The organism is Streptomyces sp. NPDC015346, from assembly GCF_043078785.1.
Taxonomy (GTDB): domain Bacteria; phylum Actinomycetota; class Actinomycetes; order Streptomycetales; family Streptomycetaceae; genus Streptomyces.
In genome coordinates this window covers 1-57,671 of sequence record NZ_JBIBTW010000006.1, presented here as the reverse complement: position 1 = coordinate 57,671, position 57,671 = coordinate 1, and the positions used below count along the sequence as shown (strand labels likewise).

Genomic DNA, 57,671 nt, shown 5'->3' with positions numbered 1-57,671 from the left:
CACCGACATCGGCCGCCTGACCCCCGGCACCTACGCCGACCTCACCCTCCTGGACGCCCCCTCCCACATCCACCTGGCCTACCGCCCGGGCGTCCCCCTGGTCCAAGAGGTCTGGCGCCGGGGCCGGCGCGTGGTCTGAAACTGCGACGCCGCATCGCCATGGCCGGCCGGGAGGCGAGGGCGGCCCCTAACGTGGCGTTCATGAAGACCATCGGCCTCATCGGGGGCATGAGCTGGGAGTCCAGTGCCGAGTACTACCGGCTTCTCAACGAAGGCGTACGGGAGCGGCTCGGAGGGCTGCATTCGGCGCGGTGTGTGCTGCACTCCGTCGACTTCGCCGAGATCGAGCGGCTTCAGGCCGCCGGGGAGTGGGAGCGGGCGGGGGAGGTGCTCGCGGGTGCCGCGCGCGGGCTTGAGGCGGCCGGGGTCGACATGGTGCTCATCTGTACGAACACCATGCACAAGGTCGCCGACCAGGTGGAACGGGCCGTCGACGTGCCGCTGCTGCATCTCGGAGATGCCACCGCCCGCGCCGTCCGCGCCGAAGGTCTCACCACCGTCGGCCTCCTCGGCACCGCCTTCACCATGGAGCAGGACTTCTACCGCGACCGTCTCGCCTCCCATGGCCTCACCGTGCTCGTGCCCGGCGCCGACGACCGCGCCGACGTGCACCGGGTCATCTACGAGGAGCTGTGCCTCGGCGTCGTACGCGAGGAGTCGCGTGCCACGTACCGGCAGGTGATCGACCGGCTCGTCGACGCCGGCGCCCAGGGGGTGATCCTCGGCTGCACCGAGATCGAGCTGCTGGTGCGCCCCGAGGACAGCCCGGTGGCCGTCTTCCCCACCACCCGTATCCACGCCGAGGCGGCCGTCGAGGCCGCCCTGCGGCACGTCCTCAAGTCCTAGACGCGGCCCCCGTGCAGGGTAAGCTCCGGGGCCTTTGCCTCGACTTAAGGATCTTGAGTGAGACGACTCATATGCCATCTGGCGGCGCTCTGCGCCGCCCTGTTCACCGTCGTGGCCCTGCCGGCCGCCGAGGCCCACGCGGCCGACGCCGCCCCGCTCACCGAGGGGCACAAGTTCGCCCTGCGCTCCGAGGCCAACGGCCTGTTCGTCGCCGCCGAGATCAACGACCCGGGCGCGCAGGCGGGCAAGCTGCGGGCCCGCACGGCCGGCGGGGCCGAAAGCCTGGGGTCCTGGGAGAAGTTCACCCTTCACTCCGACGACAAGGGCGTGACCGTCGCCCTGCGCTCCGAGGCGAACGGGCTCTATGTCACCACCGAGGTGAACTACACCGGGAGTTACGCCGGTCTGCTGCGCGCCCGCGGGACGGCCATCGGCGACTGGCAGAAGTTCCACCTGGTGCGGCAATCCAACGGCAACTACGCCTTGAAGTCCAAGGCGAACGGCCTGTACGTCACCGCCGAGATCAACGACTCCGACTCCGACCAGGCCATGCTCCGGGCCCGCGGCGCCACCACGCCCGGGTCCTGGGAGCGCTTCACGCTGGTCGACCTCGACGCCGGCCTCGGCGGCGCGAGCCGCCCCGCGCCCGCTTCCCCGGCCACGGCCGAGGACTTCAGGGTGATGTCCTGGAACGTCTGCGCCAACGTCAATGAGAAGTGCGGCAACTACCGCGTCGGCGGCGACGTCCTCGCCGACCGGATCGTCGCCCGGCTGGGCGGAGCGGCGGCAGGCTACGACGCCCTCTTCCTCCAGGAGATCTGCGAGAAGCACACCGGCGCCATCGAGGCCAGGCTGGAGGCGGCGACGAACAAGGGGTGGCGCGTCAGCTTCACCCCCATCCAGTACGCCGTCGACGGCTCGGCGCTCAAGGCCGCCCGTTCCTGCGCCAAGACCGGCACCGAGAACGCCTGGACCGTGGACCGTGGCGCGTACGGCATCGGCCTGGCCGTGCCGGAGGCGAGCACCTGGACCAAGGCCTACGAGCTGACCTCTCCGCCCAACGAGACCATCGGCACCACCGTGACGCGGATCGAGCAGCGGGCGGCCCTCTGCGCCGCCGTCCCCGCGCGCGCCCTACAGTTCTGCACGGCGCACTTCAGCTCCGGCCTGGCGGACGACGACGCCACCGGGAAGTACCGCATCGCCCAGGCGGAGCAGCTGCGCGACATCGTGCACGCCGAGACCCCGGTCGGCTACCGCACGGTCTTCGGCGGCGACTTCAACGTCGTACCGCCGGACTCGACCGCCCCCGACGGCCCCAAGGAGGCCCTGGCCGACCTTTACGCGGCCGACCGCGAGTGCGACGAGGGCCTGTGGGCCGACCGGCCCCGTGACGGACGCGTGACCAAGCCCGTCGACGGACGCGCGATCAAGATCGACTACGTCTTCGCCCCCGCCACCGCCCAGATCGTCTCGTGCGACGTCCCGGCCGACGCCGGATCGTCCGACCACTACCCGATCTCGGCACACCTGCGGCTGCCGAGCGCCTAGCCGACGCCCATGCGGAAGGGCCCGTCCGAGGATGGAACGGGCCCTTTCCACAAGGCTCTTGGAGGGGGGCGCGGGAGGTCATTCCTCCAGCGTCAGTCCCTTGCGCAGTCTGCCCAGCGTGCGGGAGAGCAGCCGGGAGACGTGCATCTGGGAGATGCCCAGCTCCTCGCCGATCTCCGACTGGGTCAGGCCGGCGACGAAGCGCAGGGAGAGGATGCGCCGTTCGCGGGACGGCAGCGAGGCGATCATCGGCTTGAGGGACTCGACGTACTCGATCCCCTCCAGGCCGTGGTCCTCGTAGCCGATCCGGTCGGCGAGCGCGCCCTCGCTGTCGTCCTCCTCGGGCTGGGCGTCCAGCGAGCTCGCGGTGTACGCGTTGCTGGCGGCCATGCCCTCGACGACCTCTTCGCGGCTCAGACCGAGCTCCTCGGCGAGCTCACCGGCGGTCGGCGCCCGGTCGAGCCGCTGGGACAGTTCGTCACCGGCCTTGGCGAGGTCGAGGCGGAGCTCCTGGAGCCTTCGCGGGACGCGCACGGACCACGAGGTGTCGCGGAAGAAGCGCTTGATCTCGCCGACGATCGTCGGCATCGCGAAGGTGGGGAACTCGACGCCCCGGGACAGCTCGAAGCGGTCGATGGCCTTGATGAGGCCGATCGTGCCGACCTGGACGATGTCCTCCATCGGTTCACTGCGGGTACGGAACCGTGAGGCGGCGAACTTGACCAGGGCGAGGTTGAGCTCGACCAGGGTGTTGCGGACGTACGCGTACTCGTGCGTGCCCTCTTCGAGGACCTCGAGCCGGGCGAACAGGGTCTTCGAGAGCGCCCGCGCGTCGAGGGGGTCGACGCGGTCGAAAGGCCCGATGTCCGCGAGGCCCTCGGAGAGGTCCTCGGGCAGGCCTTCGGGCAGGCCGAGCGTGGGGGGCGGAGTTGCTGCCGACGGCGCGTCGTGGGTACGCGGGGCGTCGAGCCGGGGTGACATGGTCTCCTCCATCGTTTCTTCCTGCTGCGGTTTGCGGCGCCTCCAAAGCCGGCCGTGTCGGATGTTCCCTCCTAGGCCTACCCGCTCGACCAGGGTCGTCGCAAGTGTCATATGTCCTGTTTGGGAGGGTGTGTAGCGGTGTTCAGGTGCGCGGAGGTGTGGGGAACTTGTAGGGTGCGACGCACGTCAACCGGCATCCGCGAGAGCGAGAAGAGGCACGGGCATGGACCGCCAGAGCATCGGCAGCACGCAGTCGGGGGGACGGCTGCGGGTCGAGGTCCGGACCGTGGGGACGACCGAGATCCTCACTCCGGTGGGTGAGCTCGATCACCACACGGCCGACGTGTTGCGTTCGCCACTCGAGGAGGCGCTCGACGCCGGCCGGTCACGGCTCGTGGTCGACTGTTCACGACTCGAATTCTGTGATTCCACCGGGCTCAACGTCCTGCTCGGGGCCCGGCTGAAGGCCGACGCCGCAGGGGGCGGGGTCCACCTGGCCGGGATGCGTCCGGTGGTGGCCAGAGTCTTCGAGATCACCGGTGCGGACATCGTCTTCACCGTGCACGACTCGCTCGCGGCCGCACTCTCCGACTGAGTGGGGGGTGTCGGCGCGCAAAGGCCGGGCAGGAGAGCCCCGGTTTGGTCCGTTGTGTCGGGTGAATCGGTTGAATCGGTTGAATCGGTGAGGTGAAAGCGCTGATGGACACTGCTGCCGGTGGCAGGGAGGCCGAGGGGTCGGTGCACCCCGCGGCGGATGCCGACGCCGACGGCCCGGTCGCCGCCGACATCCAGGCCGCGGCCGGTGTCGACGTACGGACGCTCGCGCTCGGCGCCACCAGTGGCACCGTTCCGCTCGCGCGCGACTTCACCAGATCACTGCTGTACGACTGGGGCTGGCTGCCCGCCGCCTCCGCCGACGCCAGGGCCGCCGCGGAGGACGTCCTGCTCGTCGTCTCGGAGCTTGTCACCAACGCCTGCCTGCACGCCGAGGGCCCCGAGCTGCTGCGCGTCGTACGCCGGGCCAAGGTGCTGCGCCTGGAGGTCGCCGACCTGGGCGCGGGTCAGCCCGCGCCGCGCACCCCGCACCGCTCCGGGCGGCCGGGCGGTCACGGCATGTTCATCGTGCAGCGGCTCTGCCTGGACTGGGGCATCGAGCGCAGCCCGGGCGCCCCCGGCAAGACGGTCTGGGCGGAACTGGCGGCCCCCGCGTAGGGCGTTCCGTCCACGGAGCCGTATTCGGCCGTCCTTGTGTCTTCCCTCCTCCACGCCCCAGGCGTACCTTGACGCCCAATCTGATATGCCGTCAGTAACTCTGCGGTGAGGGGTGCTTGGGGTGCCGTACCGGAGGAGAACAGCTCTCGCGCTGGCAGCGGCAGTGGCAGGGGCGGCGGGCTCGGCGGTGCTGGCCTCCGCCCCCGCCGCACAGGCCGCCGTCGTCGACGTGGACTACGCCTGCGAGACGAAGATCGGGCCCAAGGGCGCCGTCTCGCCCGTCGACATCACGGCCGTCAAGAGCGGAAACGCCTACACGATCACCATGTCCTTCGAGAAGGGCGTCTCCGACAGCCCGATCGAGCTGCCGAAGGGTGTCATGACCCCGCGCGCCGAGCTCGTCCTCGGCGGCGCGGACAAGGGCACGGTGAAGGTCAAGGGGACGCCGAACACGGCGGCGATCCCGCCCGACACCCCCATCAAGATCGGCCGGCTGACGGGTACGTACACCCCGAAGAAGAGCGGCAAGGTCACCTTCACGGCCGGCGTGCTGATCGTCCACGCCCTCGGGATGGACGCCGCCACCTGCACGCCGAAGAACAACCCCAAGCCCTCGCTGGAACTCCAGGTCACGGCCCCAGGCGGGTCCTCGGACTCCGACGGCACGGGTACGGAGTCCACGGGGGTCGGAGAACTGCCCAGGACCGGCCCGCTCGACTCCGCGACGGCGCTCGGCACCCTCGGCGGTACGGTGCTGCTGACCGGCGCGGCCGGTGTGCTCTGGCTCACGCGGCGCACGGCGCGCTGATGCGGAGGGCATGGGCGGGGCCCGCGACCGCCGCCCTCCTGACCCTGGCCGGACCGGCGGTGGCCGCGCCGTCCGCGCCCGCGCCGTTCGCGTCCGCGCCGTCCGCGCCCAGGCCGTCCGCGCCCGCGCCGTCCGCGTCCGCGCCGGGGTGGACGGCGACCCCCGCGGCGGGCAGGCCCTACGTCTACCTCGAAGGCGCGCCCGGCAGCGTCCTGGAGGACACCCTCTCCGTCGCCAACCCGGGGACGGAACCGCTCACCGTGCGGCTGAGCGGGCAGGGCACGCCCCTCGCCTTCGCGGCGAGAGCGGTGACGGTGCCGCCACGGACCCGGGCCGACGTGCCGTTCGCCGTGACCGTGACGGCCGCCACCGCGCCCGGCGAGCACCATGGCACCGTGCGCGCAGAGGCGGGCGGCCGGGAGGTGCGGGTGCCGGTGCACCTGCGGGTCGGCGGGCCGAGCCTGGCGGCGCTCACCGTCGAGAAGGTACGGCTCGACGGCGCGGGCACCCTCCACTACACCCTCGTCAACCGGGGCAACACGGTCCTCGCTCCCCGGCTGTCCGTCCGCGCCGACGGCGCCCTCGGCCCCGTGCTCGACCGCCCCTCCCGCGCACTGCCGCTCACCCTGCGGCCCGGCGAACGGATCACCCGCACCGAACCCTGGGACGACCCGCCCGCGCTCGACTCGGTCACGGTCCACCTGCGGGCCACCGCCCCGGGCGCCGCCGCCGCGACGGCCCGCGCGGAGCGGGTGTTCCTGCCCGCCGGTCCGGTCGTCGCCGGGGCGGTCCTGCTGCTCGCGGCGGCGGGAGCGGCCACGCTCGCGGCCCGAAGACGCCGCACCGGCGCGGACATGGAGCGGGACGAGCGCGGCCAGGCCGAGGCGGGAGCGGAGCGATGACGGTACGGCGTACGACGGCGGCCCGGGCGGGTGTACGGGGAGGGGGACGGGTACTCCCGCGACCGCCCGGCGGGGGCGGGCCCGCGGCCCGCCGCTTCCTGGCGGTCCTCGCCGCGCTCGCACTCGCCCTGCTGCCCGCCGCCCATGCCTCCGCCACCCGCTCCGCGGCCCCCGCACCGGGCCCCACCGTCGCCCTGTCGCGGCAAGAGGGCGGCAGAGGCGGCGAGATCACTGTGAGCGGCGCCGGATGGAAGCCGGGGGCGCTCCTCATGCTGCTGATGTGCGGTCAGTCCGCGCCCGGCAAGGGGGTCATCGGCGGGACCAACTCCTGTGCCAACACCGACGGCCGGGCCGCCACCGTGGACGCCAGGGGCGTCTTCAGCCAGAAGATGCCGGTCGCCGAGCCCCCCAAGCCCTGCCCGTGCGTGGTGCATGTCGTCGGGGTCACCGGCCAACAGGACGCCGTGGACGTGGAGTTCGCGGTCGCCGGCCATCCGACCGCCCCGCTGCCCGAGGCCTCCGGCGACGGCCGGCTCGCCGTGCTCGCCTCCGTACGCCTCGAAGGCTCCAGCGGTGTCCTGGTGTGGTTCGGCGCCCCGGCCCGGCGCGAGGTCGTCTTCACCGTCGGCAACCTCGGTCAGACCCCGGTCAAGGACCCGGTCTTCCAAGTCGGCACCAGCCACGGCGTCTTCGCGCCGCGGTACGAGGAACGCCAGTGGCGCGGCACCATCGAGCCCGGCCGAAAGGCCCTGATCAAGCTGCCCGTGGAGCTGGCCGCGGGCGCGCACGGCGACTACGAGGTGTCGGTGAGGTACGCCGGCGAGGTCCTGGTCGACCAGCCGTGGGGCGTCGGCCGGCCGTGGGGCGTGACGCTGTTCTGGGTGCTGCTCGCCGTGGTCGTCCCGGCGGCGCTCTTCCGGATCGGCATGGCGGTGGTGGACCGGGTCCGGCCGGGAGCCACCGGCGCCGGTACGGGCCGCCGCCGCCGTACCTCCGTACGTACCGCCCCCACGCCCCGAGCCGTCCCCGACCGGGACGGCGCCGGCGTCACCACGACCACGGTCCTGCCGTGGTTCACCCCCGACTCCGCACCGTCAGAGAACAGCCCGACGACGAAGGGACATTCGTGAGCACGCAACGGAGGATGAGCGCGGCGGGAGTCGCGCTGATGCTCGGCGGCGCGGGGATCCTGCTGACCGCCGCTCCCGCTCAGGCCGCCGAGGTCTCGTACCGGACCGAGTGCATACCGCCGTCCATCTCCGGCATGCCGCCGGTGCAGGGCACCACGAAGGTGCTGATCACCGCGCCGGCGGAGGCGAAGGTCGGTGACGAGGTCGAGGTGGTGTGGAAGACGGTCGAGGCCGCTTCCAAGAACCCCGACGTCATCGACCTGGAGAAGGACACGGTGAAGCCGACCGGCGTCGTCAAGGTCGGCGGCGCGGCGAGCGGCACGCTGACCATGGAGGGGCCGCGGCAGAACCCGCCGATCCCGAAGAACAGCCCGATGGTGCTGCCGGACATGAAGGGCAAACTGAAGCTGGAGAAGGCGGGAGAGATCACGCTGACGCCGGACAAGTACAACATCAACGTCTCCAAGCCGATGTCGACGGACACCAAGTGTTCGCCGAAGGAGACGGTGGCCGTCGCCGCGAAGATCAAGGTGACGGACGGCGGAGGCGGCACCACCACCTCTGGCGGCGGTACGAGCACCTCTGGCGGCGGTACGAGTTCGTCCGGTGGCTCCACCTCGGGCGGCTCCTCGGGTGGCTCCTCGGGGGGCACCTCCGGCGGCGGCGGTGGGCAGACCGACTTCGCCGGCAAGGAGGTCGCGGTCCAGTTCTCCTGCCAGGCCCCGGGGCCGGCGAACATCACCTCCAAGGTCACCATCAACGCCAAGAAGAACGGCGGAAGCTACGCGCTCACCGTCAAGACCGCCAAGGGCGTCATGAACAGCCCGGCCGCCCTCCCCAAGGGTGCGCTCAAGCCGTCCATGGCCGTGAAGGTCGGCGGCGCCGACAGCGGTACGGTCACGGTGACCGGCCCCGCCAACCCGGCGCCCCTGGAGGCGGGCAAGCCGGTCGACCTGACCGACATGACGGGAACGTACAAGCCCGGCGCGAGCGGCAAGGCCACGCTCAGCCCCGGGAAGCTGACGATCAACGTCTCGCTGGGCGGCTCGCCGATCGTCATCCCGTGCGAGGTCAAGGGCAGTGTCCAGGCGTCGCTGGAACTCGACACGACCAAGCAGTCCGGCGGCACGTCCGGCGGCACGTCCGGCTCCACCGCGGCCTCAGGCGGCTCGGGCTCGGGCTCCGGGTCCGGCTCGGGCTCCGGCGGCGGTCTCGCCGAGACCGGAGCCGAGGACGACGGCGCCCTACGCGCACTCGCCCTCGTCGCCGGCACGGTGATCCTCCTCGGCGGCGCGGTGTTCACCTTCACCCCGTGGGCGCGCCTGCGCCGCTGACGTACAGAAAAACGGCCGAGGGCCGCCGCACCGGATTCCGGTGCGGCGGCCCTCAGACCTGTACGAAGCGAAGCCAGGTGGCGTGGCGTCAGTGCACGGTGCCCATGAGGCTCTGGACCTTCTTGCGGTACATGTAGATCGCGAATCCGGCGGCGACCGCCAGGGCGGCCTGCATCGCGATGACGCCCGTGCCGTTGAGGTCCACACCGGCCAGCGAGAGCAGACCCGTGGTGCAGTCACCGGCGGTGACCGCGAGGAACCAGACGCCCATCATCTGGGAGGCGTACTTCTGCGGCGCCATCTTCGTCGTGACGGAGAGGCCCACGGGGGAGAGGCACAGCTCACCGATGGTCTGGATCATGTAGATCGAGACGAGCCACATCGGGGAGACCAGGGTGCCGTCGCCTGCCATGTTCATCGGGACGATGAAGACGAAGAAGGAGGCGCCGACGAGGACCAGACCCATCGCGAACTTCACGATGGTGTTCGGCTCCTGGTTCTTGCGGGCCAGCCACAGCCACAGCCAGGCGAAGACCGGGGCCAGCGCCATGACGAAGAGCGGGTTCAGCGACTGGTACCAGGTGGCGGAGAAGCCGAGCCCGAAGACGGAGCCGGCGGTCTTGCCGTCCGCGAAGAGCGAGAGGGTCGAGCCACCCTGGTCGTAGATCATCCAGAAGATGGCGGCGGCGACGAAGAACCAGATGTAGCCGTTCATCTTGGACTGCTCGCCCGCGCTCAGGTCCTTGTCGCGCTTGATGCGGACCAGGACGGCGATCGGGATGATCAGACCGGCGAGGGTGAGCGGGACCAGGGCCCAGTTCAGGGTGTACATGCCGAGGGCGACCACGGCGCCGTAGAAGACGGCGACCAGGGCGGTCACCAGGGCGACCTTCGTCAGGATGCCGCGGCGCTCGTCGGCGGAGAGCGGGTTCGGGACGAGGCTGCTCTTCGGGCTCAGGTGGCGGGTGCCGATCAGGAACTGGACCAGGCCCAGACCCATGCCGACCGCGGCGAGGGCGAAGCCCAGGTGCCAGTTGACTTCCTTGCCGACCGTGCCGATGACGAACGGGGCGACGAAGGCGCCGAGGTTGATGCCGATGTAGAAGAGCGTGAAGCCACCGTCACGGCGCGGGTCCTCGGGACCGTCGTAGAGGTGGCCGACCATCGTGGAGATGTTGGCCTTCAGCAGACCCGAGCCGACCGCGACGAGCGCGAGTCCGACGAAGAACATGGCCTGGCCGGGAAGAGCCAGCGCCACGTGACCACCCATGATCACGAAACCGGCGATCGCGACGGTCTTGCGGGCGCCCCAGACGCGGTCGCCGAACCAGCCGCCCGGCATGGCCATCAGGTAGACCATCGAGACGTAGACGGAGTAGATGGCCGTGGCCATCGCCGCGTCCATCGCGAGGCCGCCGCCCTGGCTGCCCTTCGCGGCGTCGGCGCCGCCCGAGACGATGTAGTACACGAGAAGTGCACGCATGCCGTAGTAGGAGAAACGCTCCCACATCTCGGTCATGAAGAGAGTGGCCAGGCCGCGGGGGTGGCCGAAGAACGTCTTCTCGGAACCGGGGATTCCGGTTGAAGCCGTCGTCAGGCTGGACGCCATGTCGATCCTTGCTCTGTCGGGACGCGCGCCTTGTGAGCGTGGTGCGCCCGGTGGGGAAGGCCGGCACCCGAGGGATGGGGCGCGCCGGGCCCACAGGTCGTTCGTCGTCATCGGGATCGGCGGAGCCGACCTCGCGCAGAAAAGAGGACCCCGGCTGTCAAAGCGAGCCAAAGGTCCCCGTCTACCGCAACAGACGCCTCGCCACCATACGACACGACAGTGCCGGATATGGAAGGACTTGAGAGATGGATCACAGGTGACCAAGGAACCAACAGGGCGTATTCGAAGGTCATGAGCAGGTTGGCCACCATGATCCCCAGGGTGGCCGGGCACCCTGTGGATCACGCCCCGAGCCGTCCCCCGTGCGGACTACCATCACCCCATGACCCGTGTACTGCTCGCCGAGGACGACGCATCCATCTCGGAACCGCTGGCCCGCGCCCTGCGGCGGGAGGGGTACGAGGTGGAGGTGCGGGAGGACGGGCCCTCCGCCCTCGACGCCGGACTCAAGGGCGGAGTCGACCTGGTCGTGCTCGACCTCGGCCTGCCCGGCATGGACGGCCTGGAGGTCGCCCGGCGGCTGCGCTCCGAGGGGCACACGGTTCCGATCCTGGTCCTGACCGCCCGCGCCGACGAGGTCGACACCGTGGTCGGACTGGACGCCGGCGCCGACGACTACGTCACCAAGCCGTTCCGCCTCGCCGAACTGCTCGCCCGGGTCCGGGCCCTCCTGCGGCGCGGCGCCACCGAACCGGCCGTCCCGCCCGCGACGCACGGCGTCCGCATCGACGTCGAGTCGCACCGCGCCTGGATGGGCGAGGAGGAGCTCCAGCTCACGGCGAAGGAGTTCGACCTGCTCCGGGTCCTGGTCCGCGACGCGGGCCGGGTCGTCACCCGCGACCAGCTGATGCGCGAGGTCTGGGACACCACCTGGTGGTCGTCGACCAAGACCCTCGACATGCACATCTCCTGGCTCCGGAAGAAGCTCGGCGACGACGCGGCCAACCCGCGCTACATCGCCACCGTCCGGGGCGTCGGTTTCCGCTTCGAGAAGAGCTGACGAGCTGCTGAGGAGCTGAGGAGCTGATGGGAACGTACGGGCCGTAGGCTCGGGGAGTACCTCGTACTCCCGCCCGGAGGGCACCGTGCGCCGCAGGCTGATCAACTCCACCCTCGCCGTGGTCCTCGTCGTCATCGCCGTGTTCGGGGTCTCCCTCGTCATCGTCGAGACCCGGACCATCTCCAGCAGCGCCCAGGAGCGGGTGGACTCCGAGGCCCTGCGCCTGGTCTCCATCGTCGACAGCAGGCTCATCGGCGGGGAGCCCGTCAACCCCGACATCCTCTCCGAGCAGAGCGGCGCCAAGCGGTACGCCCTGATCGAGATCCCCGGCCGCGAGCCCATCGAGATCGGCGAACGGCCCGACGGCAGCGTCATCCGCTCCACCGCGGAGGGTGAGCGGGGGGAGACGGTGACCGTCGAGGAGTCCCGCTCCACGATCACGTCCGAGGTCGGCCGCTCGCTCCTGATCATCGGGGCCGTGGCGCTGCTCGCCGTCGTGGCCGCCGTCCTGCTCGCCGTACGCCAGGCGAACCGGCTGGCATCCCCGCTCACGGACCTCGCCGAGACCGCGGAACGCCTCGGGTCGGGCGATCCCCGCCCGCGCCACAAGCGGTACGGAGTGCCGGAGCTGGACCGTGTCGCGGACGTCCTGGACGCCTCGGCGGAGCGGATCGCCCGGATGCTCACCGCCGAGCGCCGGCTCGCCGCGGACGCCTCGCACCAGCTCCGTACGCCCCTCACGGCCCTGTCGATGCGCCTGGAGGAGGTGGCGGTGGCGGGTGACCTCGACACGGTCAGGGAGGAGGCGACGATCGCGCTCACCCAGGTCGAGCGGCTCACCGACGTCGTCGAGCGGCTGCTCACGAACTCCCGCGACCCCCGCACGGGCTCCGCCATCGCCTTCGACCTGGACGAGGTCATCAAGCAGCAGATCGAGGAATGGCGCCCCGCCTACCGCAGCGCGGGCCGGGCCATCGTCCACTCCGGCAAGCAGGGCATGCGCGCGGTCGGCACCCCGGGCGCCGTCGCCCAGGTCCTCGCCGCGCTCATCGAGAACTCGCTCATGCACGGTGGCGGCACCGTCGCCCTGCGTACGCGCGTCACCGGCAACCAGTCCGTGATCGAGGTCACCGACGAGGGCCCGGGCGTCCCGGCCGATCTCGGGGCGCGCATTTTCGAGCGGACCATCAGCGGCCGCAACTCCACGGGGATCGGTCTCGCCGTGGCCAGGGACCTCGCGGAGGCGGACGGCGGGCGGCTGGAACTGCTGCAGCAGCAGCCGCCGGTGTTCGCGCTCTTCCTCGGCCGCGAGGTCAGAAGCCGGTCGGACCAGGAACGCCCGGTCCGCTAGGGACCTGGTCCGCTACCGCTAAGGGACCTGGTCGGCTAAGGGACCCGGTCCGGTGGGTCCCGTGGGGGCTCACACCCGGTCGGGCTGCTTCCTGGTCGCCTGCCGGGGGGCCTGCTCCAGGAATGACTCCGCGGTCTGCACGGCCTCCTTGGCCGGCAGCGTACGGAACACCCAGGTCCGGTACGACCAGAAGCGGAACAGGGTCGCGACGCCGATGCCGAAGAACTTGAAGAAGTTGCTCTGCAGCGGGGTGTCCCAGCCGAACCCGTACGTCGCCGCGTAGAGGATCCCGTTCTGGATCACCAGACCGGCGGCGCTGAAGAGCAGGAAGAGGCTCAGCTCCTTCGTACGGCTGCTCTTGTCACGGTCCCGGTACGTGAAGTACCGGAAGCCCAGGTAGTTGAAGACGATGGCCACGACCGTGGCGATGATGCTCGCCCGCACCACCGGCACCTCGGTGAAGTGGCGCACGAGATTGAACACCCCGAGGTCCACCAAGAGCCCGACACCACCCACTGCGCCGAACTTGGCGAACTCGCGTGCGAGCTGGTCGAGCCGCACGCGCAGCGCGCTTCGTTTACTCATGGTGATTGCAGCCCCTGCCGTTCGGACGATGTCAACCAAGCCATGCTAACCAGCGCCTCTCTCAGCCCGCCTGTGGACGTCGTAAACCAGCGGGTCCGGCGGGACTGGTGAGGTCAGGGCCTGTGTCAAAGCACAGGGGGCTGAGACCCACCGGATGGTGCGGATACCCTAAGAGAGTGACGTTCCCGGTAGTCGGCATGGTCGGTGGCGGTCAGCTCGCCCGTATGACCCACGAGGCGGGCATCCCCCTCGGCATCAGGTTCAAGCTGCTCAGTGACACTCCGCAGGATTCGGCGGCCCAGGTGGTGAGCGACGTCGTCATCGGCGACTATCGCGACCTGGCTACGCTGCGTGACTTCGCGCGCGGATGTGACGTGATCACTTTCGATCACGAGCACGTCCCCATCGAACACCTGCGCGCCCTGGAGGCGGAGGGCATCCCCGTCCGCCCCGGGCCCGACGCGTTGGTGCACGCCCAGAACAAGGGTGTGATGCGCGCCAGGCTCGACGAGATCGGGGCGCCCAGCCCCCGCCACCGGATCGTCGCCGATCCGGCGGACGCGGCGGCCTTCGCCGCCGAGGTGGGCGGTTTCCCGATCATCCTCAAGACCGTGAGCGGCGGCTACGACGGCAAGGGCGTCTGGTTCGTCCGTACGGAAGACGAAGCCCGCGAGCCGTTCCTGGCGGGCGTGGCGGTCCTGGCCGAGGAGAAGGTCGACTTCACGCGCGAGCTCGCCGCCAACATCGTGCGCTCCCCGCACGGCCAGGCCGTCGCCTACCCGGTCGTCGAGTCCCGGCAGGTCGACGGCGTCTGCGACACGGTGATCGCCCCGGCGCCGGAGCTCTCCGACGAGCTGGCCGGCCAGGCCCAGGAGCTGGCCCTGCGCATCGCCAAGGAGCTCGGCGTCGTCGGCCACCTGGCCGTGGAGCTCTTCGAGACGCGCGACGGCCGCATCCTCGTCAACGAACTCGCCATGCGCCCGCACAACTCCGGCCACTGGACCCAGGACGGCGCGATCACCTCGCAGTTCGCCAACCACGTCCGGGCCGTCCTCGACCTGCCGCTCGGCGATCCCCGCCCGCGCGCGAAGTGGACGGTCATGTGCAATGTGCTGGGCGGGGACTACCCCGACATGTACTACGCCTATCTGCACTGCATGGCCCGCGACCCTCAGCTGAAGATCCATATGTACGGCAAGGACGTGAAGCCCGGCCGCAAGGTGGGGCACGTCAACACCTACGGCGACGACCTCGACGACGTGCTGGAGCGCGCGCGTCACGCCGCCGGCTACCTGCGAGGAACGATCACCGAATGAGCACAAGCCCCGATGCGAGCCCCGTCGTCGGCATCGTCATGGGATCCGACTCCGACTGGCCGGTCATGGAGGCCGCGGCGCAGGCCCTGGACGAGTTCGAGATCGCGTACGAGGTCGACGTCGTCTCCGCACACCGCATGCCCCGCGAGATGATCGCGTACGGCGAGGAGGCGGCCGGCCGCGGGCTGAAGGCGATCATCGCGGGCGCGGGCGGCGCGGCCCATCTGCCGGGCATGCTGGCCTCGGTCACCCCGCTCCCGGTCATCGGCGTGCCGGTCCCGCTGAAGTACCTCGACGGCATGGACTCGCTCATGTCCATCGTGCAGATGCCGGCGGGCGTGCCGGTCGCGACGGTCTCCATCGGCGGCGCGCGCAACGCCGGTCTGCTCGCCGCCCGGATCATCGCCGCGCACGACCCCGACCTGCTCAGCCGCATGCGGGAGTTCCAGCAGGAGCTGAACGACCAGGCCACCGAGAAGGGCAAGCGACTGCGGAACAAGGTCGAGGGTTCGGAGTCCTTCGGGTTCGCCCGGTGAGCGCGGCGGAGCGTCTGGCGGAGGCGCGTGAACTGCTCGCGGCCCACCCGGTCGCCGACGGTCACAACGACCTCCCCTGGGCGCTGCGGGAACACGTGCGCTACGACCTGGACCGGCTCGACATCGCCGCCGACCAGACCGGCGCGCTCCACACCGACCTGGCCCGGCTGCGGGCCGGCGGTGTCGGCGCCCAGTTCTGGTCCGTCTACGTCTCCTGCCGCCTGACCGGGGACGACGCGGTCAGTGCGACCCTGGAGCAGATCGACATCGTCGACCAGCTCCTCGTCCGGTACGCGGAGGAGCTCGCGCCCGCCCTGACGGCCGACGACATGGAGTCGGCCCGGCGGGAGGGCCGGATCGCCTCCCTGAAGGGCGCCGAGGGCGGCCACTCCATCAACAACTCGCTCGCGACCCTGCGCGCGCTGCACACCCTCGGCGTGCGCTATCTGACGCTCACGCACAACGACAACACCGCGTGGGCGGACTCGGCGACCGACGAGCCCGGCGTCGGCGGGCTCTCGCCCTTCGGCCACGAGGTCGTCCGGGAGATGAACCGGATCGGCATGCTCGTCGACCTCTCGCACGTCGCCGCGACGACGATGCGGGACGCGCTCGACACGTCCGTCGCGCCGGTGATCTTCTCGCACTCCTCCTCGCGGGCGGTCTGCGACCACCCGAGGAACATCCCCGACGACGTGCTGGAGCGGCTGCCCGCCAACGGCGGGGTGGCGATGGCGACGTTCGTGCCGAAGTTCATCCTTCCCGAGGCCGTGGAGTGGACGGCCCGCGCGGACGAGAACCTGCGGGCGCACGGGCTGCACCACCTCGACACGACCGCGCGCGCGATGGCGATCCACCGCGCCTTCGAGGCCGAGAACCCGCGCCCGATCGCCACGGCGGCGACGGTCGCCGACCACCTCGACCACATGCGTGAGGTCGCCGGCATCGACCACATCGGCATCGGCGGCGACTACGACGGTACGGCGTTCACGCCGGACGGTCTCGACGACGTCTCCGGCTACCCGAACCTGATCGCGGAGCTGCTCACCCGTGGCTGGTCGCGTACCGACCTGGCCCGGCTGACCTGGTCGAACGCGGTCCGCGCGCTGCGGGACGCGGAGGCGGTCTCCCGGGACCTGCGGGCGACGAAGGGCCCGTCGAACGCGACGATCGAGTCCCTGGACGGCCCGGCCGCCTGACGGCTCGCGGCGGGCCGTCAGGCCTCCCCGCGGGAGGTGGCCCGGTCCTCCGTACTCGTACGGAGCAGCCCGCCGCGCCCCGGAGCGGTGCCGCTGGCACGGTGGACGGTACTGCCTCACCGCGCTCGGCGAGGCGGTACTGCCTCACCGAAGTTCGGAGTCGCCCATGGCAGATCTCGACGACACCCCACCGCTCTCTGCCAGCCGTTCCGCCGGTGAACTCGCATCCCGTGAACCGGCCCCGCTCGACGAATCGGCGTCGCGCGCCCGGAGCCTGCTCGCCGCGCAGCCCGTCGTGGAGGGCCGGGCCGAGCTGCCCGAGGCCCTCGACCAGGAGGACGTCCCACCGCGCCGCGCGGCGGAGGCGGGGGCGCAGTTCTGGTCCCTGCGCGCCGACGGGGACGACGTGGTGGTCGGCACCTTGCACCGGATCGACGCGATCCGCACCCTCGTCGCCGGCTGCCCCGAGGACCTGCGCCTCGTGCACTCCACGGCGGAGATGGCCGACGCCCGCAACTGCGGCCGGGTCGCCGCCCTGCTCGGCCCGGTGAGCTGGGACGCGCTCGGCGGCTCGCTCGCCACGCTCCGGGCGTACCAGGCGCTCGGCGTCCGGGTGGTGAACGTGACCCGGTTCGACGGCTTCGCCCGCGAGGCCGTACGGGAGATGAACCGCCTGGGCCTCCTCGTCGACCTCTCGGGCGCGGAACCCGACACCGTCCGCCAGACCCTCTCCGTCACCAAGGCCCCCGCCGTGCTGACCCGCGCCGACCCGGACGCGCTGCCGGACGACACACTGCGCCTGCTCGGCGAGTACAGCGCCGTCTGCATGGTCCCGGTGGCCGTCGATCCCGCCGTCACGGCCGACGCCCTGGACCGCGTCCACGCCCTGGCGGGCCCGCTCGGCGTCGGCCTCTCCGGCGCGGCCGACCCGGCGGCCGGCTACGCGCCGCTCTTCGCCGAGCTGCTGCGCCGCGGCTGGGACGAGTGCGACCTGGCCGGCCTCGCCCACGGCAACGCCACCCGCGCACTGCGGGAGACCGAGTTCCACGCCCGGGCCGTACGCCTGGGCCGGGCGCCCTGACGACTCGCCGCTGTCCTGGGCCCTGACGAATCCTCACCCTCCTGAGCCCTGACGACTCCTCGCCCCCCTGAGCCCTGGCGACTCCTCACCCTCCTGGCCCTCCGGTCCCGACACGCCGGCGCCCCGCCGCCCCCTGTCCGGGGGTGGCGGGGCACCGGGTCGTCGTCTCAGGCGTCCGCGCGGCTACGCCCGAGGGCGGCCCATCGCGCGGTACACCCACCCCGCCTCGCGCCAGAGCTCCGGGTCCAGCGCGTTGCGGCCGTCCAGGATCACCCGCGAGGTCACCACCTCGCCCAGCTCGACCGGGTCCAGGGCGTCCCGGAACTCCCGCCACTCGGTCAGGTGCAGCACCACGTCCGCGCCGCGCACGGCCTCCAGGGCCGACTCGGCGTACTCCAGCGTCGGGAAGAGCCGGCGCGCGTTCTCCATGCCCTTGGGGTCGTAGACCGTGACCTGTCCGCCCTGCAGATGGATCTGTCCGGCCACGTTCAGCGCGGGCGAGTCCCGTACGTCGTCCGAGTCGGGCTTGAAGGTGGCGCCGAGCACCGCCACCCGCTTGCCGAGGAACGACCCGTTGGCGCCGAGCGCGTGGCGCGCCATGTCGACCATCTGGCCGCGCCGCCGCATGTTGATCGAGTCGATCTCCCGCAGGAAGGTCAGCGCCTGGTCGGCGCCCAGCTCTCCCGCCCGGGCCATGAAGGCGCGGATGTCCTTCGGCAGGCAGCCGCCGCCGAAACCGATCCCGGCCCGCAGGAACTTGGACCCGATCCGCTCGTCGTAGCCGATCGCCTCCGCCAGCTTGGCGACGTCGCCGCCGGCGGCCTCGCAGACCTCTGCCATCGCGTTGATGAAGGAGATCTTCGTGGCGAGGAAGGAGTTCGCCGCGGTCTTCACCAGCTCCGCCGTGGGGAAGTCGGTCACCACGAAGGGCGAGCCCTCGCCGATCGGCCCGGCGTACACCTCGCGCAGCATCTTCTCCGCGCGCTCTCCGCGGACTCCGACGACGACCCGGTCCGGGTGCAGCGTGTCCTGTACGGCGAAGCCCTCCCGGAGGAACTCCGGGTTCCAGGCGAGCTCGACGCCCTCCGGCAGCAGCTCCGCGAGCCGTTCGGCCGAGCCGACCGGCACGGTCGACTTGCCGACGACCAGCGAACCCGGCGTCACCACGCCCGCGAGCGAGGCGAAGGCCGCGTCGACGTAACGCATGTCGCAGGCGTAGTCGCCGTGCTTCTGCGGGGTGTTCACGCAGACGAAGTGGACGTCGCCGAACGCGCCGACCTCCTCCCAGGAGGTGGTGAAGCGCAGGCGCCCGGAGGATCCCTCGATGCCGGCGACGTGCCGGGCGAGCAGCTCCTCGAGCCCGGGCTCGTACATGGGGACCCGGCCGCCGGCCAGCATCTCGACCTTCTCGGGGACGACGTCGAGGCCGAGGACCTCGAAACCGAGCTCCGCCATGGCCGCTGCGTGCGTGGCGCCGAGGTAGCCGGTACCGATCACGGTGATCTTGAGGGCCATGCGGTCTCCAGTGAGGTCGGGCGGAATGCCTGCCCGAGCATAGTCGGGGCCCGGCCCGCCGACATCGCCACCGTCACGGCGCGCGAGCTTCCGTGACAGGGACACACTCACGTTGTCAACATCACTTCAGAAGGCGGTTTAAGGTGGTCACCTTCGGTCATCTCGCATCTCCAGGTGGGCTAGATTTAGCGCTTCGTACACCCGAACGTGTTGGGGAAGACAATGACGGAAGCGGTCCTGCTGGTCGGCGGGCAGGGGACGCGGCTCAGGCCTGTCACGGTGAACACGCCCAAGCCCATGGTCCCGGCCGCGGGTGTGCCGTTTCTCGCACACCAGATAGCCAGGGCGGCCGCCGCCGGTGTCACCCACATCGTCATGGCCACCTGCTACCTCGCCGAGGTCTTCGAGCCCTACTTCGGTGACGGCTCCGCCTTCGGCGTGCACCTCGAGTACGTCGTCGAGGACGAGCCCCTCGGCACGGGCGGCGCCATCCGCAACGCGGCCGAGCTGCTGACCAGCGGCCCCGATGAGCCGGTCCTGGTGTTCAACGGCGACATCCTCACCGGACTCGACATCCGTGGCCTGGTCGAGTCCCACACGGCGGCCGAGGCCGACGTCTCGCTGCACCTGGTCCGCGTCGCCGACCCGCGCGCGTTCGGCCTGGTCCCCACCGACTCCGAGAGCCGGGTGCTGGCCTTCACCGAGAAGCCCCAGACCCCCGAGGAGATCGTCACCGACCAGATCAACGCCGGCTGCTACGTCTTCCGCCGCTCGGTCATCGACGCCATCCCCGCCGGCCGGCCCGTCTCCGTCGAGCGCGAGACCTTCCCCGGCCTGCTGGCCGCCGGCGCCAAGCTGTACGGCAAGACCGAGGACACCTACTGGCTCGACCTCGGCAAGCCGGAGTCCTTCGTCCAGGCCTCCGCCGACCTCGTCCGCGGCGTCGTCTCCTCCCCGGCGGTGCCCGGCCCGCGCGGCGAGGCCCTGATCCTCCCGGGCGCCACCGTCGCCGAGGGCGCGAAGCTCTCCGGCGGCACCGTCGTGGGAGCCGGCGCCAGGATCGAGGCCGGCGCCGTCGTCACCGGATCCATCGTGCTGGACGGCGCGGTCGTCGAGGCCGACGCCTTCGTCCAGGCCAGCCTGGTGGGCGCCCGTGCCACGGTTGGCGCCCGTACGGTCGTCGACGGAGCCGTCATCGGTGACGATGCCCTGGTGGGCTCCGACAACGAACTTCGTTCCGGAGCGCGCGTCTGGTGCGAGGCAGAGCTTCCCGACGCCGCGCTGCGCTTCTCCTCGGACCGCTGAGCAGCCCCAGCAGCCCGGCAGCCCGAGTTCGCGTTCCGTCCGACCTCAGTGAGGCAGAAACCAGTGACAGGTGTGCACAAGACCCCCGGCGTGGAGGCCTCCGCGACCGGCAGATCCCTCGCCCTCCCCGACGCATGGGCGCAGACCGCGCTGACCGTGGTCATGCCCACGTACAACGAGGCGGGCAACGTGCCGCGCATGGCCGAGCTCCTCATGGGGCTCGACATCCCCGGCCTGCGACTGCTCATCGTCGACGACTCCTCCCCGGACGGGACGGGCGACATCGCCGAGGAGCTGGCGAAGAAGTACCGCACCGAGGACGGCGCGCCGCGGATGTCGGTCCTGCACCGCACCGCCAAGGACGGCCTCGGCCGCGCGTACGCCGCCGGCATGACCAAGGCCGTCGAGGACGGCGCCGCCTACGTCCTCCAGATGGACGCGGACGGCTCCCACCCCGAGGGCAAGGTCGCCGAGATGCTCGGCGTCGCGCTCTCCACCGGCGCCGGCCTCGTCGTCGGCAGCCGCTACGTCCCCGGCGGCACGCTCTCCGACGCCTGGGGCGCCCACCGCAAGCTGCTCTCCCGCTGGGCCAACGCCTACGCGAGCACCATCCTGGGCACCCGCGTCCGCGACATCACCGGCGGCTTCAACCTGTGGAGCGCCGACGCCCTGCGCGCGATCGACCTCGGCTCGGTCGACAGCGCCGGCTACAGCTTCCAGGTGGAGATGAAGTACGCGGCACTGCGCCGCGGCTTCCAGGTCATGGAAGTCCCGATCCACTTCGAGGACCGCACGGTCGGCGAGTCGAAGATGAACCTCGCCGTGCAGCTCGAGTCCATCGCCATGCCGTGGAAGCTCCGTGCCCGCGCCAGAGGCCGCGGGTGAGCGGGTTCTCCCCTCGCGCCGCAGCACCGACCCACGCCACGGATGACACCCGCCCGCCCTCGGCCGGAGCCCACGAGCGCCCGGCGCACGAGCGGGCGGGGCACGAGCGGGCGGGGCACGAGCACGTGGGGCACGGGGACACGGCGCACGAGCACGCGGCACACGGGCAGGAGGACGAGGGCGCGGACGTGACCGCCTCCCCCGAGCCGGCCTGGTGGCGCAGGCCCTTCGCCGAGCAGCTGCGCACAGCCGCCAACGGCGCGGTCCTGCTGGTCGTCGCGGCCCTGGTCTTCGTCATAGTCCGCCTGCCCTGGGCAGGCGACCTCGGTGTTCACGCGGCCACCATCGAGCGGCTGCGGCACGACATGCTCGACCCCGGCAATCCGATGGTCCAGGCGGACACGGACAGCCCGTACTACTCGCCGTGGATGGTGTTCCTCGGCCTCGTGGCCAAGGCCACCGACCTGAACACCTTCAACGTGCTGCGCGTCGGCGCGGTCATCGGCCTGGCGCTGCTGATCACCGGCATCTGGAGTCTCACCAGGACACTCACCCGGCACCGGGCGGCGGCGCCGCTCGCCGTGCTGTGCGTGTTCTTCCTCTGGGGCGTCGACATCGTCGCCTGGAGCGGCTACCTCGGCTTCACCTCGCTGGCCCTGATCATCGCGTACCCCAGTACCTTCACGCTGGCCCTGGGCTTCCACTTCCTGACGCTGCTCACCAAGGCGCTGCGCGGCGGTACGGCGACCGGCTGGACCGCCTACCTCTCCCTGGGCCTGCTGTGGGCCGTGCTCATGCTGAGCCACCAGTTCTCCGGCGTGGTCATCACACTCGGCGCGATCGGCGTCCTGGCCTCGGCCCGGCCCTGGCCGGCCAAGGGAACCTGGTTCAAGCTGCTCGGCGCCGTGGCCGTGGGCCTCGCGGTGCTGGCGCTGTGGCCGTACTACTCCTTCTTCTCCCTCTTCGGCATCGGCGGCCTGGAGGAGATCCACCAGAATCTCTACCGCGGTCTGCTCGCGCGCTACTGCCTGGTCCTGATCGGTGTCGTGGCCCTGGTCCTGCGGTTCGTCCGGAACCGTCGCGACCCGCTGGTGATCTGGTTCGCGCTCGGCCTCACGCTCGTCGTCGCCGGCGCGCTGACCGAGAAGTGGTCCTGGGGCCGCGCCGAGCCGGCCGTCGTCATCCCGGCCCAGATCGCCGCCGCGATCGCCGCCGTCGAATGCGGCAAGAAGTGGCTGCGCGCGGTCTTCGCCACCGCCGTGTCCATCGGGCTCGTCGCCGGCGCCTGGGCACAGCGCGACGCGCTGGGCTTCATCATGCGCGAGGAGGCCCTGCCCTCCTTCGCCACGAAGGGCGGCCTTCTGGAGCTGCCCAAGACCTACGAATGGACGAAGAAGTACGCCAAGTACGGCGACGTCTTCATGAGCGACCCCTTCGCGGCGCAGAAGCTGCCGGCCTACGGCTACTACACGATCGCCATCGGCTATCCGGACTTCTTCCTGCCGGACGAGGCCGAGCGCAGGATGGACGCCAGGCGCTACTTCACCAACGACACCACGCGCGAGGAGAAGCTCGCGATCCTGCACAAGTACGGCGCGGACTGGATCGTCCAGTGGCCGCAGCAGGGTGGCCTGCCCGCGAACGACCCCGCCCTGAAGAAGGCCGGGATGTCGCCGGACGGCCGGGTCCTCTACAAGGTCGTGGGCTGACGCCCTTCCGACGGTACGGGAAAGGGCCCCGCGGACATCGTGTCCGCGGGGCCCTTCGCCGTACCGGGGCCGCCTCAGCGGTCCGAGGTCACCGTGACCTTCTCGTCGTTCTGGATCTGCCCCACCAGCTGCTTCACCTTCGGCATGTCCCACCTCAGGGACCCCTGCGGCGCGCTCCCCGAGATCGGGATGTTCATCGACTTCCCGTCGCCGCCGCTGATGCCCTTCATCGCGAAGAACATCTTGCCCAGGTCGTACAGCGACATGTCCTTGTCCACGATCAGCGTGTCCAGGCCCGCGCCCAGCGTCGGGTACAGCCTGAACGGGTTCAGGATCGTGCCCGGCGTCGCCGCCTGGTTGGCCAGGGCGGAGAGGAACTTCTGCTGGTTCTTCGTACGGGCCAGGTCCGACTCGGCGAAGGCGTAGCGGGTCCGGACGAAGGCCAGGGCCTGCTCGCCGTTGAGGGTCTGCTCGCCCGCCTGGAAGTCGGCGCCGGACTTCTTGTCCTTGAAGCCCTTCTCGATGTTCATGTCGACACCGCCGAGCGCGTCCACGATGTTCGCGAAGCCGGCGAAGCCGATCTCCGCGTAGTGGTCGATGCGCAGACCGGTGTTGTACTCGACCGTGCGGACCAGCAGCTCCGGGCCGTCCATCGCGTACGCGGCGTTGAGCTTCGAGCCGCCCCGGGCCCCGAACTTCTTCCCGGACTCCGAGCCGACGAAGGAGGGGATCGTGACCCACGAGTCGCGGGGCAGCGAGATCATCGTGTTCCCGCTGCCGCACGCGGCGAGGATCATCATCGAGTCGGTCCGCTTCCCCTCCGCGGAGCCGGTGTGGAGCTTCTTCTTCTCCTCGGCCGACATGCCCTCACGGCTGTCGGAGCCGACGATCAGGTACGTCGTGCAGTCGCCCTCGGCCGGCCGCTCGATGACCTTGGCGAGATCGACCTCGTTGCGCATCTGCGAACTGGCCCACGCGTACGTCCCGACGCTCCAGCCCACGACCGCCACGACCAGCACGATCGAGCCGACCTTTATCCGGCGGCGCCAGTCCGGCGCCGGCCGTCCGGGCTGTCCGGGGTGTCCCGGCCCCGGGGAGTACTGCGGCGGTACGCCGCCGCGGCCGCCGCCCTGGGGGGCGCCGTAGACCTGGCCGGTGTTGTACCCGGAGTCGTAGCCGGGCTGCTGCCCGTACCCCGGGTCGTACCCCGGGTCGTACCGCGGCGGCTGCTGGGGGACGGGCGGACGCTGCACATGGCGCATCGCGCGCGCCCCCTCGGGCTGCGCGTCCGCGCTGCCACGTCCGTAGCCGCGATTCTGTCCGCGGTCGTCGCTCCACCCATCATTCATGCGGACCAGTGTGCCGTCCGGCCAGGTGGGGCCGACAGGGTGGGTGGAGTATCGGGTCACCGCTGTTGCCAAGCTGATGCAAAGGGGACGCCGCGGGGACCGCCCGGGGGCCCGGCATAAGGTGGAGGGCATGACAGATCAGGGCGATATTCCGGGCAAGCCCACCGCCGCCTCCCGCACCACCCTCAGCCACATCATGACCAGCCACGACACCAACCTCCTCGGCACGGTCCACGGCGGTGTGATCATGAAGCTGGTCGACGACGCCGCGGGCGCCGTCGCCGGCCGGCACTCGGGCGGGCCCGCCGTCACCGCCTCCATGGACGAGATGGTCTTCCTGGAGCCGGTACGCGTCGGCGACCTGGTCCATGTGAAGGCCCAGGTGAACTGGACCGGCCGCTCCTCCATGGAGGTCGGCGTCCGTGTCCTGGCCGAGCGCTGGAACGAGTCCACCCCCGCCCAGCAGGTCGGCTCCGCCTACCTGGTCTTCGCCGCCGTCGACGCCGACGGCAAGCCGCGCGTCGTGCCGCCGGTGATCCCCGAGACCGAGCGCGACCAGCGCCGCTACCAGGAGGCCCAGATCCGCCGCACCCACCGGCTGGCCCGCCGCCGCGCCATCAAGGAACTGCGCGAGCGCCGCGCGGCCGAGGGCTACGAGGACTGACCACCAGCCCCTACGGACTGACCACCAGCCCCTACGGGCAGACCACCCGGTCTCCGGTGACCGCCTCGAACCGCCCGGTCTTCGGCTCCTCCACCCGTACCGGCGTCACCGCCCGGTAGTCCAGGCCCGCCGTCACCCGCAGCGTTCCGCCCTGCCCCCGCACGGCCCGCAGCTCCGCCCCCGGCAGCGCCGCCGCCAGGGACTTCGCCGAGCGGTCCCAGCGGGGGTCGTACTCGACGAGCGTGCGCCGCAGGGGCGGACCGTCCGCGGTCCGCGGGGCACGCGTGGTGTCGAAGCCCGTCGCCCGCAGCGCGTCGTCCACCCGCCGGCCCAGGCCGTTGATCCGCGTCCCGTTGTAGACCTGGACACGGACCGCCTTCGGCGCCACCTCCACCGCCTTCGGACCGGACGTCGCCGCCGCCTCGGGCCGGCCCCCTGCCTCCGCGCTCGCATCGGCCCTGGCCTCTGCGCCCTTCGGCACGGTCAGCGGCCGGTCCTCGCGCAGCGCCTGGAAGAGCTGCTGCGCCTTGGGCGCGTCCCACTTCACCGTCGAGCCGATCCCCTCCACCTCGAAGGCGACGTCCCCGACGGGCACGGAGACGAACTCCGACGACGCGGGGGTGAAGCCCCGCATCCCCTTGGCGAGGGCCAGCATCTGGTCCGTACCGAAACCCCGGTCGGCGCGCACCGAGCCGAGCATCGTCGTGGCGACCTGCCGGAAACGCACCGGATTGAGCAGCACCCCGCCGGTGGTCGTCCGGTCGATCAGCGCCGCGAGGAAGCGCTGCTGGCGCTCCATCCGCCCGAGGTCCGACGCCCCGTCGACATGGCGGGAGCGGACGTACTGCAGCGCCTGCCCACCGGTCAGCTCGTGCGTGCCGGCCGCCAGGTCGAGGCCGGTGTGGGTGTCCCGCATCGGCCGGGCCGTACAGATCTCCACCCCGCCGACCGCGTCGACCGTCTTCATGAAGCTGGTGAAGTCGACCTCCAGATAGTGGTCGATCTTGACGCCCGTCATGCTCTCCACGGTCCGCACCGTCAGACCGGGCCCGCCCTCCGCGTAGGCCGCGTTCAGCTTCACCGGATGCGCCTGGTGCCGCTCGCCGGTGGTCTCGTCGACGTGCTCGGGCATCTCGGCGTACGAGTCGCGCGGCAGGCTCACCACGCTCGCCCGGTCCCGGTCCTCGGAGATGTGGACCAGCATCACCGTGTCGGTGCAGTGGCAGGGTTCGCCGCCGAGCCGGTAGGCCCTGCGCTCCTCCTCGGAGACCTTCTCCCGCCCGTCCGTTCCCACGACCAGCACGTTCATGCCGTGCCCGGCCTGGGGGCGGTTCTTCATGTCCTTGAACGGGTCGACCCTGGTGATCCCGGTGTCCAGGCTGGTGACCACCGCGTGCCCGATTCCGCCGGCGCCGAGGACCAGCACGGAGAGCGTCGTCGCCATCCGCATGCCCCACCTCGGCCGCGCGACCGCGGCGACCCGTCTGCCGCGGCGGGCCGGTACGGGACGGGCGGTCGGCCGGGGACGGGGCGTGCGGGGCGGTGTGGGCACCGGGGGACACCTCCGCGGGTGTGACAGGGGGAACCGTGAGCACCGTAGGCCCATACGATCAGCGCCAGCGGGCACCGGCCCCCGTGACGCGCTCCGTGTCGCCCGTTCGCGGTAACGTGGCGGGCGATATCCCGCTGTCTCCCGGGGGGACGACCCCCGGACCCCAGAGGACCACATGCCTGCCGCCCTGCCGCCCGTCTCCGTGATCATGCCGGTCCTCAACGAGGAGCGGCATCTGCGCGACTCCGTCCGTCACATCCTCGAGCAGGAGTACGACGGTGAGATGGAGGTGGTGATCGCACTCGGCCCGTCCACGGACCGTACGGACGAGATCGCCGCCGAGCTCGTACGGGAGGACCCCCGGGTTCGCACCGTGCCGAACCCCACCGGCCGCACCCCCGCCGCCCTCAACGCGGCGATCCAGGCCTCCCGCCACCCCATCGTGGTGCGGGTCGACGGCCACGGCATGCTCTCGCCGAACTACATCGCCACCGCCGTCCGCCTCCTGGAGGAGACCGGCGCGCAGAACGTCGGCGGCATCATGCACGCCGAGGGCGAGAACGACTGGGAGCGCGCGGTGGCCGCCGCGATGACCTCCAAGATCGGTGTCGGCAACGCGGCCTTCCACACCGGCGGTCAGGCGGGACCCGCCGAAACCGTGTATCTGGGTGTGTTCCGGCGCGAGGCCCTGGAGCGACAGGGCGGCTACAACGTGGAGTTCATCCGCGCCCAGGACTGGGAGCTGAACTTCCGTATCCGCGAGGCGGGCGGTCTGATCTGGTTCTCGCCGGAGCTGCGCGTGCAGTACCGGCCGCGCCCGAGCGTGCGCGCGCTGGCCAAGCAGTACAAGGACTACGGCCGTTGGCGCCATGTGGTGGCCCGCTACCACCAGGGCTCCATCAACCTCCGCTATCTGGCCCCGCCGACCGCCGTCTGCGCGATCGCGGCGGGCCTGGTCGTGGGGGCGACCCTCACCCCTCTCGGCTTCCTGATCCCGGCCGGCTACCTCGCGGCGATCACGGCGGGCTCGATCCCGGCGGGCAAGGGGCTGCCTCTGAAGGCCCGCCTCCAGATCCCGGTCGCGCTGGCGACGATGCACATGTCCTGGGGCTACGGCTTCCTGACGAGCCCGCGCGCGCTGGCCCGGAAGGTCATCGCGAGCCGCCGCCCGGCGGTCACGTCCGAGAAGGTCTGAGCGACTTCCCGTACAGAGGGATTCCCCGTACGGACATAACGAAGGGCCGGGACCCCAGGGGTCCCGGCCCTTCGTCTTCCGCGTGCCGTGCGGCGACGGGTCAGCTCTTCCCGTCCCACCGGTAGACCGAATAGACTTCCATGCAGTCCACCTTGTCGTCGGCGCCCTCCGGCAGGTCGCCCGCCTCGGTCTTCGGCTTCTTGTACGTGGCGCCCTCGCGCCAGTCCCCGCCGATCACCAGCGTGATGCTCTCCGCCTTGGCGTCGGCCCGGACCGCCGAGTCGGGCAGGCCCAGCGCCTTGGCCACGGACAGGGCGTCCGCCTTGCCCTGGTCGCCGTCCGCCTTCGGGTACTTGACGATCGTGTCCTTGCGCGGCTCGGCGCTCTGCGAGGCCTCCGCCCCCGTGAAGCCCTTGTCCTTCAGCGCGTTCGCCATGGTGCCGGCCCGGCCGTCCACGGACATCTGGCCGCCGACACCCGTGCCGTTGACGACCGTGACGGCCAGGCTGCCCGGTGCCCCCGCCGTCGGGCCCTTCGGCTTCGCGGACGCGGAGACGGTCGGCTTGGCGCCGGCCGGGTCGCCGTTCTTGTCGAAGGCGACATCGTCGCGGAGCATCGCCCACATCTTGTCGGCGGACGACTCCACCATGACGAGCTTGTCCCTGTTCTGCGACCACTCGGTCGTGGGGACCGTCGCCGTCGTGAGCCGGTCCAGCTTCACGTTCTTGAGCTGCATCGACAGCTCGAAGAGCTTGGAGACCGAGCGGATCTCGTCGGACACCTGAAGCGCCTTCGTGGCGGTCTCCGCCAGACCCATCAGCCGCCCGGTGTCGCTCCAGGCGTTCTGCTTCTGGAGCTTCTCCATCATGCCGTTCATGTACATGTGCTGGGCCTTGGCGCGGTTCTGGTCGTTGCCGAACGCGTGCCGGGTACGCAGCCACTGGAGCGCCTGCTCACCCTTGATCTCGGTGGTGCCCGGGCCCAGCTTCAGGCCCGAGCCGCCCTTGACCTGCCGGGTCGACCGGTCGTGGACGCCGGTCTTCACACAGACCGGGACGCCGCCGACCTCGTCCGCCATCGCGACCACACCCGCGAAGTCGATCATCATCCAGTGGTCGATGTACACGCCGGTGATGCTCTCCCAGGTGGTCAGCGTGCAGCCCGGACCCCCGCGCCCCAGCGTCTCGTTGATGGGTTTGGTGGTGGTGGCGGGGTAGGGCGTGCCGTCCTCGCCCTTGCACTCCGGGATCGGGACGATCGTGTCGCGCGGTATGGAGACGATGTTGGCGTTCTTGCGGTCCGCCGAGATGTGAAGCAGCATCTGGACGTCCGCGAGCGGCGGGCTCTCCCGGAGGTTCTTGCCGCCGCCGAGCGCCACGTTCTTGGCGTCGGCCCGACTGTCGGAGCCGATGAGCAGGATGTTGAGCGGGGTGTCGCCGAGCGCGTTCGGCGCGGCCTTCTTCACACCGCTGTCGCCGCCGGCGCGACTGCCGCCGCGCAGGTTGTCGTTGAGGCGCTCGTAATACAGGTATCCGGCGCCGGCCGTGCCCAGTATCAGCAGGGACAGGGTCGCGGCGACCCAGCGGAACACCTTGCGTTTGCCGGACTTCTTGGCACGCCGACGAGCCCCTCCGCGCCGGTGATTCGTACGGCTGTCACCACCGCTGCCGGCACCCTGACCGCTCCTGCCCCCCGCGCCGCTCCTGCCGCGCCGGCCGCTCCTGACACCCGTGTCGCCCTGGCCGCCGTCGCCCTTGCCGTGGCTCTTGCCGTCGTCGGTCGCACCGGCGTCGGCCGCACCGGCGTCGGCGGTCCGGGTGCCCGTAGCGGCCCCCTCGCCCCCGTCGCCGTAAAGACTTTCGTCCCAGCCCAAATCGCGGGCGTGCGGAACGCCTCCACGCGTCCCCTCCCCGCGCACGCTGCTCTGTCCCACCCCTGGTCCCCTCGTTTTCAGACGCGTTCGGCGACCCGGTGTTTCCGGGTCACTTGGCGCACACCTTCTTGTCGGCTCCCACCTGTCCGACGTCCGGCGCCTTCGCCGGAGCGGTGATGGGCGTCCCCGCGCCCTTGAAGTCGGAACCGAGGACGAGCGTCATGGGCTCGAGCTCCCCGGCGTCCGTGGTGCCGGGCTTGAGAGCCGTGGCGGGCAGGCCCATCATGTCCGCGAGCTTGCGGGCCTGGTCGGCCTGGTTCGGCGCGTACGTGAGGGTGGTCTTCGCCGCCTTCTCGGGGGCGTTGGCCTTGTTCGTGGACCTCGTGACGCCCTGCTGGACCTGCAGCCAGTTGATCGTCGACTGCGCCGCGCCCTGGATGCCGCTGCCGTTGTAGACGTCGACGCGCACGTCGCCCGCCTGGGCGCGCGGTCCTTGGAGCAACTTCGCCTCGGCCTGGGCCTTGGCCTTCTTGGTGTCCTGTTCCTTCTTCTTCACCTCGGTGAAGGAGACGTCGTTCTGCACCATGCTGAACACCTGCGGCGCCTTGACCGGGTCGAGGACGACGGTCGCCCGCTTGTTGGGCGGCTCGTCCGGGTTGTCGACCACCGGAACGGTCAGGAAGCTGATGTTCTTCAGGTCGATCTTGCCGAGTTCCTTGGCGAGCGCGGTCAGCTTCAGGGCGCTGCCTATTCCCCGGTCCACCGTCAGGGCCTTGGTCGCCGCGTCCGCGACCGAGTACAGCTTCGTCGGACTGTCGAGCGTGTCCTCCTTCAGCTGCCGGATCATGGAGGCGAGGAACTGCTGCTGCATCTTGATCCGGTCGAGGTCGCTCTCGTTGCCGAGACCGTGCCGGTTGCGGAGGAACGCGAGCGCGTCCTCGCCCATGATCGTGTGCTCGCCCTCCGGGAGGTTGAGCTTGGAGTAGTTCTTGTCACGGATGGGCTTGGTGAGGCAGACCTTCACGCCGCCGACCGCGGTCGACAGTGTCTTCACGGCGTTGAAGTCGACCATCATGAAGTGGTTGACCTCGATCCCGCCCGTGAGCTCCTTGACGGTGCGCATCGTGCAGCCCGGGTCGCGGCCGTCCACGCCGAACGACTCGTTGAACTTCGTGGTTCCGACCGAGCCGGGGATGACCTTGGTCGAACCGTCGGGCTGCTTCGTGGGGCAGTCCGGGATCTTGATCTTGAGGTCACGGGGGATGCTCAGAGCCGTCGCGTTGGTGCGGTCCTCGGAGACGTGGAAGAGGAACGTCGTGTCGGCGTGGCCGGTGACGTTGGTCTTGTTCCCGTAACTCGTGTTGCCCTCGCCGGTGCGGACGTCGTTGCCGATGATCAGGATGTTCAGCGGCCCCTCCATCGTCTCGCCACCCGAAGCGGCGTCACCGACGTCGATGGTGTTGATGTTGCCGTTGAAGTGGTCGTACAGCGCGTACGCGCCCGCCGCGCCGGCCACGAGCACGACGGCCATCGTCCCGCCCGTCCAGAGCAGCGCCTTCTTCTTGCGGGACTTCTGCGGCTTCCGCTTGCGGCGACCGGGCGACGGCTGCGTGCCACCGGGGCCCTCGGGGGCGCGGCGGCGGCGCTGACCGGGGACGGGCGCCTCGGTCGCGGTGCGGGAACGCTCCCCGGTCCGCGAGCGTTCGGCGGTTCTCGGGCCCGGAGTGGTGGTGCCGCGGGGGTGGGAGAGCGGCGCCGAGCGCGGGGCCTGCTGCTCAGTGGAGTGGTTCAGTCGCAGTTCGTAGTTGCCCGTCTGCGGGTTGAGCACCCACTGGTCGGCGGGGTCGATCTCGTCCGCCTGTCCACGGCTGTGCGCGTCCACGGTTACTTGAATCCTCCGTCGGTGCCACGCGAGGCGCCTCCCCCGTCGGGCGCTCGGTCGTTCGATCCGTTGAGTGCGGCGACCACGAGGTCGGGAGCACCGGATCGCGTCACACTATCCGCCCAGTTCAGCGTGGGGCGACGTCCGTGACAAATTCCACGCCCCTTACAACCGGGCAATTTGCTCAAACCTCATCGACAACAGCCCTCCCCTTGGAATGCGCTTTACTCATCCACACTCATCCACCCCGCCCGCACCGACCCCCGCTACGTGCACACGCCCTCCGCCGCGTTGCGCCCCGAGAACGTCGGCGTCGGCGCGGGGCTCGCCGAGTCGGTGCCGTCCGCCTTCTGCTTGCCGCCCGGCGTCACGGTGACGGTCTCGTCCTCCCGTAGCCGCTTGAAGAGCTGACTCGCCTCAGGTTGTACGAGTTCGTCCCGATTCACGTTGTACGAGTAGGGCCGCCGCGGCACCGTGAGGAACTGCACTTTCTCCGTGGGGATGCTCCGCATCGAACGCGCCAGGTCGTACAGGTCCCGCAGCGAGTCGAGACCCGCGTCGGTGGTGACCGACTTGGTCGCCGCGTCCAGGACCGGGTACAGCCGGGTCGGGTTCAGCAGAACGCCGTTGCTCTGCATCTTGTTGACCAGCGCACCGAGGAACTGCTGCTGCCGGTCCATGCGTTCGGTGTCACTGCCGGTCCCCAGCGACTTGCGGGCCCGTACGAAGCCCAGGGCCTGCTCGCCGCGGAGCGTCTGGCGCCCGGCCGGAAGCCGCAGCTGCGCGTCGTCGTCGTCGATCGGCTCCTTGAGGCAGACCTCCACCCCGTCCACCGCGTCGACCATCTTCTTGAAGCCCTGGAAGTCGATCACCATGTGGTGGTCGATCCGGATCCCCGTCAGCCGCTCGACGGTACGGATCGTGCACGCCGTGCCGCCGATCTCGAAGGCCGAGTTGAACTGCGCGAACTGCTCCCGCGTGCGGGTCCCGTCCGGTTGGCGGCAGCTCGGCATCTCCACCATCAGGTCGCGCGGGAGGGAGACGGCCGTGGCGCTCGACCGCCCCGCCGAGAGGTGCAGCAGGATCGTGGTGTCCGAGCGCTGGGTCCCCTTGTCCTTGCCGTACTTCTTGTTGCCCGGCCCGGCCCGGGTGTCGGAGCCGATGAGCAGGATGTTCTGCGCACCCTTGACGGCCGGGCTGGGGCGCTCCTTCTCGTACCTGAGCAGTTCGGCGGCGGCGTCGGTGTCGGTGGTGATGTTGTTGTCGAGCTTGCGGTAGATCCACCACCCGGCACCGGCCGCGGCGATGACGAACACCGAGACCCCGAGCGCCGTCCAGCGCAGCCAGTGACGTCTGCGCCACCCGCCGCCCCGGGGGCCGGCCGGCTCGCGCTCGGCGGGGGTGCTCTTGGCGGGGGTGCTGGTCGTCTCGTCCTCGTCCGGGGTGTCCGGTTCGGCGGGCGTGCCGGCACTGTCCGTCACGTCTGAGTCCGTCCTCGATGGCGTCGGCGGCGCGCCGGGCCGCCGGTCGCAGACGTAGACGGCTGAACCCGACGCATGGTTGTACGGGAGGGGTAGCTACCGCCGATCATGTACCGGAGTGGAGGCGGGGACCCGGGGACTCGGCGAGTCGGTGCGCCATACGGGTGGAACCTCGGCGGGTCGTGGACGTCGTGCGGGTCGCCAGTGTCCCCGTGTCCCGCGGGTCGTCATACCGCCGTCGCGGTGACGCGCTCGCTCTCCACCCGCTTCTCGAGCGCCTCGGGCGCCAGCCGGTCCAGGTTCCGGCACAGGACGACGGAGGCCCCGGCGGCCAGCGGCGCGTACAGCCCGGCGGAGATCCCCTCCCAGGTGTCGTACGGACGTGCCGAGAGCAGCCGGCCCCCGGGCGCGAGGCCGAGGGCCTCGGCGTCCGCGCGGGCCCGCTCGACGAGCTGGGCACCCGTCAGTTCCGTACCGCCGACGACGAGGGCCGGAGCGTCCGCGTCGACCGGGACGAACGGGGCGAAACGGTCCCCCTGGCTCGGCACCTCGACCGCGTAGTCCGCGTATCCGGCGGGCGGGGCGGGGAAGCGGCGGCCCAGCGGGGCGAGGGAGAGCGCGATCCGGTCGCCCGAGCAGGCCAGGCCCGCCTCCAGGGTGTCGGGGCCCGCGACGACGTAGTCGGCGTCCGCCGGGTCGCCGCCGACCTCGGCGGTCACGCCGACGGACGAGCAGGCGAGCAGCCAGACAGCGGTCTGCCAGTGGGCGGGCAGCAGCAGCGCGAGCCGGTCGCCGGGGGAGGCGGACAGCTCCCCCTGGAGCAGGTTGGCCGTCTTGGCCACCCAATTGGCGAAGGTGGCGACGGACAATTCCACGCGCTCACCGGTGGCGTCGTCGTAGAAGGTGACCAAGGGGCGTGCGGGGTCCGCGGCGAGCGCGGATCGCAGCAGGTCGGCGGGGGTGCGGTCGCTGGCGTTCACGCGGGCAAGGGTACGCGGGGAGGCGCGCGGGGGCCCGCCGTACCGGTGACGTCGTCCACCGGTCGGACCGACGCCCCGTCAGCGGGGAGAGTGAATCCCGCCGAGCGAAATGCGCCGGGACTGCGGACGATCGCCTCATGCGTGCCTACCTTGTCTCCTCCATCGCCGTCACGTGTGCGGCGGCGCTCGCCCTGCCGCTGTCCCTCGCCACCCCCGCGGCGTCGCTGCCGTCGGCCGGTCAGGCCGACGGGGCCGCCGCCGGCTCCGTCGATGCCGGCTCCGTCGACACGGACGTCGCCGGGTCCACCCAGTCCCTGCCACTTCGGCCGATCGGTACCACCGACCGGACCATCGGCGGCATGGCCGCGCAAGGGCTGACCCGACGGGACGTCAGACCCTTCTCCCTGCTCGGTGTCGTCTGGGACGACGCCCGTGCCCCCCTGCACGGCACGGTCCAGGTCCGCACCCGGGCCGCCGGCGGCTCCGAGTGGTCGCCATGGCAGGACGTCGAGATCCACAACGAGGAGCACGGGGCCGACCCCGGCACCGCGGAGGCGGCGGAGGCCGCGCTGCGCGGGTCCACCGCACCGCTGTGGGTGGGTGAGTCGGACGGCGTCGAGATCCGCGTACGGCCGGAGACCGAGCGGGACGCGGCACCTCTCCCGGCCGGACTCCGCCTGGAGCTGGTCGACCCGGGCCCGGAGCGCGAGGTCCCGGAGACACGGTCGGGGCCGGCGGCGACCACCGTCCTCCCGGCCCTGTCGCGGGCGGCGACGGCGACAACGACGACGACGGCGGGGGTCGCCGCGGCCGCCGCGAAGCCGTACATCGGACCCCGACCGAAGATCATCACCCGCAAGGGGTGGGGCGCCGACGAGAAGATGCGCAAGGGGGGCTTCATCTACACGAAGTCGGTCAAGGCGGCCTTCGTCCACCACAGCGCCACCGGCAACAACTACACCTGCCGCCAGGCCCCCTCCGTCATCCGGAGCATCTACCGCTACCACGTCAAGAGCAGCGGCTGGCGGGACATCGGCTACAACTTCGCCGTCGACAAGTGCGGAAACATCTACGAGGGCCGTGCGGGAGGCGTGGCCAAGCCGGTGCTCGGCGCCCACACGCTCGGCTTCAACACCAACAGCATGGGCATCGCGGTTCTCGGTTCCTTCAGCAAGACGGCGCCGCCGGCCGCGGCGGTGAACGCCGTGGCGAAGCTGACGGCGTGGAAGCTGGGGCTGCACGGGGCCAACCCGAAGGGCAAGGCGACGCTCACCTCGGGCGGCGGGAACAAGTACAAGAAGGGCAAGAAGGTCAAGTTCCATACGATCGCGGGCCACCGCGACGGATTCGCCACGGACTGCCCCGGCGGCCGCCTCTACAGCAAGCTGGGCGCCGCCAGGACCGCCTCGGCGAAGTACCAGGGCCGCAGCTGAGCTCAAGGTCACGGTCCCGGCGGGCCTACAGGATCGCCGACCCGGCCCCGCTCCGGGCGGGACCACCCCGGCCGGGGCCCGGCCCACCGCCTGCCGTCCCCCCGGACCGGTCGCCGCCACCGCGGGCCCCCCGGACCGGTCGCACCGCCACCGCGCGCCCCCCGGACCCGTCGCACCGCCACCGCGCGCACCCCCCGCCCCGTTACGCTCGTACCCATGGCCGGCCGCTTCCCCCCACGTCCCACCCGCACCACCGTGCGCGGCGGCCACGTCCCCGTACCCGCCGCCGTACCCGCCGCCCGGGCCCCCCACCCCCCGGTCGCCCGCCTCACCCGCCGCTGGACCCCCGACGCCCCCACGGACCTGGGCCTCACCCTCGGCCCGCTCCGCCGCGGCCCTGGCGACCCCACCTTCCGTACGACCCCCGACGGCTCCGTCTGGCGCGCCGCCCGCACCCCCACGGGCCCCGGCACCCTCAGGGTCTCGCTGCGCCCGAGCGAGGGCGTCGCCGAGGCCGAGGCCTGGGGCCCGGGCGCCGAGTGGCTCCTGGACCGGCTCCCGCAGCTGCTCGGCGCCGAGGACGACCCGGGCGCCTTCACCCCGCGCCACCGCCTCCTCGCCGCCACCCACCGCCGCCGCCCCGGCCTCCGGCTGACCCGCACCGGCCTGGTGATGGAGTCGCTGATCCCCTCGATCCTGGAGCAGAAGGTCACGACGGACGAGGCCTACCGCGCCTGGCGGCTGCTCGTACGGAAGTACGGCGAGCCCGCCCCCGGCCCCGGCGCCCGGCTTCCCGCGATGCCCGACCTCCATGTGATGCCCGACGCCCGCACCTGGTCGCTCATCCCCTCCTGGGAGTGGCACCGCGCCGGCGTCGACAACAAGCGCGCCGCCACCATCCTGCGCGTCGTCAAGGTGGCCCGGCGGATGGAGGAGGCCGCCTCGATGGAGTCCCGACAGGCCCAGGAACGCCTGGAGTTGATCCCGGGCATCGGCCCCTGGACCTCCGCCGAGACGGTCCAGCGCAGCAACGGCGCCCCCGACGCCGTCAGCGTCGGCGACTACCACCTGCCGAGCATCGTCGGCTTCGCCCTCGCGGGCGACCGCACCGCCGACGACACCGCGATGCTCGCCCTGCTGGAGCCCTACGCGGGCCAGCGCCACCGCGCGGCCCGCCTCATCCTCCTCAGCGGCCACATCCCGCCCCGGCGCGCGCCCCGGATGACCCCCGGGAACATCGGAGCGCTGTAGGCGCGGTTCAGCGCACCTCGATGAACCGACCCGCCTGCCGCGCCGGCCGCTCCTTCGGCGGAGCGGCCGCGTGCCCGACGGCCACCGCGCCCATCGGGTCCCAGTCGTCCGGGAGCCCGAGGACATCGCGTACGACATCGCGGCAGAACATCGTCGAGGACACCCACGCCGAACCGAGCCGCTCGCCCGCCAGCGCCACCAGGAAGTTCTGTACGCCCGCGCCCGCCGCGACCACGAACATCTCGCGCTCGGCGGTGTCCCTGCGCGCGTCGCCGTAGTGGTGGGAACCGTCCATGACCAGGCAGGGCACCACCAGATACGGGGCGCCTCGCAGCACGTCGCCGCGGCGGACCCGCTTGGCGATCGACTCCTCCGACCTTCCGTCCCGGCGCAGGTCCGCGATCCAGGCGTCCCGCATCGCGTCGAGCAGCCGGGTCCGGGACTCGGCGGATTCGAGGAGCACGAACCGCCAGGGCGTGGTGTGGTGCGGGGCCGGCGCCGTGACGGCGGCGGCGACGGCACGCCGTACGGCGCCCGGGTCCACCGGCTCGTCGGTGAACTCCCGGACGGTACGACGCAGGGTCACCGCCTCCCGTACGGCCTCCGAGGTCCCGAGCCGGAACATGTCGTCGGCCGCGCTCCGGACCAGCGCCCGGGCGCCCTCCTGGACGTCGCCGACCAGGTGCGGCAGCCCGCGGACCACCGCGACCGGCACTCCGCCGGCCTTGCCCTTGACCAGGTCACCGGCGGCGGCGAGTTCGTCGGCGGTGGCGACCACGGTCGCGCTGAGCGGATTGCCGTACGCGTCCGTGCCGCCGCGCAGGTCGTCGAGGACGCGCACGCCGGCCGCGCCGATGGCCATGTCGGTCAGTCCACTGCGCCAGGGCCGCCCGGAGGTGTCCGTGACGATGACACCGACGTCGACCCCGAGCGCGTCCCGGAGCCCTTCCCGTACCGCCCGGGCCGAGGCGTCCGGGTCGACGGGCAGCAACAGCACGGTTCCGGCGGGGGTGTTGGAGGCGTCGACCCCGGCCGCGGCCATGACGAGGCCCTGCCGGTTCTCGACGATCCGAAGTGTCCCGCGCCGCGCGACCACCCGTACGGTCTCGGCGTCGATCGCCTCCTCACGGTCGTCGGCGGCGATCACCCGTCCCTCGGCCTTGCTGACGATCTTCGAGGTGACGAGCAGCACGTCCCCGTCCAGAAGCCCCGGCGACACGGAGGCGATCAACTTCGCCAGATCGTCCCCCGCCCTCACCTCGGGCATCCCCTCCAGCCCCCACACCCGATACGAACGCCCCGCCTCACGCTGCGGGCCGCCACCGCCCAGGCCCTCGCCGCCGTCCGCGCGGGCCGCCCGCGGGCCCCCGCCCGCCGGCCCCACCCCCGTGCCGTCCGCAGGACCCCTCACCCGCGGACCTCCTCCGCGAGCGTCAGCGCCTCGCGCGCCATCGCGGCCGTGGCCTCCAGGTCCGTCATCAGCAGCGGCACCGCCCGGCAGCGGATGCCCGCCGCCTCGACGTCGGCGACCGTGCCCGCGTCGACCGTGTCGACCAGCCAGCCGTCGAGCAGGCCCGAGCCGTAGTGCCGAGCCACCGCCGCGGCCGTGGCCTCCACGCCCACCGCCGCGAGCACCTTGTCGGCCATGCCGCGCACCGGCGCGTCGCCGACGATGGGGGAGAGGCCCACGACCGGCACGCCCGCCTCCGCGATCGCCTCGCGGATGCCCGGCACGGCCAGGATCGTGCCGATCGACACCACCGGGTTCGACGGCGGGAAGAGGATGACGTCCGCCTCCGCGATCGCCTCGAGTACTCCGGGCGCGGGCTTCGCGCCCTCCGCGCCGACCGGCACGACGGCCTGGGCGTCCACGGAAGCCCGCAGCCTCACCCAGTACTCCTGGAAGTGCACCGCCCGGGACTCGCCGTCCACCTCGATGGCGACATGCGTCTCGACCCGGTCGTCCGACATCGGCAGCAGCCGCACGCCCGGCTGCCAGCGGGCGCAGAGCGCCTCCGTGACCGCGCTCAGCGGATACCCGGCGCCCAGCATCTGCGTACGGACGATGTGCGTCGCGAAGTCGCGGTCGCCGAGGCCGAACCACTCCGGCCCCACCCCGTACGCCGCGAGCTCCTCCTTCACCGTGAAGGACTCCTCCGCACGGCCCCAGCCCTGCTCCTCGTTGATCCCACCGCCGAGGGTGTACATCACCGTGTCCAGGTCCGGGCAGACCTTCAGCCCGAAGAGATGGATGTCGTCTCCGGTGTTGCCGACGACCGTGATCTCCGCGTCCGGTGCGGCCTGCTTGAGGCCGCGAAGGAAGCGGGCACCACCGATGCCCCCGGCCAGAACCACAATGCGCATGCGAACAGTCTGTCAGGCGCAGCCTGATCCTTTGTGGGGTGGTGGTCGGGCGACGGGCGGGCGTGTCAGGCGGTCACGGTCACCGGGGCCGCCGGGGCGCATTGCGCCTGGAAGGATTCGTGCATCGGCATCTCGGTCAGACCGGGGTAGTACACGTGCAGGCTGACCGCCGGTTCGAGGGAGTCGTTGACGACCTCGTGGACGTACCCCGGCGCGAAGACGCGCTGCGCGCCGGCCCCGAGCGTCCGCACGCCCCGTTCCGTACGCTCCGTCAGTTCGCCTTCGAGGACGGTCAGTACGCCGGACGAGCGGCCGTGGTCGTGCGGCCCGCTGCCCTGTCCGGGCACCCAGGACAGCAGCCAGACCTCGTAGCCCGGGCCGGTGCGGAGCCGGTGGTACCAGCGGGTGGTGGCGTCGTACTCGACGTGGGGCGCCCACTGCGCGCGGTCGGCGGCGATGGAGCGGGCGAGGCCGGCGAACTCGGCCACGCTGGCGGGGTGCTCGCGGGCCGGCTGGAGGAGGTGCTGGACCTCGAGGATGTCGCCGGCGATCTGAAGGTCGCTGTCGCTGTTCATGGGTGCGGTGGTTCCTCAGCAGAAGTGCAGGGTGTCGCAAGACAGGGGAAAAGCGGAACGCAGAGCTGTGCGGAGAGGCGAGGCTGTGCGGGCTGGAGCGCTACGGCATCAACAGCTGGGACAGCAACAGCAACAGCGGGCCTGGACAGCGCGGCGGAACCCACGGGCGTGGGTCGCGGAGGGCGCTGAGGTCGCTGGCATGGAATCAAAGGTGACGGCAGGGAGGACCGACTGTCAACTCAATGCCCGATTTGGCCGCAATGTTTCACCTCATCCGGTCGACCGGTCCGGAGAAAGGTTTGTGCAGCCGGAAGGCGGGACACATGGCGCAGCAACCGGGCCTGTAAACACGGCTGACGGTCCGTGATCGGACTGTGATCCGGATCGCTTCCGTGGCCGGATCGCAACAAGATCCTCTTCACGGTCGTCTCTCCCTGGGGAGGGATCGACCCTCCTCGTCGAGGAGTGGGAGAGGAAGCGGTGCGGTCAGGCCGGTGGCATGTGTCAGGTTTTTGGTGATTTGAACACTTTCCGCATAGCCTTGGTTCCGCAGAGTGAATACCGGGCCCAATAGCAGATTCCGGCTTGACTCGCTCAGAGCACGAACTTGTAATTTCACTCGTGTCGTTCGGCCGAAATCGGTAACGGCAACATCACGGGGACGCAAAGACAGACGAGGGGCGCACATGACCGAGTTGTTCCAGGAACTGCTGGTCGAGGACGCGGACGAGGAACTCGGCTGGCAGGAGCGCGCGCTGTGCGCCCAGACCGATCCCGAGTCCTTCTTCCCCGAGAAGGGCGGCTCGACCCGCGAGGCCAAGAAGGTCTGCCTCGCCTGTGAGGTCCGTTCCGAATGCCTCGAATACGCCCTGCAGAACGACGAACGATTCGGCATCTGGGGCGGCCTGTCCGAGCGTGAACGTCGCCGCCTGAAAAAGGCCGCGGTCTGAGAGGACCCGCGGCCGGCACCCCGCCGGACTCCCGGCCGGACACCCGCCGGACTCCCGGCCCGGCACCCGCCGGACACCCCCCGGCCACCGGCCACCCGTGCGCCCGCCAATCCGCGCACACCCGTACACAACGAAGGGTCCGCCCCCTGTGCTCTGTCCACAGGCGGCGGACCATTCTGTTGCCAGCCGTTAGTGTGGGGCCCCGTCCGAGACGCACCCACGCCCCCCGCGGGCGACCCCGGCCGGAGGGCCCGTACCTCGATGTCCTCAACTCCCGAGTTTCCGCGACACGTCGTCACCGCCGTGCTCGTCGCCCACGACGGCGCCCGCTGGCTGCCGGACGCCCTCGCCGGGCTGCTCGCCCAGGAACGCCCCGTGCAGAACGTCGTCGCCGCCGACACCGGCAGCGCCGACGACTCCGCGCAGCTGCTCGCCGACGCGATCGGTCCCGACCGGGTGCTCCACCTCGCCCGCCGTACGGGCTTCGGCGCCGCCGTCGAGGAGGCCGCCCGGACCGCGCCCCTGCTCGGACCCGAGGAACTCCCGTATCTGAAGCGCCCCAGCGGCTGGGACCCCGTCAGCAGGACGTGGAGCGACGACGCCTACGACCTGCCCGAACTCCCGCACGGCGAGCCCGTGCAGTGGCTCTGGCTGCTCCACGACGACTGCGCCCCCGAACCGGACGCGCTCGCCGAACTGCTGCGCGTCGCCGACTCGGACACGTACGCCGCCGTCGTCGGACCCAAGCTCCGCGGCTGGTACGACCGCAAGCAGCTGCTCGAGGCCGGCGTCTCCATCGCCCGCAGCGGCCGCCGCTGGACCGGCCTCGACCGCCGCGAGCAGGACCAGGGCCAGCACGACCAGGTCCGCTCCGTCCTCTCCGTCTCCAGCGCCGGCATGCTCGTCCGCCGCGACGTCTTCGAGGAGCTCGGCGGCTTCGACCGGCGCCTGCCCCTCATGCGCGACGACGTCGACCTGTGCTGGCGCGCCCACTCCGCGGGGCACCACGTCCTCGTCGCCCCCGGCGCCGTCCTGCGCCACGCCGAGGCCTCCGCCCGCGAACGCCGCACCGTCGACTGCGCCGGCCGCTCCGTCGCCAACCCGCACCGCGTCGACAAGGCCGGCGCCGTCTACACCCTGCTCGCCAACACCCGCGGCGCCGCCCTGCCCTACGTCTTCCTCCGCCTGGTCCTCGGCACGCTGCTGCGCACCCTCGCCTACCTCGTCGGCAAGGTCCCCGGCCAGGCCGTCGACGAGGTCATGGGCCTCTTCGGCACCCTGCTGCGCCCCGAGAAGATCCTCGCCGCACGCAAGCGCCGCAAGAACCCCGCCGTCGCCGCGAGCGAACTGCGTCCGCTCTTCCCGCCGCCCGGCGCGACCGTCCGCGCCACCGCCGAGCAGATCGTGGCGAACTTCGGCGGCTCCGACGCCGACTCCGGCGGCTCACGCCACGGCGTCGTCGAGTCCGGACCCGGCGGCGACGACGCCGACTTCCTGGAGATCGAGCAGTTCGCCCGGCTCAAGAAGATCGCCCGCAAGCCCGGCCCGGTCCTCTTCGCCCTGCTCCTGCTCATCTCCGTCGTCGCCTGCCGCGGCCTGTTCGGCGGCGGCTCGCTCGCCGGCGGCGCCCTGCTGCCCGCCCCCGACTCCGTCGGAGGTCTCTGGGAGCGGTACGCCGACGCCTGGCACGCCATCGGCACCGGCGGCACCCAGACCGCACCGCCCTACCTCGCCGTCCTGGCCGGACTCTCCGCGCTCTTCCTCGGCTCCACCTCCTTCGCGCTCACCCTGCTCCTCGTCTGCTCGGTCCCGCTGGCCGGCTTCACCGCCTACTTCGCCGCCCGCCCGATCGTCGAGTCCCGGCTGCTGCGCGCCTGGGGCGCCATCGCCTACGCCTTCCTGCCCGCCGTCACCGGAGCGCTCGCCGCCGGCCGCCTGGGCACCGCCGTCCTCGCGATCCTGCTCCCGCTCATCGCCCGCGCCGCCGTCGCCGCCCACGGACTGACCGGTCAGGGCCGGGGCAGCTGGCGCGCCACCTGGGCGTACACCTTCCTGCTGACCTTCGCGACGGCGTTCACTCCGATCGTCTGGCCGCTCGCCGTCGTCCTCGGCATCGCCGTGCTCGTCCTGCGCCGCGGCGACATCACGGCGTACGGACTGCGCTTCCTCGCCGCCGTCGGCACCCCGATCCTCGTCCTCGCCCCCTGGTCGCTGTCCCTGCTGACCAGCCCGGCCGCGTTCCTGCGCGAGGCCGGCCTCGACATCCGTACGGGCACGGCCTCCGCCCTCGACCTGCTCGGGATCAGCCCCGGCGGCCCCGGCACCACCGCCGGCCTCCTCCTCATCGGCATCGTCCTCGCCGGCCTCGCCGCGCTGCTGCGCGAGGAGCGGCAGTTCGCCGTCCGCGCCGCCTGGGCCGCCGCCCTCGCCGGCCTCCTGTTCGCCGCGCTGTCCAACGGCGCCGGCGGCACCGGATGGGCCGGACCCGCCACCCTCGTCTACGGCGCGGCCCTCCTCGCCGCCGGCATGATCGGCGCCGAGGGCGGCCGCACCCGCGTCGCCGCCCACGGCTTCGGCTGGCGCCAGCCCGTCGCCGCGCTCATCGCGCTCGCCGCCGCGCTCGGCCCGGTCGTGGCCGCCGCCACCTGGATGATCGGCGGCGCCGACGGCCCGCTGACCCGGCGCGACCCGGTCCAGGTCCCGGCGTTCGTCGCCGAGGAGAGCGACACCCGGGACCAGCCCCGCACCCTCGTCCTCGGCGGCACCTCGCCCGGCGAGGTCGCGTACACCCTGGTCCGCGGCTCCGGCGCGCGCCTCGGCGACGCCGAACTGGCCGCCGCCGGTGGCGGCGACCCGCGCCTGGACAAGGTCGTCGCCCACCTCGTGGCCGGCTCCGGCGCCGACCAGACCGAGGAACTGAGCGGCTTCGCGATCCGCTACGTCCTCGTACGGGACGGGGCACCGCGCCAGATGAGCCGCGTCCTCGACGCCACGCCCGGCCTCAGCCGCCTCAGCCAGCTCGACGGCAGCGCGCTGTGGCGGGTCGACCGCGAGGTCGCCCGGGCGACGATCGTCGTCCCCGGGGCCAAGACCGCCGACGCGGCGGTCAAGCCGGTGGCCGTCGCCGCCGGACCCGTCGAGGCGCACACCACGATCCCGGCGGGCCCGGCCGGCCGCGTCCTGCGCATCGCTGACCGCGCCGACGACGGCTGGACCGCCACCCTCGACGGCAAGGAACTGAAGAAGACCACCGTCGACGGCTGGGCCCAGGGCTTCGAGCTCCCCACCGGCGGCGGCCGCCTCGACCTCACGTACGACGAGCCGCTCACCCACAGCCTGTGGATCTGGACGCAGGTCGGCCTCGCCGTCGTCCTGCTCGTCCTCGCCCTGCCCGGGCGGCGCCGCGAGATCGACGACGACCTGCCCGAGGAGGAGGTCGTCATTCCCGCCCAGGCAGTGGAGGGCGACGGCCGCCGGGCCCGCCGGCTGCGCGCCGCCGCCGAGGCGGAGGCCGCGTCGACCGGGGTGGAGGAGCAGGCCCCTGAGCCCGCCGCCCTCCCCGAGCAGCAGACGTACGCCGCCGAGGAATGGCAGCAACAGCCCCAGCCCCCGCAGCAGCCGCAGGAGCAGTACGCCCAGCAGGGCTACCCCCAGCAGTACTCGGAGTACGCGGCCGACCCGTACCAGCAGCAGGGGTACGACCAGCAGCAGTACCAGCAGCAGTACGACCAGCAGGGGTACCCGCAGCAGCCGTACGACCCGTACCAGCAGCAGGGATACGAACAGCAGGGGTACGACCAGCCGGGGTACGAACAGCAGCCCCAGGAGCAGCAGCGGGCGTACGACCCGTACACCTACGGCTACGAGACCGAGCAGCGTCCCGACGGGAGCAGCAACCAGTGAAGCGGACCACCCTCTCCCTGATCGCGGTCGCCACCGCCCTCGCCGCCGTCACCGGCTTCGCCGCCCTGACCGCGCCCGACGGCACCACCAAGACCCCGGCCGTCGCCGTACAGCCGCTGCCCGTGGAGCGCTCCAGCCTGCTCTGCCCCGCGCCGAGCACGTCCGAGGTGGCCGAGACGGCCTACACCTCGTACACCCCCCAGGGGAAGCCCGGCACCTCCGGCACCTCCAGCAGCACCGGCACCAGCGGTGCCTCTGGCACCTCCGCCGCCTCCGTCGCCGCCAAGGCGGAGCTGAAGCCCGCCACCTCCGCCGCCACCCCGGGCGGATCTACGGCCAAGAAGCCCGCCGCCAAGGCCCCGGCCACCGTCACCCAGCCCGGCACACCCGTCTCCGCCGAGGCGAACGGCGGCGCGGCCCCCGCCCTGACCGGCTCCGCCACCGGCACCCTCGCCCCCGGCTGGACGGTCCAGCAGACCACCGTCGTCCCGGCCGGCGGCGCCCGCGGCCTCCTCGGCGTCACCTGCACCGCCCCCGACACGGACTTCTGGTTCCCGGCCGCCTCCACGGCCAAGGACCGCCAGGACTACGTCCACCTCACCAACCCCGACGACACCGCCGCCGTCGCCGACATCGAGCTGTACGGCCCCGAAGGCGCGCTCCCCTCACAGCTGACCGAGGGCATCCCCGTCCCCGCCCGCTCCAGCGTTCCCGTCCTGCTCTCCACCCTCACCGCGGAGAAGCCCGCCGCCGACGTCACCGTCCATGTGACGGCCCGCAGCGGCCGGGTCGGCGCGGTCATCGGCTCCGCCGACGACAAGCTCGGCAGCGACTGGCTCCCCGCCGCCGCCGACCCGGCCGCCACCGCCGTGCTCCCCGGCATCCCCGCCGACGCGACCTCGGTGCGCCTGGTGGCGTACGTACCGGGGGAGGACGACGCCGACCTGAAGATCCAGCTGGTCAGCGAGACCGGCACGATCGTCCCGGCCGGAGCGCAGTCGCTGCACGTGAAGTCGGGCATGACCGCGGCCGTCGACCTCCCGGACCTCACCCGGGGCGAGGTCGGCTCGCTGCTGCTCACCCCGTCGGACGCCAAGAAGCCCACCCCGTTCGTGGCAGCCCTGCGCGTCGTCCGAGGAAAGGGCGAGAACCACGAGGTCGCCTTCGTCCCGGCGACCGCGGCGATCTCCGCCCGTGCCACCGTCGCCGACAACCGTTCGGCCGGTTCCACCCTCGCCCTGACCGCCCCGGGCGCGACGGCCGAGGTGAAGGTCACCGCCTCGGCGGGTACGGAGGGCGGCACGCCGGTCTCCAAGACCTTCACGGTCAAGGCGGGCACCACGACGAAGGTGACCGGGCTCGTCCCGACGGGCCTGAAGGGCTCCTACGCCCTGACCGTCGAACGGCTCTCGGGCGGCCCCGTCCACGCCTCAAGGACCCTGGCCCTGCCCCAGGACGGCGTCCCCATGTTCACGGTCCAGACCCTGAGCGACGACCGCGGCACGGTCGAGGTCCCGAAGGCGAAGCAGGACCTCTCGGTCCTGGACGACTGACGTCGGATCCCCGGGGGGTACGGGTGTCAGTCCTGCCCGTACCGGGGATTGTCAGTCCTGCCCGTACCGGGGATCGACCGACTCGGGCGAGAGGCCCAGGAGCTCCGCCACCTGCTCCACCACCACCTCGTGGACGAGCAGCGCGCGTTCGTCGCGGCTCTTCGACCGGATCTCGACGGGCCGCCGGTAGACCACGACACGAGCCGGACCGTCCTTCTCCGCGGGCGCGGACCCGCCCAGCGGCACCGCCTCCCCCGGCACCGAGGGCGGAACGTCGAGGACCATGAACTCGACGTCCGCCAGCTGGGGCCAGTGCCGCTCCAGCCGCTCCACCGAGTCCAGGACCAGATCGCGGAACGTGTCGGCCCGACTCGTGGACAGCGGCACCTGCGGCGGGGCGACAGGGCCCCGCATGCCGCGGCCGTGACGGTCGCGGCGGCGCGTCCGGGGCTCGGGCGGAGCCGGGTGCGACTCCGCCGCGTGCGACTCCGCGGCGTGCGACTCCGCCGCGTGCGGCTCGGCGGGACGGGACGAGTGGCTCGGCGGCACAGGACTGTCCATCACTGACGCAGCGTAACTCTCCTCGGTGCTCCGCGACCGTGGCGCACCCGCACCATGTCGGGGCGGCCCTGTCCCGGCATGTCGTGAGTTGAACGTTCCGGCCAGGCCCGGGCTCCATTCGGTGGCTTCGGGCGATCGGCCATCTGGCCGTGGTTGACCGGATTCCTGTCGACGGTTGTCCGGATCGGCCACCGTCCCCACCCCTCGCCCCTTCCTTCCCCGCAGGTCAGGACCGCCGGCCCGCCAGGGGCCGTGTCGGAGGTCACACCGCGACACGTGGGAGTGACCTGGTGGAGAGTCGTCGCGGCCCGCTCAAGAGTGCGGTACCGTCCAACGTCGTGAGCCCTGTACGTCGCTGTTCGCGCACCGCGTGCGGCCGCCCTGCCGTCGCGACACTGACGTACGTCTATGCCGACTCGACTGCGGTCCTCGGCCCGCTCGCCACCTACGCCGAGCCCCACTGCTACGACCTGTGTGCCGAACACAGCGAGCGCCTCACCGCGCCGCGCGGCTGGGAGGTCGTGCGGCTCTCCGACGGCTCCGCCCCCGCCCGCCCCAGCGGCGACGACCTCGAAGCCCTCGCCAACGCGGTACGGGAGGCGGCCCGCCCCCAGGAGCGCGCGGCCGAGGCCGGCGGCAAGGGCGGCGGCGGTCGCGGCGGTGACCCGATGGAGGTCGGACGCCGCGGACACCTCCGCGTCCTGCGCTCCCCCGACTCCTGACCCGCTCGCGTACCCCTCCCCCTCCCCCTTCCTCCCCTCCCGCTTCCCCTCCCCGCCTCAGCCGGGCTCCCGCCACGGGCCGACCGGCGGACGGACCGCGCCCACCCCGCGGCGGCCCGGGTAGGTTAGGCGTTCGCATACGCACGCGCCGCAATCCGCGTGCCGAGAATTCAGGAGGGTTGTTCCGTGGCTGCTGATCTGTCGCAGATCGTGAAGGCGTACGACGTCCGCGGGGTGGTGCCGGATCAGTGGGACGAGGACCTCGCCGAGCTGTTCGGTGCCGCGTTCGTCCAGGTGACCGGCGCGGACGCGATCGTCGTCGGCCACGACATGCGGCCCTCGTCGCCGGGTCTGTCGGGCGCCTTCGCCCGCGGCGCGGCCCGCCTGGGCGCCGACGTCACCCTGATCGGGCTCTGCTCGACGGACCAGCTGTACTTCGCCTCCGGTCGGCTGAACCTGCCGGGCGCGATGTTCACCGCCTCGCACAACCCCGCCCAGTACAACGGCATCAAGATGTGCCGCGCGGGCGCCGCCCCGGTCGGCCAGGACACCGGCCTCGCCGAGATCCGCACCCTCGCCGAGCAGTGGTCGGAGCAGGGTGCCCCCGAGGCCGCCGCGACCGCCGGCACGATCACCGAGCTGGACACGCTCGACGACTACGCCACGTACCTGCGGACGCTCGTCGACCTCACCGCGATCCGCCCCCTGAAGGTCGTCGTGGACGCCGGCAACGGCATGGGCGGCCACACGGTCCCCACCGTCTTCGCGGGCCTCCCGCTGGACGTCGTACCGATGTACTTCGAGCTCGACGGCACCTTCCCGAACCACGAGGCCAACCCGCTCGACCCGAAGAACATCGTCGACCTCCAGGCCCGCGTCCGGGCCGAGGGCGCCGACCTCGGCCTCGCCTTCGACGGCGACGCCGACCGCTGCTTCGTCGTCGACGAGCGCGGCGAGGCCGTCTCGCCCTCCGCGATCACGGCCCTGGTGGCCGCACGCGAGCTGGCGAAGCACCCCGGCGGAACGATCATCCACAACCTGATCACCTCCTGGTCCGTCCCCGAGGTCGTGCGCGAGAACGGCGGCACGCCGGTCCGCACCCGCGTCGGCCACTCCTTCATCAAGGAGGAGATGGCGAAGTCGGGCGCCGTCTTCGGCGGCGAGCACTCCGCGCACTACTACTTCAAGGACTTCTGGAACGCCGACACCGGCATGCTCGCCGCGCTGCACGTCCTCGCCGCCCTCGGCGGCCAGGAGGGCACGCTCTCCGAGCTCGTCTCCTCCTACGACCGCTACGTGGGCTCGGGGGAGATCAACTCCACCGTCGCCGACCAGGCCGGCCGTACCGCCGCCGTCAAGGAGACCTACGCGGGTCAGGGCGGTGTCAGCGTCGACGAGCTGGACGGTCTGACGGTCGCCGCGGGGGACTGGTGGTTCAACCTGCGCCCCTCCAACACCGAGCCGCTCCTCCGCCTGAACGTCGAGGCCCGCGACGCGGCCACCATGGCCAAGGTCCGCGACGAGGTCCTGGCGCTCGTCCGCACCACGGACTGACCCGCTCCTCCTCCGGGGGACGGGCCGGGCGCCGAGCCGCGCGCCCCGTCCCCCGGCGGTAGGCTGACCTGGCCCCAAGGGCAGCCCCACCACCTGTTTGTTCGAAGGGACACCCCATGCCGCTCGAAGCCGGTCTCCTGGAGATCCTGGCCTGCCCGGCCTGCCACGCGCCGCTGAACGACCGCACGGCGGCCGAGACCCCCGAGCTGATCTGCACGGGCGAGGACTGCGGCCTCGCCTACCCGGTCCGCGACGGCATCCCGGTCCTCCTCGTCGACGAGGCCCGCCGCCCCCAGTAGCGCGTCCCGCGCGGCCGGCCGGGTCGCGCGACCCGTCGCGGCGTGGTCAGCCGCCGACGGCGACCGACCGCCCACGGGAAGACCCGCACCTCTGTCTTCTCAGCTGCACGGGCGGTGCGGTTGGGAACCCAAACCCGGCCGAAGGCCGGACCCCCCACAAGCCGCACCCGCCCCGCCCCACCTCACACCGCACAAGCCACCGCACCGCATCCGCCCCGCACCCCGGAGGCCCCATGCTCGACGAGACCCTCCTCGACGCACCGGACGCCCTCGCCCTCGCCGACCGCCGCGGCCTCCTCCGGGGCGCCGCCGAGGCCGGCGCACGGGTACGGACCGCCACGCGCCACGCCGCCGAAGCCGGAGTCGCCGAGCTCACGCCCGAGGGCCGCCCCCGCGCCGTCCTCGTCGCGGGCCCCGGCACCGCGGCCGCCGGCGTCGCGGACCTCGTCGGCGCCCTCGCCGGGGCCGCCGCCCCCGTCATCCGCCTCCGGCCCACCGGCGTCGCCCCCGCCGCCGGCGCCCTGCGCTGGGCCCTCCCCGGCTGGGCGGGCTCCGTGGATCTCCTCCTCATCCCGACCACCGACGGCTCCGAACCCGGTCTCGCCGTCCTCGCCGAGCAGGCGTACCGCCGGGGCATCACGGTCGTCGCCGTCGCCCCCAAGGCCTCCCCGCTCGCCGAGGCCGTCAACGGCTCCCACGGCCTGCTCGTCCCGATGGCGACCGCCCCGAACGAGGGCGCCGAGGAGTACGCCGGGACCCTGGCCGCCGGCCCCGGCGCCCTGTGGGCCCTGTTCACCCCGCTCCTCGTGCTCCTCGACCGGGTCGGTCTCCTCGAAGCGCCCCCCGAGATCCTGGAGAAGGTCGCCGACCGGCTCGACCGTACGGCGGAACGCTGCGGCCCGGCCATCGCCACCTACAGCAACCCGGCCAAGACGCTCGCCGCCGAGCTCGCCGACTCGCTGCCGCTGATCTGGACCGAGGGCGAGGCGGCGGGCCCCGCCGGACGGCGGTTCGCCGCCGTCCTGGCCGAGCTGGCCGGCCTGCCCGCGCTCGCCGCCGAGCTGCCCGAGGCCCTCCCCGCCCACGGCGTCCTGCTCGCGGGCGACTACGCGGCCGGCGCCGACCCCGACGACTTCTTCCGCGACCGCGTCGACGAGCCGCAGGCCCTGCGCGCCCGCGTCGTCCTGCTCCGCGACCGGCCGGCCGGCGGCCTGACCGCCGCCCCCGCCGCCCGGGAACTGGCGCTCAGCCACGGCACGGCCATCAGCGAACTGGAGCCGGAGGAGGGCAGCGAACTGGAGAGCCTGGCCGAGCTCCTCGCCGTCACCGACTTCGCCGCCGTCTACCTCTCCCTGGCCTCGGCCGGCAGCACCGCCCCTCACTGAAGCCCCCCGACCCCCGCCCCGAGGAAAGCTGGAACGCTCGATGGACCGCCTCGTCAACACCGTCCGCCCCTACGCCTGGGGCTCCACGACGGCCATCCCGGAACTGCTCGGTACCACCCCCACCGGTGAACCCCAGGCCGAGATGTGGATGGGCGCCCACCCCGGCGCCCCCTCCGTCACCGAGCGCGGACCGCTCAACGAGGTGATCGACGCCGATCCCGTACGCGAACTCGGCGCCCCGGCCGTCGAGAAGTTCGGCCCGCACCTGCCCTTCCTCCTCAAGCTGCTCGCCGCCGGCGCCCCGCTCTCCCTGCAGGTCCACCCCGACCTCGCCCAGGCCAAGGCCGGCTTCGCCGCCGAAGAGGCGGCCGGCGTCCCCTTCGACGCCCCGCACCGCAACTACAAGGACGCCAACCACAAGCCCGAACTGATCTGCGCCCTCACGCCGTTCGAGGGACTGTGCGGCTTCCGCGACCCCGTCGAGGCCGCCGACGTCCTCGACGCCCTCGGCGTCGACTCCCTCAAGCCGTACGTCGACCTGCTGCACGCCCACCCCGAAGAGGCCGCGCTGCGCGAGGTCCTGACGGCGCTGCTGACCGCCGACCACGAGGAGATGGCGCACACCGTCGCCGAGGCCACGGCCGCCGCCACCCGCCTGGGCGGCGCCCACGCCCCGTACGCCGCGATCGCCCACCACTACCCGAGCGACCCCGGCGTCATCGCCGCCATGCTCCTCAACCACGTGCGACTCCAGCCGGGCGAAGCGCTCTTCCTCGGCGCGGGCGTGCCGCACGCCTACCTCGACGGCCTCGGTGTCGAGATCATGGCGAACTCCGACAACGTGCTGCGCTGCGGCCTGACCCCCAAGCACGTCGACGTCCCGGAGCTGCTGCGGATCGTCCGCTTCGAGCCCACCGACCCCGGCGTCCTGCGCCCCGAGGCCTCCCCGTCCGGTGAAGAGGTCTACGACACCCCCACCGACGAGTTCCGCCTCTCCCGCTTCGTACGGGCGCCGGGCGCCGCCCCGACCGACGTCACCGCCCCCACCCCGCAGATCCTGCTCGCCGTCGCGGGCCGTCCGAAGGCGGGCGAAGTGACCCTGGGCCCCGGGGAGTCCGTCTTCGTACCGGCGGGCGAAAAGGCCGAACTGTCCGGTACGGGAACGGTGTTCCGCGCCACCGTCGTGGCCTGATGTAACAATGTCCGGCCGAACAGCGGCACTCACCACCCGGTACCGACGAAGGGAACACGTACACCCATGAGCGCGTCAGGCGGAACCAAGGCGATCGTGGCGGCACTCGTCGCCAACCTCGCGATCGCGGTAGCCAAGTTCGTGGCGTTCCTCTTCAGCGGTTCGTCCTCGATGCTCGCCGAGAGCGTCCACTCGCTCGCCGACTCCGGCAACCAGGGTCTGCTCCTGCTCGGCGGCAAGAAGGCCCAGCGCGAGGCGACCCCGCAGCACCCCTTCGGCTACGGCCGCGAGCGGTACATCTACGCCTTCCTCGTCTCCATCGTGCTCTTCTCCGTCGGTGGCATGTTCGCCATCTACGAGGGCTACGAGAAGATCAAGCACCCGCACGAGATCGAGGCCTGGTACTGGCCGGTCGGCGTCCTCGTCTTCGCGATCATCGCCGAGACGTTCTCGTTCCGCACCGCCATCAAGGAGTCCAACGCGATCCGCGGCGGGCTGTCCTGGAAGGAGTTCGTCCGCCGGGCGAAGGCCCCCGAGCTCCCGGTCGTCCTCCTGGAGGACCTCGGCGCCCTCGTCGGCCTGATCCTCGCCCTCGCCGGCGTCAGCGTGGCGCTCGTCACCGGCGACGGCATCTGGGACGGCATCGGCACCCTCTGCATCGGTGTGCTGCTCATCGTGATCGCGATCGTGCTGGCCGCCGAGACCAAGTCGCTGCTGCTCGGCGAGGCCGCGGGCGTCGACGAGGTGAAGCGGATCGAGGAGGCGGTCGTCGACGGCCAGACCGTCACCCGCCTCATCCACATGCGTACGCTCCACCTCGGCCCGGAGGAGCTCCTCGTCGCCGCCAAGATCGCCGTCCAGCACGACGACACGGCCACCGACGTGGCCGCCGCCATCAACGCGGCGGAGGAGCGCATCCGCGCCGCCGTCCCCATCGCCCGGGTCATCTACCTGGAGCCGGACGTCTACGACGAGACCGCCGCGTCCGCCGGCCTGAACCCCGGGAAGTCCCCGGGCGGAGCCGGCCACTGATCCACGCGGGGCGGCCCGAGGTCATCACGACCTCGGGCCCTGTCTGTTGTACGGGCGACCGAATCCCGGGCCTTGGCGGACTGTGGGTCGCCGCGCCGATCGGTGTAGATTCGTGACCAGCCAGACGTCGCTGCTGATGGCGGTCGGGCGGTCCGCGATGGACCGGCCGAGGGAGAGAGGGCCTCCGACGACTGCACCGCGGAAGTTACCCGGGCATTCGTATGCCCGTGTGCCCAGAGCTGCGGTGTCAGGCGCTTCATCCGACCCTCGAACCCGATCCACGAGGAGCAGCCCAGTCATGACGACTGTCGCCAACCAGCAGGACTTCAAGGTCGCCGACCTCTCCCTGGCCGCCTTCGGCCGCAAGGAGATCACGCTGGCCGAGCACGAGATGCCCGGTCTGATGTCGATCCGCCGCGAGTACGCGGAGCAGCAGCCGCTGGCCGGGGCGCGGATCACCGGTTCCCTGCACATGACCGTGCAGACGGCCGTCCTGATCGAGACCCTGGTCGCCCTCGGCGCCGAGGTCCGCTGGGCCTCCTGCAACATCTTCTCCACCCAGGACCACGCCGCTGCGGCCATCGCCGTCGGCCCGAACGGCACCCCCGACGCCCCGGCCGGCGTCCCGGTCTTCGCCTGGAAGGGCGAGACCCTTGAGGAGTACTGGTGGTGCACGGAGCAGGCCCTGACCTGGCCGAACACCCCCACCGGCGGCCCGAACATGATCCTGGACGACGGCGGTGACGCCACCCTCCTCGTCCACAAGGGCGTCGAGTTCGAGAAGGCCGGCTCCGCCCCGGACCCGTCCACCGCGGACAGCGAGGAGTACGCCCACATCCTCCGTCTCCTCAACCGCACCCTCGGCGAGAACCCGCAGAAGTGGACCCAGCTCGCGTCCGAGATCCGCGGCGTGACGGAGGAGACCACGACCGGTGTCCACCGCCTGTACGAGATGCAGCAGGCCGGCACCCTCCTCTTCCCGGCGATCAACGTGAACGACGCCGTGACGAAGTCGAAGTTCGACAACAAGTACGGTTGCCGTCACTCCCTGATCGATGGCATCAACCGTGCGACTGATGTCCTGATCGGCGGCAAGGTCGCGGTCGTCTTCGGTTACGGCGATGTCGGCAAGGGCTGCGCGGAGTCGCTGCGTGGCCAGGGTGCCCGGGTGATCATCACGGAGATCGACCCGATCTGCGCGCTGCAGGCGGCGATGGACGGCTACCAGGTCGCCACGCTGGACGATGTGGTGGAGACGGCGGACATCTTCATCACGACGACCGGCAACAAGGACATCATCATGGCGTCGGACATCGCCAGGATGAAGCACCAGGCCATCGTGGGGAACATCGGCCACTTCGACAACGAGATCGACATGGCCGGCCTGGCTCAGATCCCGGGCATCGTGAAGGACGAGGTCAAGCCGCAGGTCCACACCTGGACGTTCCCGGACGGCAAGGTGGTCATCGTGCTGTCCGAGGGCCGTCTGCTGAACCTGGGCAACGCGACCGGGCACCCGTCGTTCGTGATGTCGAACTCGTTCGCGGACCAGACCCTGGCCCAGATCGAGCTGTTCACCAAGCCTGAGCAGTACCCGACCGATGTCTACGTCCTGCCCAAGCACCTCGACGAGAAGGTGGCCCGCCTCCACCTCGACGCGCTGGGCGTGAAGCTGACGACCCTGCGCCCGGAGCAGGCCGCCTACATCGGCGTCCCCGTCGAAGGCCCGTACAAGCCGGACCACTACCGCTACTGATGCCGACGCGGACGGCGCCCGTGCACTGACGCCCACCCGTCCCCCGCACCCGTAGAGCAACCAGGCAGGCCCCCGCACCCCCGTGCCGGGGGCCTGCCTCGTCCGCCACCGGGCGTCCCGGCCCGTTTCCCGGACCTACCGCCCCAGAGAGCACCCCGAGGACCCATGCCCCGCGGCCGCTATTCGCTCCATGATCCGCACGATCACACCCCCCTCGGTGAAGAGCACTTCAACTGCGCGCCCGGCCCCTCCGGCTGGCGCTACGTCTCACAGATCACCACCCCCTCCGGCGAACACGCCGGCTCCGTCGACCTGGCCATCGACGACCTCGGCCGCCCCATCCGCCTCGAACTCCACGCCGCGAGCTGGCAGGTCCGCGGCGCCGCCCTCGACGGCGTCACCTGGGTCCGTACCGACCCCACCGGCACCCACGCCACCGAAGGCAATGTGCGCGCCCACGCCTTCACCGGCACGTCCCCGGCTTTCCTCGTCGCCCTCACGCGACTCCTGCGTCTCACCCCCGGTTCCCCCGCGACCCGTGTCCGGCTCGTCGCCTTCACGGACCCGGTGCTCGCCCCCCTCACCGTCGACCAGTCCTGGGCCCTGGTGAAGAGTGAAGCGCACGCCACTGACAACGGCCCTCTGCTCGTGGACGAGTACCAGGTCAACGCCCTGGACACGGGGGAGCAGCACACTGTCCACATCGCCGGCGACGTGGTGCTCTCCGCCCCCGGCATCGAACTCGAGGCCCTCGAAACCCCGCCGTCCGTCTTCCCCTGAGCTACGCGGGAGGAGCGAACCCCGTCCGCTTCGACGCGGTCGGTGCCTCTGCCCCACTCGGCGCCGTTGGGGCGGCCGCCGTCGTCTCTCGCCCCGCCTCTCTCCCCGGCGCGGCGGCGGGTGCCACGAACCCGGGAGCCGCCTCGGGCCCGGCCCGCTCCGCGGAAGCGAAGGCCCGCCGCGCGTCCCGCGCCTGCCGCTCACCCACCACGGCCGCCAGATACTCCGCCGCGGGCACCCCCGGCGGAGGAGGCGTCCCCGTCCGCGCCACCAGCTCGTCGGCGAGCCGCTCCGCGAGCCGCCGGCCCACGGCCGGGTCCAGCTGTCGCATCCGCGTCAAGTACTGCCGTATCTCCAGCCACAGCCCGTCCGGCACGGCCGACAGATCCATCTGCGAGAACCGCCCCACCAGCCAGGGCGGGGGAGGAGGCACGGCGGCGGTCCGAGCCGCCGGCACCCGTTCCCGTACCACCAGCGTCCCGGCGAAGACATCGCCGATCCGCCGCCCGCGCTCCGACACCAGCGAAGCGATACAGGCGACCACCCCGAAGGTCATGAGGATCTCCACGACCCCGATAGCCCCGCGCACCAGCGCGTGCCGGAACCTGATCGGCCCCCCGTCGTCCCGCACCACCCGCAGCCCGCAGGCCATCTTCCCGAGCGACCGGCCGTGCGACAGCGTCTCCACCGCGATCGGCCCACCGACCAGCACGAGGACGAAAGAGGCGATGGCCAGCGCGGTCCGCGCGGCCTCGTCGAGGGAAGCCGTGGCCGCCGCCAGCCCGATCGAGACCAGCAGATAGGCCGACCACACCACCACCAGATCGATGAAGAGCGCCAGAGCCCGGCTGGGCAGCCGCGCGGGCCGCAACCCCAGTACGACGGCGTCCCCCGTCACAACCCCGCTCACGACGCCCACCCTTCTCCGACCTTCCCCGACCCCTCTGTACGACAGTCTGCCAAGCTGACCAGCAGCGCGCCGCAGTAGTACGGACCCGTACGCACCAGTGCCTGGAGCAGTAGCCGATCATGGACATCGACGTCTACGTCACCGCCCACCGCGCCGAGTGGGACCGCCTCGACCACCTCCTGCGCCGGGGCGGCAAGCTCAGCGGCGCCGAGGCCGACGAACTCGTCTCCCTCTACCAGCGCACCGCGACCCATCTCTCGCTGATTCAGTCCAGCGCCCCGGACCCCATGCTCACGGCGCGGCTCACCCAGCTCGTCGCCCGCGCCCGCGCCACCGTCACGGGCACCCGCCGCTCCTCCTGGCGCGACGCCGCCGGCTTCCTGACGGCCGGCTTCCCCGCCGCCGTCTACCGGTCCCGCCACTGGTGGGTCCCGACCGCGGTCCTCTCCACCCTCCTCGCGGCGATCATCGGCTGGTGGATCGGTACGCACCCGGAAGTCCAGGCCGCGATCGGCGCCCCCACCGAACTCCGCGAGATGACCCGCCCCGGCGGCCAGTACGAGACGTACTACTCGAGCCACCCCGCGGCCTCCTTCGCCGCCCAGGTCTGGACGAACAACGCCCAGGCCGCCGCCCTGTGCCTGGTCCTCGGCGCGTTCCTCTGTGTCCCGGTGCTCTGGATCCTCTTCCTCAACATGCTGAACCTCGGCGTCGGCATCGGTCTGATGTCCTCAGCGGGCCGTCTCGATGTCTTCCTCGGCCTGGTCGTCCCGCACGGCCTTCTCGAACTGACCGCGGTCTTCGTCGCCGCCGGCACCGGCCTCCGTCTCGGCTGGACCCTCATCGACCCCGGCCCCATGACCCGCCGCGCCGCCCTCGCCCAGCGGGGCCGAGCGGCCGTCGGCATGGCCATCGGCCTGGCCCTGGTCCTCTTCGTCTCGGGCCTGATCGAAGGCTTCGTCACCCCCTCCGGCCTGCCGACCTGGGCACGCATCACGATCGGCATCGCCGCCGAGCTGGCGTTCCTCACGTACGTCCACGTCCTCGGCGGCCGAGCCGCCCGCGCCGGCGACACGGGCGACGTCGAGGAGCCCGACCGCAGCGCTGCCCTCCCGACCGCCGCCTGATGTGCGTACGACCCCGCTGACCTGCTAGTCTCCTCATCGCCCGCAGAACCCGTTGACACGGTGGCTGTGGGGAGGTAGATTCAACTGGTTGCCGGGGACTGGACAGTCCAGCGGCAGCGAGCTAACATCTCTCTCGCTCCGGTAGAGAACCTCGAGTTCCACGGAGCCAACCCGATTCCTTATTCGAATCACGAAGCCGATTAGGTCGGCTGAAATGAATCTGATAAAGTCGGAACCGCCGGAAAGGGAAAGCGCGAAAGCGAATGCCCGGAACGGCAAGCCCGCTCCAGCGGGTGGCGGAAACGGAAAACGGATCTGCTAGGCTGGAAACACGAAAGACCGAAGGGAAAAGCCCGGAGGAAAGCCCGAGAGG

49 protein-coding genes (1 of these 49 running past the window's edge) are annotated in these 57,671 nt (G+C 71.8%); 34 read left to right on the top strand and 15 right to left on the bottom strand.

The window, feature by feature from the left end; translation table 11 throughout:
* The 3 genes from hutI to ACF06X_RS22640 form a co-directional block, all read left to right on the top strand.
* A protein-coding gene (hutI, locus tag ACF06X_RS22650; RefSeq protein ID WP_392289089.1) for an imidazolonepropionase crosses the window boundary here: on the top strand, positions 1-139 show its final stretch. 1,109 nt of this gene lie to the left of the window's left edge; only the last 139 of its 1,248 coding nucleotides appear in the window; the start codon falls outside the window, past its left edge; it ends in the stop codon at positions 137-139.
* A gap of 62 nt (positions 140-201) precedes the next feature.
* Positions 202-906: an aspartate/glutamate racemase family protein gene (locus tag ACF06X_RS22645; RefSeq protein WP_392289088.1), complete on the top strand. Its 705-nt coding sequence runs from the start codon at positions 202-204 to the stop codon at positions 904-906.
* A 57-nt stretch (positions 907-963) separates the two neighbouring features.
* Complete coding sequence (locus tag ACF06X_RS22640; protein WP_392289087.1) at positions 964-2,457, top strand: endonuclease/exonuclease/phosphatase family protein; 1,494 nt, start codon at positions 964-966, stop codon at positions 2,455-2,457.
* 78 nt (positions 2,458-2,535) lie between these two features.
* Here the strand turns inward: ACF06X_RS22640 and ACF06X_RS22635 are convergent, their stop codons facing one another.
* Positions 2,536-3,450: an RNA polymerase sigma factor SigF gene (locus tag ACF06X_RS22635; protein ID WP_392289086.1), complete on the bottom strand. Its 915-nt coding sequence runs from the start codon at positions 3,448-3,450 to the stop codon at positions 2,536-2,538.
* Positions 3,451-3,661: 211 nt separating this feature from the next.
* Here ACF06X_RS22635 and ACF06X_RS22630 point away from each other — a divergent pair, with 211 nt between their 5' ends.
* The 6 genes from ACF06X_RS22630 (at position 3,662) to ACF06X_RS22605 (ending at position 8,824) form a co-directional block, all read left to right on the top strand.
* Positions 3,662-4,033: an STAS domain-containing protein gene (locus tag ACF06X_RS22630; protein ID WP_392289085.1), complete on the top strand. Its 372-nt coding sequence runs from the start codon at positions 3,662-3,664 to the stop codon at positions 4,031-4,033.
* A gap of 104 nt (positions 4,034-4,137) precedes the next feature.
* Positions 4,138-4,650, top strand: a complete 513-nt coding sequence (locus tag ACF06X_RS22625; RefSeq protein ID WP_392289084.1) for an ATP-binding protein — start codon at positions 4,138-4,140, stop codon at positions 4,648-4,650.
* A 121-nt stretch (positions 4,651-4,771) separates the two neighbouring features.
* Positions 4,772-5,458: a peptidase gene (locus ACF06X_RS22620; RefSeq protein ID WP_392289083.1), complete on the top strand. Its 687-nt coding sequence runs from the start codon at positions 4,772-4,774 to the stop codon at positions 5,456-5,458.
* Positions 5,458-6,360: a hypothetical protein gene (locus ACF06X_RS22615; RefSeq protein WP_392289082.1), complete on the top strand. Its 903-nt coding sequence runs from the start codon at positions 5,458-5,460 to the stop codon at positions 6,358-6,360. The genes ACF06X_RS22620 and ACF06X_RS22615 overlap by 1 nt, the downstream gene beginning before the upstream one ends.
* Entirely contained in the window at positions 6,357-7,490 is a 1,134-nt protein-coding gene (locus tag ACF06X_RS22610; protein ID WP_392289081.1) for a hypothetical protein, read from the top strand. Before ACF06X_RS22615 ends, ACF06X_RS22610 begins: the two co-directional genes overlap by 4 nt.
* Before the next feature lie 14 nt (positions 7,491-7,504).
* Positions 7,505-8,824: a hypothetical protein gene (locus tag ACF06X_RS22605; RefSeq protein WP_392289413.1), complete on the top strand. Its 1,320-nt coding sequence runs from the start codon at positions 7,505-7,507 to the stop codon at positions 8,822-8,824.
* A gap of 88 nt (positions 8,825-8,912) precedes the next feature.
* On the opposite strand, the gene ACF06X_RS22600 is transcribed toward ACF06X_RS22605, so the two are convergent.
* Complete coding sequence (locus ACF06X_RS22600) at positions 8,913-10,433, bottom strand: peptide MFS transporter (protein ID WP_392289080.1); 1,521 nt, start codon at positions 10,431-10,433, stop codon at positions 8,913-8,915.
* Positions 10,434-10,815: 382 nt separating this feature from the next.
* Here ACF06X_RS22600 and ACF06X_RS22595 point away from each other — a divergent pair, with 382 nt between their 5' ends.
* Both ACF06X_RS22595 and ACF06X_RS22590 read left to right on the top strand, forming a co-directional pair.
* A complete protein-coding gene (locus ACF06X_RS22595; RefSeq protein WP_392289079.1) occupies positions 10,816-11,493 on the top strand; it encodes a response regulator transcription factor in 678 nt (225 codons plus the stop codon).
* An 85-nt stretch (positions 11,494-11,578) separates the two neighbouring features.
* Entirely contained in the window at positions 11,579-12,844 is a 1,266-nt protein-coding gene (locus ACF06X_RS22590; protein ID WP_392289078.1) for an ATP-binding protein, read from the top strand.
* A 69-nt stretch (positions 12,845-12,913) separates the two neighbouring features.
* On the opposite strand, the gene ACF06X_RS22585 is transcribed toward ACF06X_RS22590, so the two are convergent.
* Positions 12,914-13,429, bottom strand: coding sequence for a GtrA family protein (locus ACF06X_RS22585; protein ID WP_392289077.1), 516 nt, complete (start codon positions 13,427-13,429; stop codon positions 12,914-12,916).
* Positions 13,430-13,626: 197 nt separating this feature from the next.
* Here ACF06X_RS22585 and ACF06X_RS22580 point away from each other — a divergent pair, with 197 nt between their 5' ends.
* The 4 genes from ACF06X_RS22580 (at position 13,627) to ACF06X_RS22565 (ending at position 17,561) form a co-directional block, all read left to right on the top strand.
* The gene (locus ACF06X_RS22580; protein WP_392289412.1) at positions 13,627-14,745 is read left to right on the top strand and encodes a 5-(carboxyamino)imidazole ribonucleotide synthase; all 1,119 of its coding nucleotides are present in this window, start codon (positions 13,627-13,629) and stop codon (positions 14,743-14,745) included.
* On the top strand, positions 14,742-15,281 hold the full coding sequence (gene purE, locus ACF06X_RS22575; protein ID WP_392289076.1) for a 5-(carboxyamino)imidazole ribonucleotide mutase: 540 nt from the start codon (positions 14,742-14,744) through the stop codon (positions 15,279-15,281). Before ACF06X_RS22580 ends, purE begins: the two co-directional genes overlap by 4 nt.
* Positions 15,278-16,480 (top strand): dipeptidase, encoded by a 1,203-nt coding sequence (locus ACF06X_RS22570; protein WP_392289075.1) that lies wholly within the window; start codon positions 15,278-15,280, stop codon positions 16,478-16,480. The genes purE and ACF06X_RS22570 overlap by 4 nt, the downstream gene beginning before the upstream one ends.
* Before the next feature lie 166 nt (positions 16,481-16,646).
* Positions 16,647-17,561, top strand: coding sequence for a membrane dipeptidase (locus tag ACF06X_RS22565; RefSeq protein WP_392289074.1), 915 nt, complete (start codon positions 16,647-16,649; stop codon positions 17,559-17,561).
* Positions 17,562-17,744: 183 nt separating this feature from the next.
* On the opposite strand, the gene ACF06X_RS22560 is transcribed toward ACF06X_RS22565, so the two are convergent.
* Positions 17,745-19,076, bottom strand: a complete 1,332-nt coding sequence (locus ACF06X_RS22560; protein WP_392289073.1) for a UDP-glucose dehydrogenase family protein — start codon at positions 19,074-19,076, stop codon at positions 17,745-17,747.
* Positions 19,077-19,298: 222 nt separating this feature from the next.
* On the opposite strand from ACF06X_RS22560, the gene ACF06X_RS22555 reads away from it, so the two are divergent.
* The 3 genes from ACF06X_RS22555 to ACF06X_RS22545 all read left to right on the top strand — a co-directional run bounded on the left by ACF06X_RS22555 (position 19,299) and on the right by ACF06X_RS22545 (position 22,975).
* Positions 19,299-20,381, top strand: a complete 1,083-nt coding sequence (locus ACF06X_RS22555) for a sugar phosphate nucleotidyltransferase (RefSeq protein WP_392289072.1) — start codon at positions 19,299-19,301, stop codon at positions 20,379-20,381.
* A gap of 162 nt (positions 20,382-20,543) precedes the next feature.
* Positions 20,544-21,266, top strand: a complete 723-nt coding sequence (locus ACF06X_RS22550) for a polyprenol monophosphomannose synthase (protein ID WP_392289411.1) — start codon at positions 20,544-20,546, stop codon at positions 21,264-21,266.
* Positions 21,263-22,975 carry a hypothetical protein gene (locus ACF06X_RS22545; protein ID WP_392289071.1) on the top strand — a complete coding sequence of 571 codons (1,713 nt, stop codon included), beginning with the start codon at positions 21,263-21,265 and terminating at the stop codon, positions 22,973-22,975. The genes ACF06X_RS22550 and ACF06X_RS22545 overlap by 4 nt, the downstream gene beginning before the upstream one ends.
* Positions 22,976-23,049: 74 nt before the next feature.
* On the opposite strand, the gene ACF06X_RS22540 is transcribed toward ACF06X_RS22545, so the two are convergent.
* Positions 23,050-24,324, bottom strand: coding sequence for an LCP family protein (locus ACF06X_RS22540; protein ID WP_392289070.1), 1,275 nt, complete (start codon positions 24,322-24,324; stop codon positions 23,050-23,052).
* Between the two features lie 130 nt (positions 24,325-24,454).
* Here ACF06X_RS22540 and ACF06X_RS22535 point away from each other — a divergent pair, with 130 nt between their 5' ends.
* The gene (locus ACF06X_RS22535; RefSeq protein ID WP_392289069.1) at positions 24,455-24,988 is read left to right on the top strand and encodes an acyl-CoA thioesterase; all 534 of its coding nucleotides are present in this window, start codon (positions 24,455-24,457) and stop codon (positions 24,986-24,988) included.
* 31 nt (positions 24,989-25,019) lie between these two features.
* Here ACF06X_RS22535 and ACF06X_RS22530 read toward each other — a convergent pair whose 3' ends face one another.
* A complete protein-coding gene (locus ACF06X_RS22530; protein ID WP_392289068.1) occupies positions 25,020-26,594 on the bottom strand; it encodes an LCP family protein in 1,575 nt (524 codons plus the stop codon).
* 121 nt (positions 26,595-26,715) lie between these two features.
* On the opposite strand from ACF06X_RS22530, the gene ACF06X_RS22525 reads away from it, so the two are divergent.
* The gene (locus ACF06X_RS22525; RefSeq protein ID WP_392289067.1) at positions 26,716-27,735 is read left to right on the top strand and encodes a glycosyltransferase family 2 protein; all 1,020 of its coding nucleotides are present in this window, start codon (positions 26,716-26,718) and stop codon (positions 27,733-27,735) included.
* Positions 27,736-27,835: 100 nt separating this feature from the next.
* Here the strand turns inward: ACF06X_RS22525 and ACF06X_RS22520 are convergent, their stop codons facing one another.
* The 4 genes from ACF06X_RS22520 to ACF06X_RS22505 form a co-directional block, all read right to left on the bottom strand.
* A complete protein-coding gene (locus ACF06X_RS22520; protein ID WP_392289066.1) occupies positions 27,836-29,668 on the bottom strand; it encodes an LCP family protein in 1,833 nt (610 codons plus the stop codon).
* 49 nt (positions 29,669-29,717) lie between these two features.
* Positions 29,718-31,490, bottom strand: coding sequence for an LCP family protein (locus tag ACF06X_RS22515; protein ID WP_392289065.1), 1,773 nt, complete (start codon positions 31,488-31,490; stop codon positions 29,718-29,720).
* A gap of 266 nt (positions 31,491-31,756) precedes the next feature.
* Complete coding sequence (locus tag ACF06X_RS22510; RefSeq protein ID WP_392289064.1) at positions 31,757-32,971, bottom strand: LCP family protein; 1,215 nt, start codon at positions 32,969-32,971, stop codon at positions 31,757-31,759.
* A gap of 227 nt (positions 32,972-33,198) precedes the next feature.
* On the bottom strand, positions 33,199-33,951 hold the full coding sequence (locus tag ACF06X_RS22505) for a TIGR03089 family protein (protein WP_392289063.1): 753 nt from the start codon (positions 33,949-33,951) through the stop codon (positions 33,199-33,201).
* Positions 33,952-34,088: 137 nt separating this feature from the next.
* Here ACF06X_RS22505 and ACF06X_RS22500 point away from each other — a divergent pair, with 137 nt between their 5' ends.
* Complete coding sequence (locus tag ACF06X_RS22500) at positions 34,089-35,384, top strand: peptidoglycan recognition protein (RefSeq protein ID WP_392289062.1); 1,296 nt, start codon at positions 34,089-34,091, stop codon at positions 35,382-35,384.
* Between the two features lie 216 nt (positions 35,385-35,600).
* The gene (locus tag ACF06X_RS22495; RefSeq protein ID WP_392289061.1) at positions 35,601-36,635 is read left to right on the top strand and encodes a DNA-3-methyladenine glycosylase family protein; all 1,035 of its coding nucleotides are present in this window, start codon (positions 35,601-35,603) and stop codon (positions 36,633-36,635) included.
* A 7-nt stretch (positions 36,636-36,642) separates the two neighbouring features.
* Here the strand turns inward: ACF06X_RS22495 and ACF06X_RS22490 are convergent, their stop codons facing one another.
* The 3 genes from ACF06X_RS22490 to ACF06X_RS22480 form a co-directional block, all read right to left on the bottom strand.
* The gene (locus ACF06X_RS22490; protein WP_392289410.1) at positions 36,643-37,965 is read right to left on the bottom strand and encodes a coenzyme F420-0:L-glutamate ligase; all 1,323 of its coding nucleotides are present in this window, start codon (positions 37,963-37,965) and stop codon (positions 36,643-36,645) included.
* A gap of 77 nt (positions 37,966-38,042) precedes the next feature.
* Positions 38,043-38,999: a 2-phospho-L-lactate transferase gene (cofD, locus tag ACF06X_RS22485; RefSeq protein WP_392289060.1), complete on the bottom strand. Its 957-nt coding sequence runs from the start codon at positions 38,997-38,999 to the stop codon at positions 38,043-38,045.
* 65 nt (positions 39,000-39,064) lie between these two features.
* Positions 39,065-39,574, bottom strand: a complete 510-nt coding sequence (locus ACF06X_RS22480; RefSeq protein ID WP_392289059.1) for a cysteine dioxygenase — start codon at positions 39,572-39,574, stop codon at positions 39,065-39,067.
* A 686-nt stretch (positions 39,575-40,260) separates the two neighbouring features.
* Here ACF06X_RS22480 and ACF06X_RS22475 point away from each other — a divergent pair.
* The 3 genes from ACF06X_RS22475 (at position 40,261) to ACF06X_RS22465 (ending at position 45,980) form a co-directional block, all read left to right on the top strand.
* Entirely contained in the window at positions 40,261-40,524 is a 264-nt protein-coding gene (locus ACF06X_RS22475; protein WP_015033978.1) for a WhiB family transcriptional regulator, read from the top strand.
* Positions 40,525-40,785: 261 nt separating this feature from the next.
* The gene (locus ACF06X_RS22470) at positions 40,786-44,427 is read left to right on the top strand and encodes a glycosyltransferase (RefSeq protein WP_392289058.1); all 3,642 of its coding nucleotides are present in this window, start codon (positions 40,786-40,788) and stop codon (positions 44,425-44,427) included.
* Positions 44,424-45,980, top strand: coding sequence for a DUF5719 family protein (locus ACF06X_RS22465; protein WP_392289057.1), 1,557 nt, complete (start codon positions 44,424-44,426; stop codon positions 45,978-45,980). Before ACF06X_RS22470 ends, ACF06X_RS22465 begins: the two co-directional genes overlap by 4 nt.
* 51 nt (positions 45,981-46,031) lie before the next feature.
* On the opposite strand, the gene ACF06X_RS22460 is transcribed toward ACF06X_RS22465, so the two are convergent.
* Complete coding sequence (locus ACF06X_RS22460; protein WP_392289409.1) at positions 46,032-46,541, bottom strand: metallopeptidase family protein; 510 nt, start codon at positions 46,539-46,541, stop codon at positions 46,032-46,034.
* Positions 46,542-46,831: 290 nt separating this feature from the next.
* On the opposite strand from ACF06X_RS22460, the gene ACF06X_RS22455 reads away from it, so the two are divergent.
* The 8 genes from ACF06X_RS22455 to ACF06X_RS22420 all read left to right on the top strand — a co-directional run bounded on the left by ACF06X_RS22455 (position 46,832) and on the right by ACF06X_RS22420 (position 55,261).
* Entirely contained in the window at positions 46,832-47,263 is a 432-nt protein-coding gene (locus ACF06X_RS22455) for a DUF3499 domain-containing protein (protein WP_361681608.1), read from the top strand.
* Between the two features lie 186 nt (positions 47,264-47,449).
* Positions 47,450-48,817, top strand: a complete 1,368-nt coding sequence (locus ACF06X_RS22450; RefSeq protein ID WP_392289056.1) for a phosphomannomutase/phosphoglucomutase — start codon at positions 47,450-47,452, stop codon at positions 48,815-48,817.
* A 116-nt stretch (positions 48,818-48,933) separates the two neighbouring features.
* The gene (locus ACF06X_RS22445; RefSeq protein WP_215072482.1) at positions 48,934-49,116 is read left to right on the top strand and encodes a Trm112 family protein; all 183 of its coding nucleotides are present in this window, start codon (positions 48,934-48,936) and stop codon (positions 49,114-49,116) included.
* Positions 49,117-49,349: 233 nt separating this feature from the next.
* Positions 49,350-50,501, top strand: coding sequence for an SIS domain-containing protein (locus ACF06X_RS22440; RefSeq protein ID WP_392289055.1), 1,152 nt, complete (start codon positions 49,350-49,352; stop codon positions 50,499-50,501).
* A 40-nt stretch (positions 50,502-50,541) separates the two neighbouring features.
* A complete protein-coding gene (gene manA, locus ACF06X_RS22435; protein ID WP_392289054.1) occupies positions 50,542-51,693 on the top strand; it encodes a mannose-6-phosphate isomerase, class I in 1,152 nt (383 codons plus the stop codon).
* A gap of 66 nt (positions 51,694-51,759) precedes the next feature.
* Complete coding sequence (locus ACF06X_RS22430; protein WP_392289053.1) at positions 51,760-52,725, top strand: cation diffusion facilitator family transporter; 966 nt, start codon at positions 51,760-51,762, stop codon at positions 52,723-52,725.
* A gap of 298 nt (positions 52,726-53,023) precedes the next feature.
* Complete coding sequence (ahcY, locus tag ACF06X_RS22425) at positions 53,024-54,481, top strand: adenosylhomocysteinase (RefSeq protein WP_392289052.1); 1,458 nt, start codon at positions 53,024-53,026, stop codon at positions 54,479-54,481.
* Positions 54,482-54,646: 165 nt separating this feature from the next.
* Positions 54,647-55,261: a hypothetical protein gene (locus tag ACF06X_RS22420; protein ID WP_392289051.1), complete on the top strand. Its 615-nt coding sequence runs from the start codon at positions 54,647-54,649 to the stop codon at positions 55,259-55,261.
* A gap of 1 nt (position 55,262) precedes the next feature.
* Here the strand turns inward: ACF06X_RS22420 and ACF06X_RS22415 are convergent, their stop codons facing one another.
* Positions 55,263-56,171, bottom strand: a complete 909-nt coding sequence (locus ACF06X_RS22415; protein ID WP_392289050.1) for an RDD family protein — start codon at positions 56,169-56,171, stop codon at positions 55,263-55,265.
* A gap of 119 nt (positions 56,172-56,290) precedes the next feature.
* On the opposite strand from ACF06X_RS22415, the gene ACF06X_RS22410 reads away from it, so the two are divergent.
* A complete protein-coding gene (locus ACF06X_RS22410) occupies positions 56,291-57,298 on the top strand; it encodes a stage II sporulation protein M (RefSeq protein WP_392289049.1) in 1,008 nt (335 codons plus the stop codon).
* The last annotated feature ends 373 nt before the right edge of the window (positions 57,299-57,671 follow it).

Bases quoted from the DNA above. Each gene is read 5' to 3' on its own strand.
- ACF06X_RS22645 (WP_392289088.1), top strand. From the start codon at position 202: ATGAAGACCATCGGCCTCATCGGGGGCATGAGCTGGGAGTCCAGTGCC.
- ACF06X_RS22635 (WP_392289086.1), bottom strand. From the start codon at position 3,450: ATGGAGGAGACCATGTCACCCCGGCTCGACGCCCCGCGTACCCACGAC.
- ACF06X_RS22630 (WP_392289085.1), top strand. From the start codon at position 3,662: ATGGACCGCCAGAGCATCGGCAGCACGCAGTCGGGGGGACGGCTGCGG.
- ACF06X_RS22625 (WP_392289084.1), top strand. From the start codon at position 4,138: ATGGACACTGCTGCCGGTGGCAGGGAGGCCGAGGGGTCGGTGCACCCC.
- ACF06X_RS22615 (WP_392289082.1), top strand. From the start codon at position 5,458: ATGCGGAGGGCATGGGCGGGGCCCGCGACCGCCGCCCTCCTGACCCTG.
- ACF06X_RS22610 (WP_392289081.1), top strand. From the start codon at position 6,357: ATGACGGTACGGCGTACGACGGCGGCCCGGGCGGGTGTACGGGGAGGG.
- ACF06X_RS22605 (WP_392289413.1), top strand. From the start codon at position 7,505: ATGAGCGCGGCGGGAGTCGCGCTGATGCTCGGCGGCGCGGGGATCCTG.
- ACF06X_RS22600 (WP_392289080.1), bottom strand. From the start codon at position 10,433: ATGGCGTCCAGCCTGACGACGGCTTCAACCGGAATCCCCGGTTCCGAG.
- ACF06X_RS22595 (WP_392289079.1), top strand. From the start codon at position 10,816: ATGACCCGTGTACTGCTCGCCGAGGACGACGCATCCATCTCGGAACCG.
- ACF06X_RS22585 (WP_392289077.1), bottom strand. From the start codon at position 13,429: ATGAGTAAACGAAGCGCGCTGCGCGTGCGGCTCGACCAGCTCGCACGC.
- ACF06X_RS22580 (WP_392289412.1), top strand. From the start codon at position 13,627: ATGGTCGGTGGCGGTCAGCTCGCCCGTATGACCCACGAGGCGGGCATC.
- purE (WP_392289076.1), top strand. From the start codon at position 14,742: ATGAGCACAAGCCCCGATGCGAGCCCCGTCGTCGGCATCGTCATGGGA.
- ACF06X_RS22565 (WP_392289074.1), top strand. From the start codon at position 16,647: ATGGCAGATCTCGACGACACCCCACCGCTCTCTGCCAGCCGTTCCGCC.
- ACF06X_RS22560 (WP_392289073.1), bottom strand. From the start codon at position 19,076: ATGGCCCTCAAGATCACCGTGATCGGTACCGGCTACCTCGGCGCCACG.
- ACF06X_RS22555 (WP_392289072.1), top strand. From the start codon at position 19,299: ATGACGGAAGCGGTCCTGCTGGTCGGCGGGCAGGGGACGCGGCTCAGG.
- ACF06X_RS22550 (WP_392289411.1), top strand. From the start codon at position 20,544: ATGCCCACGTACAACGAGGCGGGCAACGTGCCGCGCATGGCCGAGCTC.
- ACF06X_RS22540 (WP_392289070.1), bottom strand. From the start codon at position 24,324: ATGAATGATGGGTGGAGCGACGACCGCGGACAGAATCGCGGCTACGGA.
- ACF06X_RS22535 (WP_392289069.1), top strand. From the start codon at position 24,455: ATGACAGATCAGGGCGATATTCCGGGCAAGCCCACCGCCGCCTCCCGC.
- ACF06X_RS22530 (WP_392289068.1), bottom strand. From the start codon at position 26,594: ATGGGCCTACGGTGCTCACGGTTCCCCCTGTCACACCCGCGGAGGTGT.
- ACF06X_RS22525 (WP_392289067.1), top strand. From the start codon at position 26,716: ATGCCTGCCGCCCTGCCGCCCGTCTCCGTGATCATGCCGGTCCTCAAC.
- ACF06X_RS22500 (WP_392289062.1), top strand. From the start codon at position 34,089: ATGCGTGCCTACCTTGTCTCCTCCATCGCCGTCACGTGTGCGGCGGCG.
- ACF06X_RS22495 (WP_392289061.1), top strand. From the start codon at position 35,601: ATGGCCGGCCGCTTCCCCCCACGTCCCACCCGCACCACCGTGCGCGGC.
- cofD (WP_392289060.1), bottom strand. From the start codon at position 38,999: ATGCGCATTGTGGTTCTGGCCGGGGGCATCGGTGGTGCCCGCTTCCTT.
- ACF06X_RS22480 (WP_392289059.1), bottom strand. From the start codon at position 39,574: ATGAACAGCGACAGCGACCTTCAGATCGCCGGCGACATCCTCGAGGTC.
- ACF06X_RS22475 (WP_015033978.1), top strand. From the start codon at position 40,261: ATGACCGAGTTGTTCCAGGAACTGCTGGTCGAGGACGCGGACGAGGAA.
- ACF06X_RS22470 (WP_392289058.1), top strand. From the start codon at position 40,786: ATGTCCTCAACTCCCGAGTTTCCGCGACACGTCGTCACCGCCGTGCTC.
- ACF06X_RS22460 (WP_392289409.1), bottom strand. From the start codon at position 46,541: ATGGACAGTCCTGTGCCGCCGAGCCACTCGTCCCGTCCCGCCGAGCCG.
- ACF06X_RS22445 (WP_215072482.1), top strand. From the start codon at position 48,934: ATGCCGCTCGAAGCCGGTCTCCTGGAGATCCTGGCCTGCCCGGCCTGC.
- ACF06X_RS22440 (WP_392289055.1), top strand. From the start codon at position 49,350: ATGCTCGACGAGACCCTCCTCGACGCACCGGACGCCCTCGCCCTCGCC.
- manA (WP_392289054.1), top strand. From the start codon at position 50,542: ATGGACCGCCTCGTCAACACCGTCCGCCCCTACGCCTGGGGCTCCACG.
- ACF06X_RS22430 (WP_392289053.1), top strand. From the start codon at position 51,760: ATGAGCGCGTCAGGCGGAACCAAGGCGATCGTGGCGGCACTCGTCGCC.
- ahcY (WP_392289052.1), top strand. From the start codon at position 53,024: ATGACGACTGTCGCCAACCAGCAGGACTTCAAGGTCGCCGACCTCTCC.
- ACF06X_RS22420 (WP_392289051.1), top strand. From the start codon at position 54,647: ATGCCCCGCGGCCGCTATTCGCTCCATGATCCGCACGATCACACCCCC.
- ACF06X_RS22410 (WP_392289049.1), top strand. From the start codon at position 56,291: ATGGACATCGACGTCTACGTCACCGCCCACCGCGCCGAGTGGGACCGC.